Annotated in this window: 53 protein-coding genes and 1 other RNA gene (1 of these 54 only partly in view); 25 read left to right on the top strand and 29 right to left on the bottom strand. The window is 61.9% G+C overall.

The genetic code is table 11. From position 1 onward, the window contains the following. Positions 1-118: 118 nt before the first annotated feature. A complete protein-coding gene (locus C0V73_RS21890; protein ID WP_102022148.1) occupies positions 119-583 on the bottom strand; it encodes an Lrp/AsnC family transcriptional regulator in 465 nt (154 codons plus the stop codon). A 158-nt stretch (positions 584-741) separates the two neighbouring features. Between C0V73_RS21890 and C0V73_RS21885 the strand changes: the two genes are divergently transcribed. Continuing rightward, positions 742-1461, top strand: a complete 720-nt coding sequence (locus C0V73_RS21885) for an aspartate/glutamate racemase family protein (protein WP_102022138.1) — start codon at positions 742-744, stop codon at positions 1459-1461. 3 nt (positions 1462-1464) lie between these two features. Here C0V73_RS21885 and C0V73_RS21880 read toward each other — a convergent pair whose 3' ends face one another. After that, a complete protein-coding gene (locus C0V73_RS21880; RefSeq protein ID WP_102022137.1) occupies positions 1465-2217 on the bottom strand; it encodes a pyridoxine 5'-phosphate synthase in 753 nt (250 codons plus the stop codon). Between the two features lie 243 nt (positions 2218-2460). On the opposite strand from C0V73_RS21880, the gene C0V73_RS21875 reads away from it, so the two are divergent. The 3 genes from C0V73_RS21875 (at position 2461) to C0V73_RS21865 (ending at position 4935) form a co-directional block, all read left to right on the top strand. After that, positions 2461-3441 (top strand): hypothetical protein, encoded by a 981-nt coding sequence (locus C0V73_RS21875; RefSeq protein ID WP_102022136.1) that lies wholly within the window; start codon positions 2461-2463, stop codon positions 3439-3441. A 182-nt stretch (positions 3442-3623) separates the two neighbouring features. Continuing rightward, on the top strand, positions 3624-4310 hold the full coding sequence (locus tag C0V73_RS21870; protein ID WP_102022135.1) for a MerR family transcriptional regulator: 687 nt from the start codon (positions 3624-3626) through the stop codon (positions 4308-4310). 112 nt (positions 4311-4422) lie between these two features. Further along, positions 4423-4935 (top strand): DUF4405 domain-containing protein, encoded by a 513-nt coding sequence (locus C0V73_RS21865; protein ID WP_102022134.1) that lies wholly within the window; start codon positions 4423-4425, stop codon positions 4933-4935. Between the two features lie 15 nt (positions 4936-4950). Here the strand turns inward: C0V73_RS21865 and C0V73_RS21860 are convergent, their stop codons facing one another. The 5 genes from C0V73_RS21860 to C0V73_RS21840 all read right to left on the bottom strand — a co-directional run bounded on the left by C0V73_RS21860 (position 4951) and on the right by C0V73_RS21840 (position 8431). Next, entirely contained in the window at positions 4951-6081 is a 1131-nt protein-coding gene (locus tag C0V73_RS21860; protein WP_102022133.1) for an ATP-dependent RecD-like DNA helicase, read from the bottom strand. A 73-nt stretch (positions 6082-6154) separates the two neighbouring features. Next, complete coding sequence (locus C0V73_RS21855) at positions 6155-6529, bottom strand: nitrile hydratase accessory protein (protein WP_245408065.1); 375 nt, start codon at positions 6527-6529, stop codon at positions 6155-6157. Further along, positions 6516-7175, bottom strand: a complete 660-nt coding sequence (gene nthB / locus C0V73_RS21850) for a nitrile hydratase subunit beta (RefSeq protein ID WP_102022132.1) — start codon at positions 7173-7175, stop codon at positions 6516-6518. Before nthB ends, C0V73_RS21855 begins: the two co-directional genes overlap by 14 nt. Continuing rightward, the gene (nthA, locus tag C0V73_RS21845) at positions 7172-7828 is read right to left on the bottom strand and encodes a nitrile hydratase subunit alpha (protein WP_102022131.1); all 657 of its coding nucleotides are present in this window, start codon (positions 7826-7828) and stop codon (positions 7172-7174) included. The genes nthB and nthA overlap by 4 nt, the downstream gene beginning before the upstream one ends. Before the next feature lie 9 nt (positions 7829-7837). Continuing rightward, on the bottom strand, positions 7838-8431 hold the full coding sequence (locus C0V73_RS21840; RefSeq protein WP_102022130.1) for a LysE family translocator: 594 nt from the start codon (positions 8429-8431) through the stop codon (positions 7838-7840). A gap of 157 nt (positions 8432-8588) precedes the next feature. Here C0V73_RS21840 and C0V73_RS21835 point away from each other — a divergent pair, with 157 nt between their 5' ends. After that, positions 8589-9434, top strand: coding sequence for an aldo/keto reductase (locus tag C0V73_RS21835; protein ID WP_102022129.1), 846 nt, complete (start codon positions 8589-8591; stop codon positions 9432-9434). Positions 9435-9595: 161 nt separating this feature from the next. After that, the gene (locus C0V73_RS23420; RefSeq protein WP_102022128.1) at positions 9596-10135 is read left to right on the top strand and encodes a metalloregulator ArsR/SmtB family transcription factor; all 540 of its coding nucleotides are present in this window, start codon (positions 9596-9598) and stop codon (positions 10133-10135) included. Positions 10136-10193: 58 nt separating this feature from the next. Here the strand turns inward: C0V73_RS23420 and ilvN are convergent, their stop codons facing one another. Continuing rightward, positions 10194-10766, bottom strand: coding sequence for an acetolactate synthase small subunit (gene ilvN, locus C0V73_RS21825; RefSeq protein ID WP_102022127.1), 573 nt, complete (start codon positions 10764-10766; stop codon positions 10194-10196). A gap of 17 nt (positions 10767-10783) precedes the next feature. Continuing rightward, positions 10784-12562: an acetolactate synthase 3 large subunit gene (locus C0V73_RS21820; RefSeq protein WP_102022126.1), complete on the bottom strand. Its 1779-nt coding sequence runs from the start codon at positions 12560-12562 to the stop codon at positions 10784-10786. A 345-nt stretch (positions 12563-12907) separates the two neighbouring features. On the opposite strand from C0V73_RS21820, the gene C0V73_RS21815 reads away from it, so the two are divergent. Beyond that, complete coding sequence (locus tag C0V73_RS21815) at positions 12908-15019, top strand: ATP-binding protein (RefSeq protein WP_102022146.1); 2112 nt, start codon at positions 12908-12910, stop codon at positions 15017-15019. Positions 15020-15026: 7 nt separating this feature from the next. Here C0V73_RS21815 and miaA read toward each other — a convergent pair whose 3' ends face one another. Then, the gene (gene miaA, locus C0V73_RS21810; protein ID WP_102022125.1) at positions 15027-15941 is read right to left on the bottom strand and encodes a tRNA (adenosine(37)-N6)-dimethylallyltransferase MiaA; all 915 of its coding nucleotides are present in this window, start codon (positions 15939-15941) and stop codon (positions 15027-15029) included. On the opposite strand from miaA, the gene serB reads away from it, so the two are divergent. The 3 genes from serB to C0V73_RS21795 all read left to right on the top strand — a co-directional run bounded on the left by serB (position 15940) and on the right by C0V73_RS21795 (position 19825). Next, on the top strand, positions 15940-16830 hold the full coding sequence (gene serB, locus C0V73_RS21805; RefSeq protein WP_102022124.1) for a phosphoserine phosphatase SerB: 891 nt from the start codon (positions 15940-15942) through the stop codon (positions 16828-16830). The two genes, miaA and serB, sit on opposite strands and share 2 nt — an antisense overlap. A gap of 10 nt (positions 16831-16840) precedes the next feature. Then, positions 16841-17413 carry a GNAT family N-acetyltransferase gene (locus C0V73_RS21800; RefSeq protein WP_102022123.1) on the top strand — a complete coding sequence of 191 codons (573 nt, stop codon included), beginning with the start codon at positions 16841-16843 and terminating at the stop codon, positions 17411-17413. 84 nt (positions 17414-17497) lie between these two features. Beyond that, complete coding sequence (locus tag C0V73_RS21795) at positions 17498-19825, top strand: EAL domain-containing protein (protein WP_245408064.1); 2328 nt, start codon at positions 17498-17500, stop codon at positions 19823-19825. Between the two features lie 4 nt (positions 19826-19829). On the opposite strand, the gene C0V73_RS21790 is transcribed toward C0V73_RS21795, so the two are convergent. The 6 genes from C0V73_RS21790 to C0V73_RS21765 all read right to left on the bottom strand — a co-directional run bounded on the left by C0V73_RS21790 (position 19830) and on the right by C0V73_RS21765 (position 25315). Further along, positions 19830-21437: a Do family serine endopeptidase gene (locus C0V73_RS21790; RefSeq protein ID WP_102022121.1), complete on the bottom strand. Its 1608-nt coding sequence runs from the start codon at positions 21435-21437 to the stop codon at positions 19830-19832. Positions 21438-21547: 110 nt separating this feature from the next. Continuing rightward, on the bottom strand, positions 21548-21733 hold the full coding sequence (locus tag C0V73_RS21785; protein ID WP_102022120.1) for a DUF2065 domain-containing protein: 186 nt from the start codon (positions 21731-21733) through the stop codon (positions 21548-21550). Positions 21734-21737: 4 nt separating this feature from the next. Continuing rightward, positions 21738-22688 carry a protease modulator HflC gene (locus tag C0V73_RS21780; protein WP_102022119.1) on the bottom strand — a complete coding sequence of 317 codons (951 nt, stop codon included), beginning with the start codon at positions 22686-22688 and terminating at the stop codon, positions 21738-21740. Between the two features lies 1 nt (position 22689). Then, on the bottom strand, positions 22690-23823 hold the full coding sequence (gene hflK / locus C0V73_RS21775; RefSeq protein WP_102022118.1) for an FtsH protease activity modulator HflK: 1134 nt from the start codon (positions 23821-23823) through the stop codon (positions 22690-22692). Between the two features lie 153 nt (positions 23824-23976). Beyond that, the gene (locus tag C0V73_RS21770; RefSeq protein ID WP_102022117.1) at positions 23977-24498 is read right to left on the bottom strand and encodes a dihydrofolate reductase; all 522 of its coding nucleotides are present in this window, start codon (positions 24496-24498) and stop codon (positions 23977-23979) included. Positions 24499-24520: 22 nt separating this feature from the next. Beyond that, complete coding sequence (locus C0V73_RS21765) at positions 24521-25315, bottom strand: thymidylate synthase (protein ID WP_102022116.1); 795 nt, start codon at positions 25313-25315, stop codon at positions 24521-24523. A gap of 152 nt (positions 25316-25467) precedes the next feature. On the opposite strand from C0V73_RS21765, the gene ssrA reads away from it, so the two are divergent. The 5 genes from ssrA (at position 25468) to C0V73_RS21740 (ending at position 27556) form a co-directional block, all read left to right on the top strand. Next, positions 25468-25844: a transfer-messenger RNA gene (gene ssrA / locus C0V73_RS21760) on the top strand. Positions 25845-26014: 170 nt separating this feature from the next. Then, a complete protein-coding gene (locus C0V73_RS21755) occupies positions 26015-26518 on the top strand; it encodes an SspB family protein (RefSeq protein WP_102022115.1) in 504 nt (167 codons plus the stop codon). A gap of 54 nt (positions 26519-26572) precedes the next feature. Next, positions 26573-26764 carry a DUF4169 family protein gene (locus tag C0V73_RS21750; protein WP_102022114.1) on the top strand — a complete coding sequence of 64 codons (192 nt, stop codon included), beginning with the start codon at positions 26573-26575 and terminating at the stop codon, positions 26762-26764. A gap of 66 nt (positions 26765-26830) precedes the next feature. Continuing rightward, a complete protein-coding gene (locus tag C0V73_RS21745) occupies positions 26831-27067 on the top strand; it encodes a ribbon-helix-helix domain-containing protein (RefSeq protein WP_102022145.1) in 237 nt (78 codons plus the stop codon). A gap of 126 nt (positions 27068-27193) precedes the next feature. Then, positions 27194-27556: a FlxA-like family protein gene (locus C0V73_RS21740; RefSeq protein ID WP_102022113.1), complete on the top strand. Its 363-nt coding sequence runs from the start codon at positions 27194-27196 to the stop codon at positions 27554-27556. A 25-nt stretch (positions 27557-27581) separates the two neighbouring features. On the opposite strand, the gene C0V73_RS21735 is transcribed toward C0V73_RS21740, so the two are convergent. The 4 genes from C0V73_RS21735 to C0V73_RS21720 all read right to left on the bottom strand — a co-directional run bounded on the left by C0V73_RS21735 (position 27582) and on the right by C0V73_RS21720 (position 37306). Next, entirely contained in the window at positions 27582-31322 is a 3741-nt protein-coding gene (locus tag C0V73_RS21735; RefSeq protein WP_102022112.1) for an AsmA-like C-terminal region-containing protein, read from the bottom strand. Between the two features lie 74 nt (positions 31323-31396). Then, positions 31397-32806 (bottom strand): FAD-linked oxidase C-terminal domain-containing protein, encoded by a 1410-nt coding sequence (locus C0V73_RS21730; RefSeq protein ID WP_102022111.1) that lies wholly within the window; start codon positions 32804-32806, stop codon positions 31397-31399. A gap of 127 nt (positions 32807-32933) precedes the next feature. Beyond that, complete coding sequence (locus tag C0V73_RS21725) at positions 32934-36083, bottom strand: efflux RND transporter permease subunit (protein ID WP_102022110.1); 3150 nt, start codon at positions 36081-36083, stop codon at positions 32934-32936. Continuing rightward, a complete protein-coding gene (locus C0V73_RS21720; RefSeq protein ID WP_102022109.1) occupies positions 36080-37306 on the bottom strand; it encodes an efflux RND transporter periplasmic adaptor subunit in 1227 nt (408 codons plus the stop codon). The genes C0V73_RS21725 and C0V73_RS21720 overlap by 4 nt, the downstream gene beginning before the upstream one ends. Before the next feature lie 278 nt (positions 37307-37584). On the opposite strand from C0V73_RS21720, the gene C0V73_RS21715 reads away from it, so the two are divergent. Continuing rightward, positions 37585-40074 carry a UvrD-helicase domain-containing protein gene (locus tag C0V73_RS21715; protein WP_102022108.1) on the top strand — a complete coding sequence of 830 codons (2490 nt, stop codon included), beginning with the start codon at positions 37585-37587 and terminating at the stop codon, positions 40072-40074. A 55-nt stretch (positions 40075-40129) separates the two neighbouring features. Here the strand turns inward: C0V73_RS21715 and C0V73_RS21710 are convergent, their stop codons facing one another. Together C0V73_RS21710 and C0V73_RS21705 are read right to left on the bottom strand one after the other, a co-directional pair. Continuing rightward, the gene (locus tag C0V73_RS21710) at positions 40130-40729 is read right to left on the bottom strand and encodes a thymidine kinase (protein WP_102022107.1); all 600 of its coding nucleotides are present in this window, start codon (positions 40727-40729) and stop codon (positions 40130-40132) included. 129 nt (positions 40730-40858) lie between these two features. Beyond that, the gene (locus C0V73_RS21705) at positions 40859-41779 is read right to left on the bottom strand and encodes a LysR family transcriptional regulator (protein WP_143708365.1); all 921 of its coding nucleotides are present in this window, start codon (positions 41777-41779) and stop codon (positions 40859-40861) included. Positions 41780-41920: 141 nt separating this feature from the next. Here C0V73_RS21705 and C0V73_RS21700 point away from each other — a divergent pair, with 141 nt between their 5' ends. Continuing rightward, positions 41921-42541, top strand: coding sequence for a cupin domain-containing protein (locus C0V73_RS21700; RefSeq protein ID WP_172450264.1), 621 nt, complete (start codon positions 41921-41923; stop codon positions 42539-42541). A gap of 3 nt (positions 42542-42544) precedes the next feature. Here the strand turns inward: C0V73_RS21700 and C0V73_RS21695 are convergent, their stop codons facing one another. Then, positions 42545-42823 (bottom strand): DUF6074 family protein, encoded by a 279-nt coding sequence (locus tag C0V73_RS21695; RefSeq protein ID WP_102022104.1) that lies wholly within the window; start codon positions 42821-42823, stop codon positions 42545-42547. 140 nt (positions 42824-42963) lie between these two features. Continuing rightward, complete coding sequence (locus C0V73_RS21690) at positions 42964-45303, bottom strand: glucose/quinate/shikimate family membrane-bound PQQ-dependent dehydrogenase (protein WP_102022103.1); 2340 nt, start codon at positions 45301-45303, stop codon at positions 42964-42966. A 191-nt stretch (positions 45304-45494) separates the two neighbouring features. Between C0V73_RS21690 and pncA the strand changes: the two genes are divergently transcribed. The 3 genes from pncA to panB all read left to right on the top strand — a co-directional run bounded on the left by pncA (position 45495) and on the right by panB (position 47912). Next, positions 45495-46121, top strand: coding sequence for a bifunctional nicotinamidase/pyrazinamidase (gene pncA, locus C0V73_RS21685; RefSeq protein ID WP_102022144.1), 627 nt, complete (start codon positions 45495-45497; stop codon positions 46119-46121). Between the two features lie 89 nt (positions 46122-46210). Further along, on the top strand, positions 46211-47083 hold the full coding sequence (gene panC, locus C0V73_RS21680) for a pantoate--beta-alanine ligase (RefSeq protein WP_102022102.1): 873 nt from the start codon (positions 46211-46213) through the stop codon (positions 47081-47083). Position 47084: 1 nt separating this feature from the next. Further along, positions 47085-47912 carry a 3-methyl-2-oxobutanoate hydroxymethyltransferase gene (gene panB, locus C0V73_RS21675; protein ID WP_102022101.1) on the top strand — a complete coding sequence of 276 codons (828 nt, stop codon included), beginning with the start codon at positions 47085-47087 and terminating at the stop codon, positions 47910-47912. On the opposite strand, the gene C0V73_RS21670 is transcribed toward panB, so the two are convergent. Continuing rightward, positions 47913-48161: a DUF2164 domain-containing protein gene (locus C0V73_RS21670; protein WP_102022100.1), complete on the bottom strand. Its 249-nt coding sequence runs from the start codon at positions 48159-48161 to the stop codon at positions 47913-47915. It lies immediately after the preceding gene. A 170-nt stretch (positions 48162-48331) separates the two neighbouring features. On the opposite strand from C0V73_RS21670, the gene C0V73_RS21665 reads away from it, so the two are divergent. Together C0V73_RS21665 and C0V73_RS21660 are read left to right on the top strand one after the other, a co-directional pair. Continuing rightward, the gene (locus tag C0V73_RS21665; protein ID WP_102022099.1) at positions 48332-49033 is read left to right on the top strand and encodes an AzlC family ABC transporter permease; all 702 of its coding nucleotides are present in this window, start codon (positions 48332-48334) and stop codon (positions 49031-49033) included. Beyond that, complete coding sequence (locus C0V73_RS21660; protein WP_102022098.1) at positions 49030-49341, top strand: AzlD family protein; 312 nt, start codon at positions 49030-49032, stop codon at positions 49339-49341. The genes C0V73_RS21665 and C0V73_RS21660 overlap by 4 nt, the downstream gene beginning before the upstream one ends. Before the next feature lie 3 nt (positions 49342-49344). Here C0V73_RS21660 and C0V73_RS21655 read toward each other — a convergent pair whose 3' ends face one another. Beyond that, positions 49345-51180 (bottom strand): aminopeptidase P family protein, encoded by a 1836-nt coding sequence (locus C0V73_RS21655; protein ID WP_102022097.1) that lies wholly within the window; start codon positions 51178-51180, stop codon positions 49345-49347. Positions 51181-51444: 264 nt separating this feature from the next. Between C0V73_RS21655 and C0V73_RS23160 the strand changes: the two genes are divergently transcribed. After that, the gene (locus C0V73_RS23160; RefSeq protein WP_168801322.1) at positions 51445-51618 is read left to right on the top strand and encodes a hypothetical protein; all 174 of its coding nucleotides are present in this window, start codon (positions 51445-51447) and stop codon (positions 51616-51618) included. A 152-nt stretch (positions 51619-51770) separates the two neighbouring features. Here C0V73_RS23160 and C0V73_RS21650 read toward each other — a convergent pair whose 3' ends face one another. The 3 genes from C0V73_RS21650 to C0V73_RS23155 form a co-directional block, all read right to left on the bottom strand. After that, the gene (locus tag C0V73_RS21650; RefSeq protein ID WP_102022096.1) at positions 51771-52655 is read right to left on the bottom strand and encodes a 50S ribosomal protein L11 methyltransferase; all 885 of its coding nucleotides are present in this window, start codon (positions 52653-52655) and stop codon (positions 51771-51773) included. 87 nt (positions 52656-52742) lie between these two features. Next, positions 52743-53342 (bottom strand): SCO family protein, encoded by a 600-nt coding sequence (locus C0V73_RS21645; RefSeq protein WP_102022095.1) that lies wholly within the window; start codon positions 53340-53342, stop codon positions 52743-52745. 128 nt (positions 53343-53470) lie between these two features. Next, entirely contained in the window at positions 53471-53626 is a 156-nt protein-coding gene (locus C0V73_RS23155; RefSeq protein ID WP_172450263.1) for a hypothetical protein, read from the bottom strand. Between the two features lie 138 nt (positions 53627-53764). Here C0V73_RS23155 and C0V73_RS21640 point away from each other — a divergent pair, with 138 nt between their 5' ends. Both C0V73_RS21640 and C0V73_RS21635 read left to right on the top strand, forming a co-directional pair. Further along, the gene (locus C0V73_RS21640) at positions 53765-54553 is read left to right on the top strand and encodes a DUF2189 domain-containing protein (RefSeq protein WP_102022094.1); all 789 of its coding nucleotides are present in this window, start codon (positions 53765-53767) and stop codon (positions 54551-54553) included. A gap of 194 nt (positions 54554-54747) precedes the next feature. Further along, positions 54748-55150 carry the start of a methyl-accepting chemotaxis protein gene (locus tag C0V73_RS21635; RefSeq protein WP_102022093.1) on the top strand. 1565 nt of this gene lie beyond the right edge of the window, so only the first 403 of its 1968 coding nucleotides appear in the window; the start codon lies at positions 54748-54750; its stop codon lies beyond the right edge, outside the window.

The following is a 55150-nucleotide window of genomic DNA, read 5'->3' as shown; positions in this document are numbered from 1 at the left end:
CGACAAGTCGGTGACCCTGGTCAACCGCACGGTTTCCAACGCCTCCTAATTCAAGGGTGCGTGGTGGGCCTCGGGGCTTCGGCCCCGGGGCCTTTTTCTGTTTGGAGGGATGTGGGCTTTATTCGGCGTAGTCCACCGGCACGGCAAAGCCTTGCTTGAGCGTTTCCATGGAAATGGAGGCGGACACGTCAAACAGTTCGACCCGCTTGACGAGCCTCCGATAGACGACATCGTAGTGCTCCACGCGCGGCAAGACGACCTTCAAAATATAGTCGTAGTGACCAGTGAGCCGATGCGCCTCGACGATCTCCGGAATGTCGCTGATGGCGCGCCGAAACTCTTCGATCCAGTCATCGGCATGGTGAGCGGTCTTTACCAGCGCATAAACAGTGGTCGGCACGCCGCTCTTTTCGCGGTCTAGCACCACAATCCGCCGCGCGATGTAGCCGCTTTCCTCAAGCTTCTGAATGCGCCGCGAGCAGGCTGACACCGAGAGGGAAACCTTCTCGGCGATATCTGTGACAGGCGTGGCGGCATCCCGCTGGAGGATGTCGAGAATCTTCCTGTCTCTACCGTCGATCACGCTATCCACTCCGATGCAATTGGCCAAGCGCGCAAAAAATCAGCGCTTGATGATCATATGGCCGAAACCACAGCACCGCAACAACCGCATTTGTCCGTCAAAACGCAAACGCTGCGCACGGCATATGCATCATTCTTTCCCCATCACAAACACGAGGGATGGACATGCGGACGATTGGTTTGATTGGCGGAATGAGTTTCGAAAGCTCGGCGGTCTACTACCGCCAGATCAACGAGACCGTGCGCGCCCGGCTGGGCGGCCTCGCCTCCGGCGAAATCATTATGCACTCCGTCAATTTCGAAGAGATCGTTGCCCTGCAGAAGGCCGGTCGCTGGGACCAGGCTGCCGACAGACTGGCACGCGCCGCCGAAGGCCTGGAGCGCGCAGGCGCGGACTGCATCCTGATCTGCACCAACACCATGCATCTGGTTGCCGATGAGGTCGCCGCCCGCGTCGCGATCCCGCTGATCAACATCATCGATGAAACTGCCGCAAGCCTGGTCAGGAATGGCGCTCGCCGCCCACTTCTGCTTGCAACCCGCTATACGATGGAACACGGCTTTTATGCTGAGCGCATGCGCCGCCAGGGCGTCGAGGTCATGGTTCCCGATGCGGGCGGCCGCACAACGACGCATGACATCATCTTCGACGAACTCTGCGCCGGACACGTCAAGAATTGTTCGCGGGAGAAACTGATGGCGATCATCGACAAGGCACGCGCAGACGGCGCCGACAGCGTCATCCTCGGCTGCACCGAGATCTGCCTGATCCTGGATCCGGCACACCTGCCGCTTCAAGGCTACGACTCGACGACCATCCATGCGGACGCGGCCGTCGAATTCGCGCTTGCCGGCACGCTTGGCAGGCAGGCCGCCTGACGCTCAGATCGTCTGGCCGCAGGCGCGGCAGAAGCGCCTGACGGTCTCGGCCATGCCATATTCGAGCGCATCGGCCGTCAGGCCATGGCCGATCGACACTTCCGCGAGCTGCGGAATACGCTTCACCAGAAGCGGCAGGTTGGCAACCGTGAGGTCGTGGCCGGCGTTGACAGCAAGACCTTGCTCCGAGGCGGCATCGGCCGTCAGTCCGAGCAGTTCGACCTGCCGCGCAGCTTCGTCGGGATTGTCGTAGCAACCGCCATAAGGACCGGTATAGAGCTCGACACGCTCCGCACCGGTCGCCTTTGCAAGCGCCATGGCCTCCGCGCGTCCGTCCCCGTCAACGAAGAGCGACACCCGCATACCCTTAGCCTTGAGGCGCGTGACCACGCCCTTCAGGAAGTCCTGGTGCTTGTCGAGATCCCAACCGTGATCCGAGGTCGCCTGGGACGGATCATCGGGAACCAGCGTTACCTGCTCCGGCTCGGTCGCTTCGCAAAGCGCCAGGAAGTCCTCGCTCGGATAGCCCTCGATATTGAACTCGGCGGAGGGAAACTCGTCGTCGATCAGAGCCCTCAAGATCGGCAGATCGCTGAAGCGGATATGACGCTGGTCTGGCCGGGGATGCACGGTCAGACCGCTCGCACCCGCCCTCAGCGCGATCCGCCCGAGATCGGCCACATCAGGCCAGGGGAGATCGCGGCGGTTCCGCAGCATGGCGATGGCATTGAGATTGACGGAGAGCTTGGCAGGCATGGCGGCATGATCCGGCGATGAAGATGTAGGCGGCATCCTTACGGCATCCCGAGACTGAAGACCAACGAGAATCGCAAATAATCCGATGCGCGAAATTGATGCATGGCAACTGCCAGCACCCCCTAGACTTTGGGGTATTGACCCCTCGCCCCCATCCGCTACTCAAGCTCCTGATTGTGACGGAACGCACAAATGCGCGGTGGCGGATGGCGCAGGCGTCCACCGAAACGGTTTGGAGCAGCTATGTCGATGGAAGCTAGGATCGATGGCGGTCAGGTATCGGAAGCCCTTCAGCGCGTGCTGCGGAGCCAGACATTCGCGCGCTCCGAGCGACTACGCTCCTTTCTCAAGTTCGTCGTCGAGATGGAGCAGCTCGGCCTCTCTCATCAGCTGAAGGGCTATACGATCGGCATCGACGTCTTCAGCCGCAGCCACGGCTTCGATCCGGGTACCGATCCGCTGGTCCGTGTCCAGGCCGGCAAGCTGCGCAAGCTCTTGAACCAGTTCTACGCCTGCGAAGGCCGCCACGAAACGCTGCGGATCCGCATTCCGCTCGGCGGCTATGTCCCCGTTTACGAGCGGACCGACGACGAGACGCATCCTCTGAAAGCCGGCAACGGCGTGGATCTGATCGAAGCGCCTTTCGCGGACGAGGGCGACCAGATGGCGGTGGATGGCAGAGCCTCCCTCCCGCGTCTGTTCATCAGCAAGCCCGACAGCAGCGATCAGCTGGCGTCGATCTTCATCAACGCCACGCGTCTCTGGAGTTCACGTTTGTGGGCTGTGTGCTTTGCCAGCCCAGACGAGCGGCCGCAGTTTGAAGGAGGAGCGCCTCACCCGCTCCATTTCGAGCTGAAGGCCCAAGGGCTTGGCAACACGTTGAAACTGCGCTTGCGCCACCTTCGGTCACGCAGCGATGTGCCGATCACGACCGGCATGTTCGAGACGACCGGCGATAGCCTCGAGATCGGTGCCATCGCCAATCAGTTCGCTGGAGCGAACCTCACGATCCCGGGCGCCATCTACCGCTTCTGCCACAGAAACGAACTTTCGACCGGCCAGATGAAATGCCTCGATGCGACCTATCGCTACACCCTCGAAGGCACCGACGCCGCCTATATCAGCGCCCGTCGCTCCCAGCAGGAATGGGCGGGTCTCAGCCCAGGCGGTGAAATCATCACCGAGATGTCCAAGCTCATCGCACGCTCCTCCCTGCCGCGCTGAACTCGGCTCGAGCCCCTCTCGCTTGGTAACGAAACCGCTCGAAAATTTATTTCACGAATATTGAATATACTATACGCTTCAAAGTGGCGGAGATTCGAAACACAATACGGAGGAACGGCAAACAACAAGCAGCGGACCATCGGCTCTGGCAGACACGTCGACACTGAACATGGAGGGGGAACATGTCGAACGGAACATATCATCTGCAACCGATCACCAGTGCATCCGGGCCCAGCGCGAAGGGCATGTTCATTCCGGATATCGCCTTGAACAGGCCCCCACCGAAGGAACCTGTCGCCATTGCGGAAATGGCGGAGTTTTTCGGCGTCACCCACAGGACACTGCATTTCTACGAGGAAAAGGGCCTGATCTCAGCACAGCGGATCGGCCTGATGCGCGTCTACGGGCGAAACGAAGTTGCGCGCATGGCACTCATCAATGTCTGCCGCGAGGTGGGCATGCCGGTGTCGGTTATCCAGGACCTGTTCGACACCCTGTCGAACGCGACGTCCAAGAGCGAAGCCAATCTCATTCTCGAGGAGGCCTTGCTGGCACGCCGCCGGGAACTAGCCGCCAATCTTTCGACCGTCCATCGCCAGCTTCAGCAACTCAATGCGCTACTTGAGCATGAGGATGCGGCCCCCGGGCGCCTTGGCATCGAGCAGAGAGGGCCTGAGCTCGACGACATGGAAACCCGATGCCTCCAGTTGATGGCGGAAGGCTATACCTCGATCCGCATTGCCCGAACGTTGGAACTGAAAGCGGATGAGGTTGTCGAGCTCGAAGTAAACATTGCCGGCAAGCTCGGCGCGCAGAACCGGTTTCAGGCCGTCGCAAAGGCAGTCCTTCTTGGCATGGTGGCAAACTGACGGTGCTTGAGCGGCGGCTTGAGGATCGTCAAAAGTGAAGGAAGTTTAACGGGACAGCAGCGGGCGGCGGCGCTAGGAGCGGATAGCATCCACGCAGACCGAGGCCTTTTCCATGCCCAACCTTCTCTCGCGCTACGCCACGCCCTTCACGACAGGGCTGTTTCTCGTGTCCCTGATTTCGGGCATCGCGCTCTTCTTCCATTATGGAACGGCCGCTTTCCGCGAGATGCATGAATGGCTGAGCATGGTGCTGATCCTGCCCTTCATCCTGCATGTCTGGAAAAACTGGCGCCCGTTCCTTGCCTATTTCAAGCGGGTACCGATGGCCCTGTCGCTCGGCCTCTGTCTCGTCGCCGGCCTCGCTTTTGCCTGGCCGGCGATCACGGGCACAGCGAGCGGCGCGGGCGGCAACCCGGCTTTCGCCATGGTCAATGTGGTGGCCGGCGGCACGCCGGCACAGGTGGCACCACTGCTCGGAAGGGCGGAAACAGATGTGGTCACGGCACTCAAGCAAGCCGGCTTCACCACCGCCAACGCCGCAACACCTCTCTCCGAGATCGCGACAGCATCCGGCAAGGACACGATGGCACTGATGGCAACGCTCGCCGCCCTGAAAGCGAAATGATTTCGAACGAAGCGCTCACCGAACGATGGTGAGCGTCTCCGCCGCACGGGTAACCGCCGTATAGAGCCAGCGCTCACGGGTGTCGCGAAACGCCCAACTCTCGTCGAACAGCACGACGTCGTTCCACTGCGAGCCCTGGGCCTTGTGGACTGTCAGCGCATAACCGTAGTCGAACTCGTCGTAACGCTTGCGCGTCGACCAGGGTATCTCCGTCTCGATATCCGCGAACGCGTCCTTGAGCAGCTTGATCTTCGCCGCACCGCGATCCATGTCGTCGTCTTCAGGCTTGATGAGGAGGTTGATGCCCGGCTTCACCGTCTCGCGCGACGACGTCATCACCTGCCAGAGCGAGCCGTTCAGCAGGCCCTTTACCTGATCGTTCCTCAGGCACACCAGCTTGTCGCCGGCCTGCGGATAGTCGACGGTGAACCCTTTGAGCTCACGCAGGCGCATGTTGTAGCGACGCCGCGTCTTGTTCGTCCCGACCAGCACCTGATCGGCCCCGAGCACGAGATCCTGCGTCACCTCGTTCTTCGAGATCACGCGCGCGGTCGAGCCGTAATCGCCATACATGATCTCCTTGCCCTCGCGGATATGCATCGCGAGCTGGATGATCGGATTGTCGCGCGCCTGGCGATGGATCTCGGTGAGCAGATAGTCCGGCTCCTGATCCGTGAAAAAGCCCCCGCCGGAGACCGGTGGCAACTGGCCGGGATCGCCGAGCACCAGGATCGGCGTGCCGAAGCTCATCAGGTCGCGGCCGAGCGCCTCGTCGACCATCGAGCATTCGTCGATGACGATCAAGGCAGCCTTGGCGACCGGGCTCTGGCGGTTGATCGAGAACATCGGCGCAATCGAGGTCTTGCCGGTTTCCTCGTCCTCGACGGCCTCCTCGCCGCGCGGGCGGTAAATCAGCGAGTGAATGGTCTTGGCATTCGATGCGCCACGCGAGCGCAAGACCTGCGCCGCTTTTCCGGTGAAGGCCGCAAACAGCACGTCGCCGTCAACATGCTCGGCGAAATGCTTGGCAAGCGTCGTCTTGCCCGTTCCGGCATAGCCGAACAGCCGGAAGACAGGGGTTTTCCCCTCTTTCAGCCATTTCGAAACGGCCTTGAGGGCCTCGTCTTGCTGGGGCGCGAATTGCATGGCCTAGGTCATGCGCGGATTCGTTGGCCCGATGCAAGGCCAAAGCCGGGGAAATCAGAACAAATCGTGGACATCAGGTCCGAAGTGGGTCGTTGGCAAGCTCGATCGGCGCACCATGCGGCGTCGCCTCTGCCGCCCGCTGCCAGCTTTCCCGCAAAGCTTCGACTGTCTCGCGGTCGGCCAGCCCCTTGCGCTCCAGCAGTCCGGCCAATGCCGCGACCCAGGCGTCGAAATAGTCGGACCCGTCAGTCGCCCGCCCCGGTCGATGCACTTCGGCAGACAGGCTCTCTGCCCATTCCGTCCAGCTGAACACGTCGCGCGCATGCAGATGCACCGTCATGGCGAAGGCCTGCGCATGCCAGGGTTCGGCGAAGACGGGGGCGCCTTCGGGCGACCGCGGCAAGCCCGGCGATGCCGTAAGATCGGTCACCGTGTCACACGCGCTCAACATAGCTCTCCCAGGCATCGATCGAGACGGTCAGCGTCGGGTCGGCGCCCTCGCCCCAGATCTCGTCGCCCGTGAACACGACCGTGTAGACCCATTGCGGGTTTTCACTACGTCCATGGGCACTATCATCAGGGAAAACGAAACCACCTTGAACGGCCTCGACCACACCCGTTTTCGCCCGGGCGTAACGCGGCAGACGCGTGTGGCCGGTCGGATGGAAATTCTTCGTCCGCACGCGGTCGCCGACGGCAAATTTCGGCTCGGTCTCGACGGGTCGGTCGCAAGGCCCGCCACGGGCCAGCACACCTTCGACCATCTCGGCCTTCAGGACGCGCTTCGGCGCTCGACCCTGTTCGAGATGATGCCCCGATGCCAACTCCTCGGCAGTGGCAAAACCATGCCGCTGCAGCAGCATGTCGACGCCCCTTATCCAGACCTCGTAATAGCTCGCTGCCAGATAGCTGGCAGGCGGAATATTCTCCCGCGCATGCCGACTCTCGTCGATCGACCAGGCACCGAATGCTCCGCAGGACAGCGTGATGCCGAGCGCCCGCTTCTCCCATTCCGCATGAAAGTATGGTTCGTCTTTCTCAGGCGCGACCGGACCGAAGCCCATTTGCCCACCAAGATCATGTGGCCCATTCATGCCAGGACCTCCGACGACAACGCGAGACCGGTCCCGATCATCGAGTCGCGCGTCACGAGCTTGGCGAGTGCCTCTTCGTCCAGTCCTTCCGTCCCTGCTGGGCGTAGAGGCACGACCAGATAGCGCAACTCTGCCGTCGAATCCCAGACGCGAATGCCCATTGTCTCCGGCAAGGTCACGCCGAATTCAGCGAGCACGCCGCGCGGATCGATCACCGCCCGCGAGCGATAGGCCGGCGCCTTGTACCAGACCGGCGGCAGACCGAGCACCGACCACGGGTAACAAGAGCACAGCGTGCAGACGACGAGATTGTGGGTATCCGGCGTATTGAAGACGGCCCGCATGTGCTCGCCCTGCCGGCCGGTATAGCCGAGGCTCGCGATCGCCGCTGTTGCATCGCGCTTCAGCCAGCCGGCGAACTCGGGATCGACCCAGGCCTTCGCCACGACCCGCGCGCCGTTTCTTGGGCCCACCTTCGTCTCATAGGTCTCGACGATCGCATCGATGGCGGCCGGGTCAATCAGGCCCTTTTCAGTCAGCAGCGTTTCAAGCGCCTTCACCCGCGCCTGCATGTCTGAATACTGGTTGTCGTGATGGTGATCATGACCATGATGATGGTGATGATGATCGTCGTCGTGGTGATGGCCGGACATTGGACGTTCCTATTTCAGCATGGGCCAAAGGCTGAGCACCAAAAGCACCGCCATGGTGATGTTGAACCATTTGAGCCGCACCGGCACCGACAGCCACTCCCGCAGCGCCGAACCAAAGCCCGCCCAGGTCGAGACACTGGGCACGTTGACGGCGGCGAACACAAGCGCGACGATGGCGACTGTCAGAGCATATTGCTCCGGGTTGGGATAGACCGCCATGGCCGTGATCGCCATCACCCAGGCCTTCGGATTGACCCATTGAAAGGCAGCGGCACCCAGAAATGTCATCGGCCTCGCCTTGGCATCTCCCTCGCTCATCGACCGGGAGGAGCCGATCTTCCAGGCAATCCACAGCAGGTAGAGCCCGCCGGCGACCTTGAGCGCGATGAAGGCCGGCGGATAGGCGGACAGAAGCGCGCCGAGGCCCAGCCCAACGCCGAGCAAGAGCGACAGGAAGCCAGCGCCGATGCCCAGCATATGCGGAATGGTCCGCCGAAAGCCGAAGTTCACCCCGGAGGCAAACAGCATCATGTTGTTGGGACCTGGGGTGATCGAGGTCGCAAAGGCGAAGAGGACGAGCGCGAACAGCGTGTCGGCCGACATGAATGTTTCTCCCGAATTTTTATGTCAGCCTAGCTGTCATGTTGGCCGGCACCAGCCGCATTCTTGTTATGGTGACACGAAGCGACGCAGCAATTGCCGCTTGCCTCCCTCGGTCGTGTGGCTATCCTCCAACCATCCCGCCCTGAGGAGTTTCACCATGCATGATGCCATTCCGACTGTCACCCTGCCGGGCGGCGAGGAAATTCCAAGCCTCGGCTTTGGCACCTGGATGATGGGTGAGGAAAGATCGGCCGCGAAAGCCGAAGTCGATGCCGTCAGGCTGGCGCTGGACCTCGGCATGACCGTGATCGACACGGCCGAGATGTATGGCGACGGTGGGGCCGAGCGCATCGTCGGCGAGGCGCTGAAGGAGCGGCGCGAGGATGCCGTCCTCGTCTCGAAGGTCCTTCCCTGGAATGCCAGTTACGACGGCACGATCAAGGCCTGCCACGCGAGCCTCAACCGCCTCGGCACCGATCACCTCGATCTCTACCTCCTGCATTGGCGGGGCGAACATCCGCTCGAAGACACGGTCGCTGCGATGGAAGAGCTGAAGACGGCCGGCCGCATCCGCGCCTGGGGCGTCTCGAATTTCGATGTCGACGACATGGAGGAGCTTTTCTCGGTGGCCGATGGCGAGACCTGCGCCGTCAACCAGGTGCTCTACAACCTCTCCCGCCGCGGCATCGAATTCGACCTCCTGCCATGGTGCCAGGAGCACAAGATCCCGGTCATGGCCTATTCGCCGATTGAGCAGGGCCGCATCCTCCAGCACCCTGAACTGATCCATGTCGCCAAGGCTTACCAAGCGACCCCGGCGCAAGTGGCCCTCGCCTTCCTGCTGGAGCGCGAAAGCGTGATCCCGATCCCGAAGACCTCGAACCTGCGCCGCCTGCAGGAAAACCGGGAGGCCGTCGATCTCGACATCTCCGACGAGGACTGGGCGCGCCTCGACGCGGCCTTCCCGCCACCATCTCGAAAAGTGCCGCTGGCGATGCTGTAGACGAAAAGGAAGCGAGCGCTCCCGCCCCTCCCCACGCATCGGGAAATCGCGATCTATCCACAGGCCCTGCATTTCCGGCACTTTACGCGAGCCCCTCAGGAAATTAGGAGATTGCCTAATTCGAGAATTGCGGAGAAAGAGCCGCACTGCTGAGGGACGACATGGCAAAACGCGGAAAAACCGAAGTACATCCGGCAATGGACAAGACCTCGTCCCGCGTCTTCCACGCGCTCGCCTCCTATCCGCGCCGCATGATGCTGGTACACCTCTCCCAGTCGACCCTGACCGCCGGCGAAATCGCCGCCCGCTTCGACATGGCGAAGCCCTCGATCTCCCAACACTTGTCGATCCTGGAAAATGCCGAACTGATCGAGGGCGAGAAGAAGGGCCAGTACATTCACTACAGCCTGAGGCCGGCGGCACTGCGCCACGCTCTCATGGCCATGCTCACCACGACCATCGCGCCGGACGACGAGGCCGACGTGGAAACGGCAGAGGACACACCGACGCCGCCGAAGAAGTCTGCCAAGAAGAAGGCTGACGAAGCCGTCACCGAATCTTCGGGAAAGAAGGCCGAGAAGAAAGCCAAGGCGAAGCCTGCAAGCGAAAAGCCGGCCAAGGACAAGCCGAAAAAGGCAGAAGCCGACCTGCCGCCGGCACCGCAGCAGATGGGCCTTCTCGATCTGCTCGGCATGAACTGAAAACAAAAAAGGGCGACCGCAAGGCCGCCCTTCTTCATTTCGCGAAATCGCGAATTCCTTACATGCCTTGCGAACCACGGTTCATCGCGGCGATCCCGGTGCGGCAGATCTCGTTGAGGCCGAGCGGCTTCATGATCGAGACGAACTGGTCGATCTTCGACGACTTGCCCGTGATCTCGAAGATGAAATGGTCGACGGTCGCGTCCACCACCTTGGCGTGGAAGGCATCCGCCAGACGTAGCGTCTCGGCGCGCATTTCGCCCGAGGATACGACCTTCACCAGGGCCACTTCCCGCTCGATCGGGCGCTCCTGGCCGAGTTCTTTGGCGCGAACCGTCAGGTCGAGGACGCGGTGCACTGGCACGATGCGCTCAAGCTGCGCCTTGATCTGCTCGAGAACACCCGGCGTGCCGCGCGTGACGATCGTGATGCGCGAGAGATGCGCCTCATGCTCGGTCTCCGAAACCGTCAGGCTTTCGATGTTGTAGCCGCGACCGGAGAACAGACCGATGACCCGGGCGAGAACGCCCGGCTCGTTGTCCACCAGCACCGAGAGCGTGTGGCTCTCGATGGCGGAGGTTTCCTTGGCGATGAAGTAGGCCGAACCGGTCGGCTGAAGATGTGCGTTCATGGTCTTTTTCCTCCCGGTCAGACGAGCTGACGGCCCTTGGCATCGATGGCAGTGGCGACGGCTTCGTCAGTTGCCTCATCCGGCAGCAGCATCTCGTTATGTGCCTTGCCCGACGGGATCATCGGGAAGCAGTTGGCGAGATTGGCCACGCGGCAATCGAAGATGACGGGCTTCTTCACGTCAACCATCTCCTGGATGGCACCATCGAGATCGTCGGGCTTTTCGCAACGGATACCGACCGCACCATAGGCTTCCGCCAGCTTGACGAAGTCAGGCATGGCTTCCGTGTAGGAGCTCGACAGACGGTTGCCATGCAGCAACTGCTGCCACTGGCGCACCATACCCATGTACTGGTTGTTCAGGATGAAGATCTTCACCGGCAGCTCGTACTGGATGGCGCAGGACATTTCCTGAATGCACATCTGGATCGAGGCATCGCCCGCGACATCAATGACGAGGGCATCGGGATGCGCGACCTGAACACCGATCGCGGCCGGCAGGCCGTAGCCCATCGTACCGAGACCGCCCGAGGTCATCCAGCGGTTCGGCTGTTCGAAACCGATATACTGGGCTGCCCACATCTGATGCTGGCCGACTTCCGTCGTGATGTAGGTGTCGCGATGCTTGGTCAGCTCATAGAGCCGCTGCAGCGCATATTGCGGCATGATGACATCCTTGGACGGCGTGTAGGCGAAGGAGTTGCGGGCGCGCCACTTGGCAATGCTCGCGTTCCATTCGGCCGTCTGCGATGCCTCAGGCTTCTTCGGCAGGGCACGCCAGGCGCGGACCATGTCTTCGAGCACCCGACCGACATCGCCGGTGATCGGAACGTCAACGCGGACATTCTTGTTGATCGACGACGGATCGATGTCGATGTGGATCTTCTTAGAATTCGGCGAGAACGCGTTGAGGCGGCCAGTGATACGGTCGTCGAAGCGCGCGCCGATGCAGACCATGACGTCACAGTCATGCATCGCCATGTTCGCTTCGTAAGAACCATGCATGCCAAGCATGCCGAGCCAGTTCTTGCCCGAAGCCGGATAGCAGCCGAGGCCCATCAGCGTCGAGGTGATGGGGAAGTCGGTCAGCGAAACCAGTTCGCGCAGCAGCTTGGTAGCCTCCGGACCGGAATTGATGACGCCACCACCCGAATAGATGATCGGCCGGCGAGCCGTCGCCATCAGTTCCACGGCTGCCTGAATGGCGCGGGCGTCACCGGTCACCTTCGGCTGGTAGCTCTTCAGCGCCTTGTGCGCATCCGGCGGCGTATAGGTGCCGGTGGCGAACTGGATGTCCTTCGGGATATCGACGAGAACCGGACCCGGACGACCCGTCTGGGCAATGCGGAAGGCTTCATGGATGATCGAGGCCAGCTGGTTGACGTCCTTGACCAGCCAGTTGTGCTTGGTGCAGGGGCGCGTGATACCGACGGTGTCGCATTCCTGGAAGGCATCAGAGCCGATCAGCGAGGTCGGGACCTGGCCGGAGATGCAGACCAGCGGAACGCTGTCCATCAGCGCGTCCTGCAGCGGAGTCACCGCATTGGTCGCACCAGGGCCAGACGTAACCAGCATGACGCCAACCTTGCCGGTCGAGCGCGCGTAGCCTTCGGCTGCGTGGCCGGCACCCTGCTCGTGGCGCACCAGGATGTGCTGGATGTCTTCCTGCTGGAAGATCTCATCATAGATCGGAAGCACGGCCCCACCGGGATAGCCGAAGATATGCTCGACACCGTTATCCTTGAGCGCGCGCAGGACGATCTCGGCGCCAGTCATCTGATTGTCTTTACCCGTCATGCTGTGTTTCCATCTGCCTTCTTGGTTTTTGGGGCTGATAACCCGGTTTAGGGCATAAAAAAAGGCCCCTTGAGGAGCCTGTCATCTAGCGCATGGGTGGCTATCGCCGGATGGTTACACCATCCTGCCCATGCGCCGTCCCACCACGATAAGTACAACCGAGTTTTTCATGGAGCGAAGTGTTAGCCAGAAAGCACCCCAGCGTCAACGCATCTTTCGGAAATTTTCGCCGCCGCTCGCGAAAGTTTGTTGCGCACAGCCCGATCAAATCTCACTGCGCGGCTAACCGATTACACGAAATTTTAAGCGCTCGACCCTAAGCTTGCGCCAGCAGGGAGAATGCGCTTGTTGAACGATGATCTTCACAAGTCCGGCGATGCCGGAGAACAAGAGCGCCGCGATGGCATGCGGCCTGGCAACCGGATGCTCGGACGCGTCGTCGCCTGTAATGGCTCGCGCGCGACCATTGCAGCCGTGGCCGCCGATGGCGGCACCGACCTAACCGAACTCTGGTCCGTCGGCCGGCTGATCTCGATAAGCGTCGGCAAGAACCGTGTCGTGGCACTCGCCTATTCGATGCAGACCGAGGGCAAGGACTGGGGCGAAGGTGCCGACAACCAGTTCCTGATCGAAGTCGAGCTGCTGGGCGAGGTCTATGTCCAGGACGACGGCAAGGAAGTATTCTCGACCGGTATCTCGCGTTATCCCTATCTTGGCGCGATCGCGCACCGCATCCGCGCAGCCGACCTTCTGCGCATCTACGATACGCGTCTCAACGACACCGCAGTCATCGGCAAGCTGACCCAGGACGAGACGATCGACGCGACGATCCATATTCCCTCGATGCTGTCGAAACACTTCGCCGTCGTCGGCTCGACCGGCGTCGGCAAATCGACTGCCGTCTCGCTTCTCCTGCGCAAGGCAATCGAGAGCGATCCAAAGCTGCGCATCCTGATCCTCGACCCGCACAACGAATTCGCCGCCGCCTTCCCTGAGCTTGCCGTCGTCATCGACACCGACACGCTCGACCTGCCCTTCTGGCTGATGCGGCTGGAGGAATTCGCGGAAGTTCTCTTCCGTGGGCGGCCGCCGGTGCCGGAAGAGCTCGACATCCTGCGCGATCTCATGCCCGAGGCCAAGCGCGCCTTCCGTGGCAACGAAAGCGCCCTGATGCGCCGCATGGCCGACAAGAGCTCCATGACGGCCGACACCCCGGTGCCTTACCGTATCGCCGATCTCATGGCCCTCATCGACGAGCGGATCGGCCGTTTGGAGGGCCGCGGCGAGAAGCCCTTCCTGCGGTCGCTGAAGATGCGCATTATGTCGGCGGTCAACGACCCCCGCTATCACTTCATGTTCTCCAACAACACGATCAGCGACACGATCATGGAGACGATCGCGCATATCTTCCGCATCCCGGGAGATCACCGCCCGATCTCGACCTTCCAGCTGGCCGGCATTCCCTCCGAAGTCGTGAATTCCGTCGCCTCGGTTCTCTGCCGCATGGCCTTCGAGCTGGCGCTCTGGTCAAACGGCGCGATCCATATGCTGGTCGTTTGCGAAGAAGCCCACCGTTACGTTCCCGCAGATCCCACTCTCGGCTTCTTCCCGACCCGCCAGGCGATTGCCCGCATCGCCAAGGAAGGCCGTAAATACGGCGTGTCCCTCGGCGTCATTACCCAGCGTCCCGGCGAACTCGACCAGACGATCCTGTCGCAGTGCTCGACGCTGTTTGCCATGCGCCTCGCCAACGACCGCGACCAGGAAATCATCCGCTCGGCGATCCCCGACAGCTCGATCTCGACCACAAGCTTCATCTCGTCGATCGGCAATGGCGAAGCGATCGCGTTCGGCGAGGCAATCGCCGTCCCGATGCGCATGCGCTTCAGCCGCGTCGACGAATCGGCACTGCCGAAGGCCAACGGGGTCAATGCCAAATACACGGAGGAGACGCCGGATACGGTCGACCTTCGCACGATCGTTGGCCGCATGCGCGCCATTGTCGGGCCGGATATCTCCGCCTTCCAGCAAAGCTTCGACGGCTTCAGTCGCGACGACATCCCGTCTGCGCCGGATGGCATCTATGACGACGAGGAACTGGACGACGATTTTTACGACGACCCGCGCGCAAGCCTGCGTCCCCGGGCCGTGCCCGCAGCACCGCCAGCGGCGTCGCCTTATCAGCCCGCTCCTCGTCCGGCCTATGAAGCGCCTGTCCAGCGTCACACGCTGCCGGCCTCCGAGACACCGGCCATCGAGCCCTATCGCCCGGACATGCTTCCGCGCGCAGGTCTCGACGACGTGCCGCGTCCGCGTCCAGAAGCCCCGGCGCCGGCCTTCTCAACCGAGCCGCCGGCCACGACCTTCGGTTCGCAGCCGCTCCGTCGCGAGGGCGGATCGTCGCTGCGGGAAAGCATTCTGAAGAAGCCGCTTTCCAGCCTCTACAAGCGCGATTGAGAAATCGTCAGCCGACCCTGTATGTCACCGGGTCGATTCGCTGCCAGCTGTCGTCCATCTGATTGCGAAACCAGGTCATCTGCCGCTTGGCATACTGCCGTGTGGCCGCTGACGCACGATCGACCGCCTCGGTGCGGCTGATCCGACCCGCCATCATGTCGGCGATCTGCGAGACACCGATCGCCTTCATCACCGGCATTTCCGGCGCCAGCTGAAGTCGCATGAGGGCCTCAACCTCTTCGATAGCCCCTGCCTCCATCATCAGCTCAAACCGGCGATTGATCCTGTCATGCAGCAGCTTGCGATCCGGCAGGACGACAAGCTTGAGTGCGCGATCAGGATCGATCAGCATGGGGCCTGACTGCTTTTGGAACTCGGCGATCGAGCGACCGGTCGCAGAAAAGACTTCCAGCGCGCGGACGATCCGCTGGCCGTCGCTCGCATTGAGCCGTTGCGCCACCTGTGGATCAAGTGCTGCGAGTTCGTCATGCAGAACCTCCGCCCCTTCGGCCTCCAGCCTCTGGCGGATAGTCGCTCGCACGGCGTCCGGAATGGCCGGCATGTCCGACAGGCCGCCGGTCAAGGCCTTGAAGTAAAGGCCGGTGCCACCGACGATGACGGGAAGTCGTCCCTCTTTTCGAAGGTCTGCCAGAAGAGAACCCACCTCCCGCAACCAGTCACCGGTCGAGTAGCTCCGCCTGGCCGGGACATGACCGTAGAGTTCGTGGTGAATACCTCCCATCTCCTCCACGCTCGGACGCGCGGTGATCACTTGCAGCGTGTCGTAGACCTGCATGCTGTCGGCGTTGATCACCACACTATCATGTGCTCGTGCGAAGGCGAGTGCCAGCGCGGACTTGCCGCTGGCGGTCGGCCCGGTTATCAGGATCGCGTCATTGTTCTTGCTAGGATCTTCCATCATGGCCTTGGTTGCCACGCTTGTCGCCAATCCGTCAAACCCTGTTCTGACCCCGGCGCTTGCCGAGAAGGCTGCAGACGCTGTGGCATCCTCCCGTCTCTACTGGCTCGCTGACGGCATCGCCTGCGATATCCCGCTTCCGGACGGCACGGACGCCGCAGAGGCGGACCGCCTTCTGCGTGAGGTCGTGGCAGGTCATGCTGTCGACGTTGCGGTGCAGAACGCAGAGACCCGGCGCAAGTCTTTCCTGATCGCCGACATGGATTCGACCATGATCGGTCAGGAATGCATCGACGAACTGGCAGCCGAAGTTGGCCTCAAGGACAAGGTCTCCCAGATCACGGCGCGGGCCATGAACGGCGAGATTGCCTTCGAGCCGGCGCTTCGCGAGCGCGTGGCGCTTCTGAAGGGGCTTCCGATCTCGGTCGTTGACGAGGTGATTGAAAAACGGATCACGCTCACCCCGGGCGGGCGCGAACTGATCGCGACAATGAAGGCCAGGGGCGGCTATGCAGCACTCGTCTCCGGTGGTTTCACCGTCTTCACCGCCCCGATCTCCGCCCTGCTCGGCTTTGACGAGAACCGCGCCAATATCCTCATCGAACAGGACGGGGTCCTCACCGGCGAAGTGGCCGAACCGATCCTCGGCAAGCAGGCCAAGGTCGATTCGCTTCTCGATATCGCCGGAAGGCTCGGCATTTCACCCAGTGACGCCATCGCCGTTGGCGACGGCGCAAACGATCTCGGCATGCTCGGCATTGCCGGCTCCGGCGTGGCCTTGCACGCTAAGCCCTCGGTCGCGGCAGAAGCCAAGATACGGATCGACCACGGCGATCTGACCGCCCTTCTCTATCTGCAAGGCTACCGCAAGTCTGATTTCATCACGGACTGAAAGGCATGCGATGATCATCGTCGAAACAGAACGGCTCACACTTCGCAACTGGCGAGAGGATGACCGCAACCTGTTTCGCGAGATCAACCGCGACGAGAAGGTCATCGCTTTCTTTCCGTACCGTCGCAGCCACGAGGAATGCGATCTGCTCTTCGACTACAATCGCAACATGATCGCCGAGACCGGTCTGGGCTTCTATGCTCTCGCCGATCGTCAGACGGACGAGGCGATGGGCTACTGCGGACTGGCGAAAGCGGATCTTCCGGGCATCCTGCCGGACGGATCGGTGGAAATCGGCTGGCGTCTCGCAACCCGCTTCTGGGGCAAGGGCTATGTCACCGAGGCTGCGGCCCGCCTGCTCGACTATGGACGGCACACCCTAGGCCACCCGGTGATCTATGCATTCGCCGTGCATGACAATCACCGCTCGATCGCAGTCATGCGACGCCTCGGCATGCAACACTTGCAAGGTGAGGACTTCGATCATCCGAAAGTCCCGGACAGCCACCCTCAATTGAAGCGACATGTATTGTTTCGAACGTCTGGCGATATTCGTGAGACCCAGACAAGACGACATGACTAATTTACGCCGACTTAAAATATAGCTGCTAAAAACTGCGCTATGGAGAGAACAATCCTCGCGCGTATAGCGGCCCAGATGGCAAGCATGTTCGACCGCTTCCTGCGCCTTGGAGAAGGTGATCAGACAGCGGAAGAGGCAGACCGTATCCGAGCGGTCCGGCTCTCGGTCGTCGGCACCAGCACCCCCTGGATGATGGCCGCCAACCTCTGCAACGCCATCCTGACGCTGTTTGCCTTCTACGGAAGCCCCTCCGCAACAGAGGTTTATGTTATCTGCGGCCTGATCCTGGCAGTTGCCTTGTACACCAGTGCCTCATGGTGGCGGCATCGCAGGCGTGGCATGCGGGAGCGTGCAAGCCTCAGAGGAACGATCCGCGCGATTATTTATGCCGCTGTCCTCAGCAGCCTCTGGGCAGCACTCGACGTTGCCGCCTACCATTCTGCCGACGAAACCCAGCGCATGGTTCTGATCGCGCTCACCGTTGGCATGGCCGGGGGTGGAGGGTTCGCGCTGGCGACCATACCGCCGGCATCCGTCGTTTTCTGTGGCACGATGGCAGTGGGTGCCGCACTCGCACTGTCGCGCGATCCGACTGTGGTCGGCGCTTATCTCTTCGTCCTTTATCTGATCTTCGCCGCCATCATCGTGCGCTCGTCGCTTGCCGTTTGCCGAAGCCTGACCGAACGCGTCCGGGCAAAGATCGCCGCAGACGAGCAACGTGACGTCATCAACCTTCTCCTGAACGACTTCGAGGAAAATGCCGCCGACTGGCTTTGGGGCGTCGACCGCGACTTCAATCTCGAGCACGCCTCCGTGCGATTCTATGATCAGCTTCAGGTCCCGGACAGCATGGTCCTCGGCCGTCCCATCACCACCATCATGCCGTTCTCGCCAGTTGGTGTGGACGGTCTCGATTGCCGCGAGAACTTCATCAACAGCCTACTGGCCCGACAGTCTTTCCGCGATCAGGACATCTGTGTCGAGCTCGGCGGCGAACTCGCGATCTGGTCACTGACGGCGAAGGCCATCCATGACGATGCAGGCAACTTCATGGGCTATCGAGGCGTCGGTCGTGACGTCACCGCAAGCCGCGAAAGCCGACTGCGCATCGAACACATGGCCCGCCACGACCCTCTAACGGAAGTCGGCAACCGTGTCCTGCTGTCAGAGGATTTCGAAAGGGCCGTCTCCCGCTACGAACGCTTCGGCGATCCGTTCTCGGTGCTTCTCCTAGATCTCGACCGCTTCAAGCAGATCAACGACAATTTCGGCCATACCGGTGGGGACGAACTCCTACGTACCGTCGCCAGCATTCTGAGCCAGCTGCGCGGCGAGACCGACACGCTGGCCCGCATCGGTGGCGACGAATTCGCCATCCTGCATGCCACGGAAGATCCGCAAAGTGCGGCAATCCTCGCGGCTCGGATCATCGAAAAGCTGCAACAGCCACTGACCCTGCGCTGTGGTTCTGCCCATGTCGGCGTCAGCATCGGCATCGCCTGTGCCCCGATCGACGGCATCGACCCGGATCAGTTGATGCGCAACGCCGATTTGGCACTTTACCGCGCCAAGACCGACGGACGTAACCGATATCGCTTCTTTGACAGCTCGCTGGACGCCGCAGCACGGCGCCGCAGTATGATCGAACAGGAACTGGCCCTGGCCATCGCTGAGGAGAGGCTCAGCATCAACTATCAGCCGCTGGTGGATGCCCAGACGCGCCGGGTGGTCTGCGCCGAAGCTCTCCTTCGCTGGAACCATCCGACACTGGGCTCGGTCAGTCCGGGCGAGTTCATCCCGATTGCGGAAGAATCGGGACAGATCGGCGCGATCGGCAGCTGGGTGTTGCGACAGGCCTGCAAGGATGCAGTCCGCTGGCCCGACCACATCCGCATCGCGGTCAACCTGTCCTCGCGGCAGTTCTTGAGCCCCGGGCTTCTGCCCCTCGTCGAAACCGCGCTGAAACAGAACGAACTGCCCGCCCATCGCCTTGAGTTGGAAGTCACCGAAAGCCTGCTGATGGAAACGACACTCGGCGTTGAAGAAACGTTGGTCTCGCTGTCGCGTCTCGGGCTGCGCATTGCGCTCGATGATTTCGGGACCGGCTTTTCGTCGCTGAGCTATCTCCGCCGCTACCGGTTCGACAAGCTGAAGATCGACCAGTCCTTCATCTCCGACCTTGAGACCAACTCCGACAGCCGCGCCATCGTCGAATCGGTGATCAAGCTAGCCCGCGACCTGCGCATGAGTGTCGCAGCTGAAGGCGTCGAGACGAAGGGCCAGTTCGACCTGCTCCGGCAAATGACCTGTGGCGAAATCCAGGGCTTCCTGGTTGGCCGACCGATGCCGGTCGACCAGTTCGAAGACTACCTTCGACAGAACAGCGACTCGGTTCAGCGCCTCTACGCTTAGACCGCTACTCGAGCGGCACCGCGACGAGGCGCAGGTTGCCGTCCTTGTCGGCGATCATCAGATAGCCGCTGCGACGCCCCTCGCCCTTGATGCTGGTGAGTTTTTCGGCCACCTGCTGCGGCGTCTTCATGAACTCCTGCGCCACCTCGACAATCACCTCGCCAACCTTCAGGCCTTTGCCTTCGGCCTTCGAGCCGGGAAGAACACGGGTAATCAGAACACCCTCGACGCCCTCGGCGATCGAGAAGCTGACGCGATTGGCATCGTCGAGCGCGGAGAGTTCGACGCCGATCAGGCCTTCGGTCACCGGAGCGCTCGCCTGGTCCTGTGGCTGGGTCGCCGGCTCCTCGCCGCTCTCGGCTTCGGAATTCGGATCATCCGGCATCGGCTGATCGCTCGGCGGGGTCGCCTGATCGCCCGGCGTATCGCCATCGGGCGCCGTTCCCTCTTCATTCGGTTCGACGGCGGTCTCCGGGTCTGTCTCGTTGCTCGCGACTTCGTCGTCCTCGAGACGTCCGAGGGTCACCTTGACCGTCTGTTCCTTGCCGTCACGGATAATCACCACATCGAGCGGCTCACCGATCGGGCTTTCCGCGACGATGCGCGTGAGGTCGCGGGTTTCAGTGATGGCGCGACCGTTGAAGCTTGTGACGATGTCGCCGACCTGGATCGGACCATTGGCGACAGGGCCACCCTCGACGACGCCGCTGATCATCGCGCCGCGGGCGCGGCCGATATTCATGCTCGTCGCCACCTCGTCGGAGACGGGCTGGATGCGGACGCCGAGCCAGCCACGACGCGTCTCGCCGAACTCGATCAACTGGTTGACGATATTCTCGGCAAGCTCCGTCGGGACGGCAAAGCCAATGCCGATCGAACCGCCGCTCGGCGAGATGATGGCCGTATTGATGCCGATGACTTCGCCACTCATGTTGAACAGAGGACCACCGGAATTGCCCTTGTTGATCGCCGCATCCGTCTGGATGAAGTTGTCGTAAGGGCCGGCATTGATGTTTCGGCCACTGGCCGAAATGATGCCAACGGTCACCGAACCGCCGAGCCCGAACGGGTTGCCGATCGCCATAACCCAGTCGCCGATCCGCATCTTGCGGGAATCACCAAACTTCACCGAGGTCAGCGGCTGTGGCGGCTCGACCTTGAGGACCGAGAGGTCGGTCTTGGTATCCGTGCCAATCAGCTTGGCCTTCAACTTCGAGCCATCGGAAAAGATGACTTCGATATCATCGGCATTCTCGATGACGTGGTTGTTGGTCACGATGAAACCGGTCGGGTCGATGACGAAGCCCGATCCGAGCGAGTTTACCTTGCTGTTCGGCTCACCGCCCTCGCGGTTCCTGTAGAAGTCTTCGAACAACTCCTGGAAGGGCGACCCTTCGGGAACCTGCGGGAGTGGCCCCTCGCCTTCTTCAGCGACACTCTGCGATGTCGAGATGTTGACCACGGCGCCCAGCAATCCACTGGCGAGATCGGCCACGGAATCGGGCCCCTGTGCGTAAACGGGAGCCGGAGCGCTCACTGCGCCAACAGTCAGCGACGTTCCCACGAGGAGCGCCGACAGAATCATTCGCGACGTGCGGGCGGGTTTCATCATCGGCTTCCTCGCTGGGTTGTCTTGGGTCGAACTGAACATAAGGCGGATTGGGAGAAGGGAAAATCACAATTGCCGGAATAGCTCTATCCGCAGCTTGCGACCAGATCTTGTCAGCCGCGAAGAAACCACAGGAGGGCTGCGCCAAGGGTGATCGTGGAGAGGCCGATGAGCCGCAATTGGTCTTCGGGGATATGCGGCAGGAGCCTTGCCATCCGCACAAGAAAACGAGGGGCCAGCGCATAGGCCAGCCCCTCGATGATCAGAAAGATGGCGATCCCTGCGAACAGGTCATCCATCGTATCAGTTGCCGACAGCTGCCGGCGGCGTCACCGGTGCCGGTGCTGCGGCAGGCGGAACCTGTCCAGCACCGCCAGTGCCAACGCCGCTGTTGAAGAAGCGGAAGAAGTCACTGTCCGGCGAAAGCACCATCGTCGTGCCCTGGTTGCTCATCGACGCCACATAGGCGCGCATGGAGCGATAGAACTCGAAGAAGCTCGGATCCCGCTGGAACGCATCAGCGAAGATGCTGTTACGCTGGGCATCGCCCTCACCGCGCAGGATTTCCGAATCGCGCTGCGCTTCGGCCTGGAGTTCGACGACCTGACGGTCGGCGATCGCCCGGCGACGCTGGCTCTCTTCGTTACCACGGGCACGGATCAGTTCGGCTTCGGCAAGACGCTCGGCCTTCATGCGCTGGAAGGTCTGCTGCGAGACTTCCTGCGTCAGGTCCGTTCTGCGGATGCGGACATCCGTGACCTGCAGACCGAGGCTCTCAGCCGCTGCCTGGAGATCGTTCCGGACGTCAGACATCATAGAGCCGCGCTCTTCAGACAGAGCGGCGTCGAAGTTGCGCAGACCGTAGACGCGGCGAAGGGCTGCGTCGAGACGGGTGCGCAGACGCGATTCGGCAGCTTCCCGATCGGCCGAGACCGTTTCGCGGAAGCGACGGGCATCGGTGATGCGATAGACGGCGAAGGCGTCGACTTCATAGAAGGCGCCACCACGAACCTGCACGCGGATGTCGGGCAGGTCAAAGCGCAGTGCACGATCTTCGACATACTGGACGCGGTCGGCATCCATGAAGGCGAAGGGCAGCTTGAAGTAGAGGCCCGGTTCGGCCTTCACGTCCTGGATCTGACCGAAGCGAAGAACGATCGCCTGCTCGCGTTCGTTGACCACGAAGATCGACGAATAGACGAAGAACAGAGCGACGCCGATGGCGATGAGGAAGTAGGGAAGACGGTTCTGCATGTCAGTTCCCTCCCGTCGCCGACTGGCCTGCAGGCTGGCTGCCCGGCTGGCGCGTGATTTCGTTGAGCGGCAGGTAAGGCACGACCCCCTGCTTTTCGTCGATGATCACCTTGTTCGAATTGCGCAGGACGTTCTCCATGGTTTCCAGATAGATACGCTGGCGTGTGACGTCGGGCGCCTTGACGTATTCGTCATAGATCGAGATGAAGCGCTGGGCCTCACCTTCCGCTTCCTTGACGACCTGATCCTTATAGGCGGCCGCCTCTTCACGGATCTGGGCTGCCTGACCGCGGGCCTGACCGAGACGCTGGTTGGCGTACTGGTTGGCTTCTTCGACGAAGCGGTCTTCGTCCTGCTGGGCGCGCTGCACTTCTTCGAAGGCTTCGGCAACTTCACGCGGCGGGGCCGCGTCTTCGATCGGAACCGCGTTGATCGCGATACCGGCGCCATAGGTGTCCATGGTGCCCTGGATGATCGCGCGGACCTGGGTCGAGATCTCCTCACGATTGTCGCGGAAGACGTCCTGAGCAGGACGACGGCCGACGACTTCGCGCATTGCGCTTTCAGCAACCTGCTGCAGCGTCTGCGACGGATCTTCGAGGTTGAAGAGGAAGGCCCGCGGGTCGGAGACCGTGAACAGAACCGAGAACTGAACGCTCACGATGTTCTGGTCGCCGCTGAGCATCAGGCCAGCGCCGGGATTGTTCGAGGTCGGGCGGCTGCCGATATTCTGCTGCTGCTCCGTAACCTTGACGATATCGACGGATTCCACGGGCCAGAGATGGAAGTGCAGGCCCGGCATGGACACTTCATCCTTCGGCTTGCCGAAGCGAAGTTCAACGCCACGCTCGTCAGGCTGCACGGTATAGACCGCCTGCATCGCCCAGAAGGCGAGAAGCACGATACCGACGATGACGAAAGCGCCACCGTTAAACCCGCCGGGCACGACGTTCTTCAGACGATCCTGCCCACGGCGGATGAGATCCTCCAGATCCGGGGGCTGGTTGCCGCCACCGCCGCCACCGCCGCCGCGTGGCCGGTTCGGCCCCTGCCCCCAGGGGCCCTGATTGTTACCGCCGCCGCCGCCGCCGCCCCATGGACCGCCGCCGCCGCCGTTTTGATTGCTCCAGGGCATCAATACCTCTTTGCTGTAAAAAGCTCCCAAGTCCCCCGCCCGCTGGCCGATCGACCGACATGCATGAGGTTCCAGAGGTTTATAGGTATCGTGGTGTCGCCTTTCAACGCGAGGGGGGCAACTTCTTCTGCGGAAAGGGCAAATTTTGCGTTATCAGCGGTCCCTGCGACGGTATATCGCGTAGCGCGTCGGATAATTGTCCTTCTCGCCGGCCGGAACTGCAGTTTCCTCGATCAATTCGAATGCCACCGGATCGATCTGTGGGAAAGAGGTATCGCCGTCGACCACCGTCCCGACATGCGTGACATGGAGGACATCGGCAAGCGGCAAGGCCTGACGATAGATCTCGCCGCCGCCGACAATGCAGACCTCGTCAACGCCAGTCTCGGATGCGATCACCCTGGCCCGCTCGATCCCTGCCTCGAGGTTCCCGACGGTTTCCACCCCCGGCATGTCGAAGCTCTGACTGCGGCTGACGATGATATGGGGGCGACCAGCCAGTGGCTCTGATCCGACGGATTCGAAGGTCTTGCGCCCCATCACCAGCGGCTTGCCCATGCTGAGCGCCTTGAAGCGCTTCAGATCCGTCGAGAGCTTCCACGGCATGTCGCCGTCGCGGCCAATGATGCCGTTTTGCGAAACGGCCACGATGATGACGATCTTGACGGGAGCCATGCCGGATATGCCTTCACCTCGCCTATACGGCGATCGGTGCCTTGATGCTGGCATCGGCTTCATATCCGATCAGCGTGAAGTCTTCGTAGGCGAAAGAGAACAGATCCCGGACCTCGGGATTGAGTTTTATGACCGGCAGCGCCTTGGGCGTCCGCGTCAGCTGCAGCTTTGCTTGGTCGAAATGGTTGGCGTAGAGATGCGCGTCACCCAGCGTGTGAACGAAGTCGCCGGGCTCCAGCCCCGTCACCTGCGCCATCATCAGGGTCAGCAAGGCGTAGGAAGCGATGTTGAAGGGCACGCCGAGGAAGATGTCGGCGGAGCGCTGGTAGAGCTGGCAGGAGAGCCGCCCATCAGCCACGTAAAACTGGAAAAGGCAGTGGCAGGGCGGCAGCGCCATTTCGTCGACGAGCGCCGGGTTCCAGGCGGTGACGATATGGCGGCGCGAATTGGGATTGGTCTTGATGCTTTCGACGAGCTTGGCCATCTGATCGATATGCCCGCCATCGTAATCCGGCCAGGAGCGCCACTGCGCACCGTAGACAGGTCCGAGGTCGCCATTCTTGTCAGCCCATTCGTCCCAGATGCTGACGCCGTTCTCCTTGAGATAGGCGATATTGGTATCGCCCTTCAGGAACCAGAGCAGCTCGTGGATAATCGACTTCAGATGCAGCCGCTTCGTCGTGATGACGGGAAAGCCGTCAGCCAGATCGAATCGCATCTGGTGCCCGAAGACCGAACGCGTGCCCGTACCGGTGCGATCACCGCGGTCGCTGCCGTTCTCCAGAACGTGACGGAGGAGGTCGTGATACTGGTGCATGGATCCCATTCATCGAGTCGTTGTCGCCGACATCATATCGCCGCCAGGGCCTCGAACCAATGCGTTTTCCAGCATTATCCCCCGCAGAGGCCCTCACATCGCGTCGTTCGGGAGCTCGGGCTGCCAGGGCACCTCGCCGATTGTGCGCCCGCCCTCTTTTCATCGGGTAAGGAAACACCTATATCAGCCATGCCGGGGCTTGCTCCGGCTATGGCGATAAACGGTCGGTGTAATAAACCTATTGGACCCGGGGGCGGTACCCGGCGCCTCCACCAAAAACCGGTCGGTGACGAAGTCTCTTCGGACCGGCTTTTGATGGGGGCGAAATAGGATCGACAAGGGCGTAAAGATCGAACTTTTGCTCGGCATGATACCGCCGTTATCGGGTCACAAGTGTAGTTGCAAACGACAACAACGCTAAGGGTTACGCTCTCGCTGCCTAATGGCGGTGCGGGAAACCCGCTCTAAGTCCTTAGGGTTAGCCCCTTAAGGCGGGGTCCGAAGGCACCTGGCAACAGAAGCCTTCACCTAACTCCCTCCTTTCTCTTTCTGCATGACTTTGCTCGGATTTCGCTGCTACCCGCAGGCGCAGATTTGATGTACATTCGTCAAACCAGTTTCACGCGTCGGGGCTTTTCCGCATCGTCGCGTCATGGCATAAGCCGTCGAAATCGGCATGATTAGGAAAGCAGGGATCTGATGGGGCACGACCACATTCGCTACGACATTCTGGCCCAGGACGCTCTTCGCGGCGTCATCCGCAAGGTCTTGGCCGAGGTTTCCGCGACAGGCCGCCTGCCGGGTGACCACCACTTCTTCATCACCTTCCTGACCGGCGCACCGGGCGTGCGGATCTCGCAGCATCTGAAGGCCAAGTATGCCGAACAGATGACGATCGTCGTCCAGCACCAGTTCTGGGACCTCAAGGTGACCGACAGCCTGTTCGAGATCGGCCTGTCCTTCTCCGACACGCCTGAAAAGCTGGTGATCCCGTTCAACGCGATCCGCGGTTTCTACGATCCGTCCGTGAACTTCGAACTCGAATTCGACGTGCCGCTGTCCGACGAGGAAGAGAACGACGCTGAAATCACCGCTTACCCGCTCGAAGCCATCGCCAAGCCCGAGGATTCGGAAGCGGCCAAGGCCGACGAGAAGAAGGAAGGCTCCGTCGTCTCGCTCGACGCCTTCCGCAAGAAGCAATAAGCGCATGACGATCGGCCGGGCCCCTCGCCCGGCCTTTTTCGTGGAGCATCCCGAATGGCAGCCGATATCGTCAACCTCCGCCAGTTTCGCAAGACCAAGGTCCGCAGCGAGCGTGAAGCCGTGGCGGAGCAGAACCGCATCACTCACGGTCGGACGAAAGCCGAGAAGTCCCTGACGCGGGCGCTGAACGACAAGGACGCCCGCCAACATAAGCAAGGCCGCCTTGAAAAGCCGGATCAGGATTGACGTGAGACACATGGGGGCGGCCAGTTATCCCGACACCGTCTCTCGATGCCTTCATCGGTCAATGCCATGATCCGCAAGCGCTCGATTACCCTTCATGGCCACCGGACAAGTTTCTCAGTCGAAGATGCCTTCCTTGACGAATTGAAGGCGATTGCCACAAGACGCGGCTTGAGCTTTGCAGCCCTGGTCGCCGAGATCGACGAGGCAAGACCGCTCGATTCGAACCTCTCCTCCGCGCTGCGTCTCTACGTCCTGCACGCGCTGAAGCAGGCAGATCAGCACCTGCTCCAAAATACGATGTAAAACATACATATTTAAGAATCGCGATTTATCGTCCATGCTGTATTCGCACGCAGGGTATGTCTCGCTGGTATCTCGTATTGCCACCCGCGGGCCGTTTGAGTTTTCCCATTCAGCACGAGGCTTTTCATGACGACGATTTCGACATCGACGACGACCACCCAATCCCTCTCATCATCTTCGGGCAATTCGACATCCGCAGTGAAGGCCCAGATCGCCAGCCTGCAGAAAAGCATTTCCTCCCAGGAAGAAGCCCTCGGCTCGGCCAGCACCGACGACGAAAAAGCCGAGATCAATCAGACACTCACGGAACTGCGCGCCCAGCTGGCACAGGTCGAGGCGCAGCTCGCTCAGCTGAAAGCCGCATCGGAAAACACTTCTGAAGAACCGGCCAACACGCTGCTATCCGGCGAAAGCGACTTGATCGGCACCACGAACATTTCGGGTGATGTCGACGACACGCCATTCGGCGAGAGGACGGCATACGTCTGAGACATTAGAGCACGGCCTGCCAACGTCAGTTGACGCCTGGCAATCCTTCGAACTGGATATCCGGCAGGGGCTGGCGAACGACCCGCTCCTCCGGCGTCACCTCCACCGTCGGCTGTTCGGGGACCGTATCCGTCGTGAGATCGCCCGGAGCGTCCTGAACCGGCCGCTCGGAGGGTGTGGCAACCGCACTGGCGGCAGCTTGTGCTTCTGCCTCAGCCGCCGCATCAGCCTCCGCCTTCTGCCGCGCCTCCTCCTCCAGTCGTAGACGTTCCGCCTCGGCCTGCGCCCGCTCCTCGGCACGAGAACGAGCAAGGGCGGCTTCACGCCGGAGCCTCTGCTTTTCGAGAACGCTGGCCTGCAAGGCCTCCACGCGCCGACGCTCTGTCTCAAAGGCGCGCAGCGACAGGAAGTTCGTGAGTTCCGTTACATCAAGCTCGGATGCCGGCTCGAGAACGGGTCCTGTGAGCAGCAGGCGCACGTTCGGCTGCGCACCCGCCATGGCGGCGTCTCCGGCGTCATAGCCGATCCCGACCTCGGCGTCGAGTGTGCCGGCGCGCAAATCCAGCCGTAGCCCGCCATCAAGCTTCGCCTCTGCCGTCTGATGGGTGGCAGCTTGCACCCGCACCGTTCCGTCGGAGAGCGCAATAGGCACGGTCACGTCACCGAGCTGCGACGCACCGTCCTTGACCAGACGCTCGGCCAGTGCCAGCACCTTCTCCTGATTGATCTCGGTACCGAGGGCATCCGCCTCTGTGATGATCCGCGGCATGGCCTTAAGGTCGAGGCCGCCTACGGCAAGTCCTTGAACCCGGACCTGCCCGGATCCGCTCGCCAGTCCAATGAGTTCGGTCGGCGTCTTGCCGCCGCCTTCCACAACGAAGGTGACATCCATCCGACCGGACGGGCTGTCTTTCGCCTCGATTCCGCGCTCGACGCGCAAGGCGTTGAGGCTGCGGGCGAGATCGCTATCGGCAAGGTCGAGGCGAGCCTGCAGGAAGCCGTTCCCATCCGTATTGGCAAGCGAGAACCTTCCGGTCATCTTCCCGCCCAGCCAGTCGGCAGAGACATCGTCCAGTGTCAGCTCGCCGGCGCGATTGCGGAGTTTAGCGCCGACATCGGTCATCGCCTCGCCCAGCCCCGGCCACAAGCGCTTGACGGTCAGGCCAAGGTCGAGATCGAACGGCAGGGCGACGGGGCTGAGAGCAACCTCCGACAATGCACCACTTGCGGGTTCGGTGAGCGGCCCCACCATGATCTCCGCCAGCCAGTCCAGATCGAGTTGATCGAGCGCTACCGCCCCGGCGATGGATGGAACAGTTGCCGTGAGGTCGACACTGCCTTGCGCACTGACCTCCTGGCCGGCCAGCTGGCCCTTCATCGTCTCGACCGCCAGTGTGCCCTCAGCAAGCGCAAACTGCATCTCGCCCGCCACGGGCAAACCGGTTGCGGCATCGGGAAGACTGAGCCCGAGCGCCATCAGGTAGGGGCCGATATCCTCGCTTTCGAGCGAGACGTCCCAGCCGCCATCGAGAAGGTTCGGCCCGTCGAGCGAGGTCAACTGCGCGGTCGCGTCGAGCGTCGTCACGGCACCTGCAAACCGCGCTACGGCATCCGCATTCCCGTCAGCGGCGGCTTCGAGCGCAAGCGTCAGAACACCGCCTTCGCCAATGGTCCAGGGCAAGGGATCAAAGCCCGCCTGCCCGAGTAGGATCTGCGCCTCCTGGTTCTCAAGCCGAAGATCGATCGTCCGCTTGCCGCCTGTGAAGAGCGACGTGAGGCTTTCCGCACCTGCCTTCACTGAGACAGCGCTGTCGTTGACGCGCCCACTTGTCTCCAGGCTGATAGCGCCCGCTTCAGGCACGCTCAGGACCATCCGCAGTTCGGTATTCTCGTACCAGGATGCAGCATTCGCGAGGCGCGCGATGAAGGGGCTGCTCGGAACCCGTTCCTGAAGCAGCGCAAGGAATGGTCTAGGATCGGCAGATGAGAATTGGACCTGCGCCTCGCCGACCGGCTGAGTTTCGGCGTCACGCAGATTGCCGCTGATGCGCAGCGTGCTGCCGGCCACACTGCCGAGGTTCAGGCGCTCGATCGCGAGCTGACCGTCCTGATAGGTTGCGATCGCTTCGACATCCTCCGCCGTCACCCCGAAAGCCCGCAGCGCATCGACCTTCAGCCGGGTCGCCACCCGCTCGGCAAGCAGCCGCTGTTCGGCATCCTCACCGACCATCAGGGCGGCAATCGCCCGTGCAGCGTCGAGGTCGAGCCCCTCGCCCGTCAGATCGATGGAAAGGCTGGCCGCCACGCCGTTGCGCGATTCCCGTTCGATCCGGCCTTTGAGCGGCTCTGCCCCAATGGCAAGCTCCAGATTCTCGAAGCGCTGTAGGTCCGGGGTCAGGTTCACCGAAGCAGAAAAGCCGGCAGAGGCAAGCCCGCGGATCGCCGGATCGACACGACCGGAGATCCAGGTGGCCAGTCCCGACGGCTGTGTCGAGGCAACGAGCAGGTTGCCTTCGAAAGACGGCGTACCGACGAGCACCAGCCGACCGCTCGCCTCCACCTGCGTGCGTCCCGGCAACAGGCCGACAGCGCGGTCCACAGTCCAGCCGTCGCCGGCAGGGCGCACGTCGAGCTGCAGGTCGCGAAACACCGTGTCGCCGGCCACAATCGCCGGCAGGCGCAGCGTGGCTCGACCGGGGACCTTGGGGACCGGGATCTGCGCGGCCGTCGACATGAGAAGCGCCATTCGCTGCTGCATGGAAACGGAACCGTTGCGTGACGTCTTGGCCTGGCTCCCGTCCGCCGCAAGCCGGTTCACATCGACCTGCTGGCCCTCGGCGGTCAGCAGGAATTCGGGGTTTGCGCCCGTATCGAGCTTGGCTTCGCCCGTGATCACATATGGGTCGGCGATCTCACCCAGTTCGAGGCGGTAGGTCGGGATCGCGATGCTGTCATTGGCGAGCTTGAACTCGCCGCGGACTCGCGGTGCCGGAACCGGCTTCTGGCCCGGCTCTGAGGTCGGGTCTGTCGCGACCTTCCATGTGGAGGTAAAATTACCCGTATAGTGCGGCTTGCCCTCTTCGAGAGCCAGTTCACCCTCCAGCATCAGGTCGAAGGGCCGCATCTCCGGATCGATCCGCAGCCGAAGCGGCAGCGCTGCACCGATGGGTGCCGACGTCGTCAGGCCAAAGCGCGCCGCCTCCCCGTCAAGAGCGGCTGTTCCCTCGACAGACCAGGGCCCTGCCAGCGTGCGGGCCGAGATGGCGGCGTCGAGATTGGTGAGTATGCGGTTGCGGCCGGACTGCTGGTCGATGAACTCGATCGTGCCACCGCTGACGGAGACCTTTTCGAGCACGACGGTGCGCGCCGGAAGGCGGGGTTGGCTGCCGCGCAGCCAATCGAGTGTTCCGTCAGCCAGCAGTCGGATGCGTGCCTTCGGCTCTTCGATCCGCATGTCGAAGATCCGCGCTTCTCCGGAGAGGAAGGGCGCCAGTTCGGCATCGAGGGAAAAGCGCGCCACGCGAACGAGCGGTGTGCCGTCGATATCTTTACCTACAGTGACATCCTCCATCGTGACCGAAGGAAACGGCAGGATGCGGGCGCTCACGGCGCCATTGACCACGACCTTCTTGCCGAGCAATTGGCTCGCCTGGTCCTCGAAGTTTTGCCTGAAATTGGTCCAGTCGACAAAAACTGGCGCCAGCAGCGCGGCAAAGAGCGCAACGACCAGAAGTCCGCCGAGCGTTACCAGTATGCGTCCGAGCACCGAATGCCACTCCCTTGATTGACGGCCCGAAGGTAACGCAATTCACCGCCGGGGCAACCCGCAAGCTCTTGCAGTCACAGGCGAAAGATCTTGCCCGGGTTGAAGATGTTGTCGGGGTCCAGCCCCGCCTTGATCGCCCGCATGGCCGGCAGCGCCGAGCCGAGCTCCTGTTCCAGATAGCCGATCTTGCCCTGCCCGATCCCATGCTCGCCGGTGCAGGTGCCCTCCATCGAAAGCGCCCGCCCGTTCAGGCGTTCGAGGAAAGCTTCCGCCTTTGCAACGTCCGCCTCGTCCTTGTCGTTGAAGAGCAGGAGAACGTGAAAATTGCCGTCGCCCGCATGGCCGACGATCGGCGCGAGGAAGCCTTGCTCGCGAATGTCGGCCTGGGTTGCCGCCACACATTCGGCGAGCCTGGAGATCGGCACGCAGACATCAGTCGATAGGGCCGCGAGTTCGGGCGCCAGCGCCCGGCTCGCCCAATAGGCATTGTGGCGCGCCTTCCAGAGCTGGGTCCGCTCCTCGGCATTGGCGGTATAGGCAAACTCACCGCCGCCGAACTCAGCTGCGATCTCGCCGAACTGCGCGGCCTGCAGCGCCACGGTCTCGTCCGTTCCGTGAAATTCAACGAAAAGCGTCGGACGCTCGGCATAGGAGAGCTTCGAATAGGCATTGCAGGCCCGGATCTGCATCTCGTCCAGCAGTTCGATGCGGGCGACCGGAATGCCCATCTGGATCGTCGTAATCACCGCATTGCAGGCATCTTCGAGCGTCGGAAAGGCGCAGACGCCACCGCTGATCTTGGCGGGGATGCCCTGAAGGCGCAACGTCACAGACGTGATCACGCCGAGCGTGCCTTCCGAGCCGACAAACAAGCGGGTGAGGTCGTAACCGGCCGACGATTTGCGCGCGCGCTGTGCCGTGCGGATCTCCTCGCCATCAGCGGTGACGACGGTCAGCGCCAGCACATTGTCCTTCATCGTGCCGTAGCGCACAGCATTGGTGCCGGATGCCCGCGTTGCCGCCATGCCGCCGAGCGAGGCATTGGCACCGGGATCGATGGGGAAGAACAGGCCGGTATCGCGAAGATAGGTGTTGAGGTCCTCCCGGGTAACTCCTGGTTCCACGGTGCAGTCGAGATCCTCGGCATTCACGCTGATGATCCGGTTCATCCGGGTGAAATCGACCGAGATGCCGCCGAACGGCGCGTTGACCTGTCCCTCGAGCGAGGAACCGGTGCCGAAGGGCACGATCGGCACGCGATGGCCGGCACAAACCCGAACCACCTCCCGCACATCGTCGCTGGTTTCGACAAAGACGACCCCATCGGGCCGTTGCGATGGCAAATAGGTGGTGGTGTGACTGTGCTGGTCACAGAAGGATTGTCCGGTCTGGAAACGCTCACCGAAACGCTGCTTGAGGATGGGCAAAACCAGCGCCATGCCCTCTTCGTTGCGCTTGCCGTCGATCACATCCTTGCGGGCCATCCGCGACCTCCCGATACAGTGTCATGGGGCGCATCGGCACTGCGCCGACACGCCCCTGCTATGGGATAGGGTTCGGGAATTGTCCAGACGTCCGAAGGGCGCAGGAGGAGCATCGCGCCCCTCCCCGTCACTCTGCCGCGATCCGCGGCGGCAAGCCCGCATCATTGGCGATCTTGAGCGTCGCATCCTCCAGTTCCGTCTTCAGGCGCGCTTCCTCCTGAGCATGCGGCTTGGAGAAGCGGGCGAGCATCAGATAGGCGACCGGCGTGATGTAGAGCGTCACCAGCGTCGCAAAGCCCAGACCGCCGACGATCACCCAGCCGAGCGCGATGCGCGCTTCCGCACCCGCTCCTTGCGCCAGCACCAGCGGCACGCCGCCAAGCACGGTGGCAATCATCGTCATCATGACAGGACGCAGACGGATCGTGCAGGCCGTCTCGATCGCCTCGCGCACGGAGAGCCCCCGGTCGCGCAGCTGATTGGCGAATTCGACAATCAGGATGCCGTTCTTCGCCATGACCCCGACAAGCAGCACAAGGCCGATCTGACTGTAGACGTTGAGCGACGATCCCGTGACGACGAGTGCGAACACGGCACAGGCAAGCCCGAGCGGCACCGTCGCCATGATGATCAGCGAGGACACCACGCTTTCGAACTGCGCCGCGAGCACCAGGAAGATGATCGCAATCGCAAAGCCGAAGGTGAGCGCCATGCCATAGCTGTTCTGCTCCAGCGTCGCGGCCTCGGCGAGCGGAAGCAGACGCGAACCCGGCGGCAGAAGCGGCTGGGCAATCTCCGTCACCATCTCGACGGCGTCACCCAGGGCAACACCATCGCCAAGGCCGGCCGAGAAGGAGACCGAGGCAAGCTGCTGCTCGCGGTTCAACGTCGGCGAAACGGCGTTTTCCTCGAGAGACGCGATCGAAGACATCGGCACCACACGACCGTCCGAGGTCGTCAGGAAGATGTTCTCGAGATCTGTCGGATCGTTGATCGGCTGCGTGCTCGACACCAGACGCACCGGGATCGAGTTGCCGTCGACAAAGACGTCGGTGACCGAGCGGCCCTCGAGCAGCGCCTGCAACGACGTGCCGATCGCTCCGATATCGATACCGAGATCGGATGCCCGCTCACGGTCAATCGTGACAGAGATCTGGGCCTGGCTCGGCTCGTTGTCGAGGCGAGGTGTCTGGAACTCCGGCCGGTCCCTCAGCTGATCGACGATCTGCAGGGCTGCTGCCGTCAGGGTCTCGTGGTTGGAGCCGACGACCGCCATCTGCAGGCCACTGCCGGCCCCGCGAATGCGAAGGCTGTTCGACTGGAAGACGTTGCCGCGGAGCGCCGGCACCTGGGCGGCGGCAGCATTCACGTCCTGCACGATCTGGTCTTGTGTCCGCTCGCGTTCCGACCAGGGCGCCAGCGTCATCACCATGAAGGCGCTGTTGGACGAGCCCTGACCCGAGATCGAGAAGATGTTCTGGATCTCGCCGCTGTCGCGCAGTGGCTTGAGGTTCTCTTCCACCCGCTGCAGCTGATCACGCGTGTAGGACAGGCTGGACCCCTGCGGCGTCGAAAGCCGCATCATCACCATGGAGCGGTCTTCGCGCGGTGTGATTTCGCTCTGGATCGCCGTGAAGGCCACATAGGCCGCCCCGGAGAACACCAGGGCAAAAACGCCGACGATCAGCGGGTTACCGAGGCACGCCCGGAGCGAACGCGCATAAAAACTGGCAAAGCGATTGCCGAAGGCCCCCAATATGCCGTGATCTTCCTTGGCTTCCCGCGTCAGCATGCGCGATGCCATCATCGGGCACAATGTCAGCGCCGTGGCCGAGGAGAGCAGGACGGCGAAGGCGAGCACGAAACCGAACTCACGGAAAAGACCACCGAGCTGTCCCGGAAGGAAGGAGAGCGGTACAAAGACGGCAGCGAGTGTGGCCGTCGTCGCCAGCACGGCGAAGAACACCTCTTGCGTGCCGAGTACAGCAGCCGCCCGAGGCCCCATGCCCTCGGACCGCCGACGCACGATGTTTTCGAGAACCACGATCGCGTCATCGACGACGAGACCAGTCGCAAGCACGATCGCAAGCAGGGTTAGGATGTTGAGCGAGAAGCCGACGAGATAGATCGCAACCAGCGTCCCGATCAGAGCCACGGGCATGGTCAATGCCGGGATCAAGGTCGCCCGCCAATCGCGCAGGAAGAGATAAAGCACGACGAGAACGATCACGGCGGAGAGACCAAGCGCAATTTCTACTTCGTGCAGCGCGCCCTGGATGAAAACCGCGTCGTCGCTGGTGATGATCACCCGCGTACCCTCTGGCAGCGCGCTCGCCATAGCATCCACGGCGGCATGCACGCCCGCCGAGATGTTCAGCGTATTGGACTGCGCCTGGCGAATGATGCCAAGGCCGACACCCTGGACGCCGTTGGATCGAAGCGAGGTCGAGCCGTCATCGGGCCCGAGTGTCACGGTTGCCACGTCGCGCAACCGCACGCGATCACCGATCAGCACGTTCTCGAAATCATCGACGGTGGTGAGGCTGGCTGTCGCCCGAACGACAATGTCCTGCGTCTGCGATTCGAGCGAACCGGCGGGGACGTCGAGCGAGGAATTCTGCAACGCGGTCGCGAGGCTCGCCACACTCAGGCCGCGGCTCGCAAGCGCCGCCTGGTTGACGTCGATGCGGAAGACCTTTTCCTGGTCGCCATAGATCTGGACGTCGGCGACGCCTTCGACAGCCGCCAGTCGGTCAGAGATCTCGTTCTCCACCAACAGCGTCAGGTCTTCCATGGAGAGCGTCGTGGATGTCACGGCAAGCCGCATGATCGGCTGGGAATCGGCATCCGCCTTGACGATCCGTGGTTCATCCGTGTCGTCGGGCAACTGGTTGCGCACCCGGCCGAGCGCATCGCGGACGTCGTTTGCGGCAACGGCGAGATCGACATTGTCGCTGAATTCGAGTGTCGTCCGGCTTTCCCCGAACGACGAGCGCGACGACATGGATTTCAGACCGCTTACGCGGGCAACGGCGCCCTCGATGATCCGGGTGACTTCCTGGTCCATGGTTTGCGCGGAAGCACCGTCATAATCGGTGCTGACCGTGATCACCGGCTGGTCGACGTCGGGCAGTTCGCGGATTTCGATCCCTGCAAGGGCTGCAAGACCCGCGACGACAAGAAGGGTGTTGAGGACCGCCGCCAGAACCGGCCGGCGGACAAAGAGCGCAGTAAAGCTGCGCCCGGACTGTTCGGAACCGTTCTCTGTCGCGCTCATCGTACGGCAACCTCCTCGGAACCTGCCTTAGGCTGACCGGCAATCTCGACCGTTCCACCCTCACGCACGCGCTGCAGGCCTTCGACGGCAATCAGGTCACCTTCCTTAAGCTGCGCCTCGACCAGGATCTGATCGGAATTGCGCTGGACGATCCGCACGCGGGTCTTCACAGACTTGTTATCGACGATCTGCCAGACGAAGGAGCCTTCGCCGTCCCACTGGACGGCAAGCGGGTTGACCGCGGCATAGCTGTCACCCGGGAAGCGCATGCCGACGGCAAAGGACATGCCCGCGCGCAGAACGTCATCGGGATTGTCGATCTTCGCGCGGATCCGGATGGTGCGGCTTGCCTCGTCAACGCGGCTGTCGACCGCTTCCACGCTGCCCTGGAAGACCTGCCCCGGACGCGAGACGGAATTGGCCTCGACCGGCATGCCCGGGCGCACGGCCACAGCGAAACGCTCCGGTGCCCAGAAGTCGACCAGCAACTGGCTGCGATTGTCGAGGGACACGATAGCAGTGGAATTCGTCACATTGTCACCGACGCTGATGCCGACGATGCCGATGATGCCGTCGATCGGGGCCACGATGTCACGACGCTTCAGATTGAGTTCGGCGGTGGTCAGCTGCAACTGCGCCTGTTCCTCGGCAATCTGGGCGTCGAGTACGTCAAGACGCGAGAAGCTCTGCAGGTTTCGGTAGGACTCGGCCTTTTCCTTCGCGCTGCGCAGCGCAACGGCGGCCTGGTCGCGCAAGATCACCTGTTCCTCGCGGTCGAGGCGGGCGATCACGTCGCCCTTCGTCACCTTCTGACCCGAGGAAACAAGGATTTCCGCGATCGTACCGGAAGCCTGCGGCATGACGGTCACGGCTTCGATCGCCTCACCATCGCCGATCGCGCTCAGCCGATCGTTGACCACACCCATGGCGACCGGTTGAGTGGCGACGAGAATGGCCTGGTTGCCACCGCCACGACGATTGCCCTGAGCTTGGCCCTGTCCAGAGCCTTGCCCGCCGGACTGCGCCTGTTGCCCGCCCTGCCCCTGGCCGCGTTGACCCGCGGCCTCTCCTTCAGCGTCGGCACCCGAAATGAGTGCCACGGCGGATGCCGGAACGCCCATGGAAACCAGCGTCTGGCCAGCCCCCGGTGAGAGATAGACCCAGGAACAGAGGCCAACAAAAAGAAGGGCAATACTGATGGCGAGTTGCTTCCAAAGCGGCATGCAAGGCTCCAAATAAATCGAACTGGATGATGGTGGTTAAGTATCGGGCGCAAACCGGAACTGGCAATGCCTGAACGGCAAGCTTACTGATTTGTAATCTCGCAACTTTTCACGCCCGCGTGATCGCGTCGACCATCAAGGCGGTCATTCCCCCGTTTGCGGGATTGTAGCACGAGGAGAGACGGAAGACCTCGGAAATCCGTGAGTTGGCGGGCGCGAGGAATAAAACCAGAACGCCGTCACTGGCCTTTCCGACCCGAATCACTACATTGAGCCGCATGAGTAACGGTTTCGACGACATTCCCTTCTTCGATGAAGAGCCTGCGCCGCGCAAGCCGGCCGCTTCCCCTGCCCCAGTTCCGGCACCGGGGCCAGGCGTGCCCTCCGGCGGCGGCCTCGGCATCGCGGCCCGCGCCATGGCCGCCCGCGATCAGGCCCGCGCGCCCGATTATCTCTCCGGCCTCAACCCGGAACAGCGCGAGGCAGTCGAAACCGTCGATGGGCCCGTGCTCGTCCTCGCAGGTGCCGGCACGGGCAAGACCCGTGTCTTGACCACCCGTATCGCCCACATCCTTGCCACCAACCGCGCCTTCCCGAGCCAGATCCTTGCGGTGACCTTCACCAACAAGGCCGCGCGCGAGATGAAGGAGCGCATCGGCCATCTTGTCGGTGGTGCGGTCGAAGGCATGCCTTGGCTCGGCACCTTCCACTCGATCGGCGTCAAGCTCCTACGCCGCCACGCCGAGCTCGTCGGCCTGTCTTCCGATTTCACCATTCTCGATACCGATGATGTCGTGCGACTGATCAAGCAGATCATCCAGGCAGAGGGCCTCGACGACAAGCGCTGGCCGGCCAAGCAGTTCGCCCAGATGATCGACGGCTGGAAGAACAAGGGCCTCGACCCGGCACAGATCCCGGAAGGCGATGCGCGTGCCTTCGCCAACGGCAAGGGCCGCGAACTCTACACTGCCTATCAGAACCGCCTGAAGACACTGAACGCCTGCGACTTCGGCGACCTGCTGCTGCATCCGATCCGGATGTTCAAGGCCAATCCCGATGTGCTGAAGGAATACCACCAGCGCTTCAAATACGTGTTGGTCGACGAGTACCAGGACACCAACACCGCCCAGTACATGTGGCTCAGGCTGCTCGCCCAGCGCCCGCCCAGCGTGCCGCAGAATGTTTGCTGCGTTGGCGACGATGACCAGTCGATCTATGGCTGGCGCGGCGCGGAAGTCGACAACATCCTGCGCTTCGAAAAGGACTTTCCGGGCGCCAAGGTCATCAAGCTGGAGCGCAACTACCGTTCGACCGAACACATTCTGGGCGCCGCCGGCTTCCTGATCGCCCATAACGAAGGCCGCCTCGGCAAGACGCTGTTCACCGACCGCGTCGATCCGAATGATGACAAGGTGGTCGTGCATGCCGCCTGGGATTCGGAAGAAGAAGCCCGCGCCGTCGGCGAGGAAATCGAGCAGCTCCAGCGCAATCAGCATCCGCTGAACAACATGGCGATCCTGGTACGCGCCTCGTTCCAGATGCGCGAATTCGAAGACCGGTTCGTCACGCTCGGCCTCAACTACCGCGTCATCGGCGGCCCTCGCTTCTACGAACGCCTCGAAATCCGCGACGCCATGGCTTATTTCCGCCTGGTCTGCCAGCCGGCCGACGACCTGGCGTTCGAGCGCATCGTCAACACGCCGAAGCGCGGCCTGGGCGACACGACGATCCGCAATCTGCACGACTATGCGCGTGCCCGTGACATCCCGATGCTGGCCGCCGCGACTGACATCATCGAAACGGACGAGCTGAAGCCCAAGGCCCGCAAGGCGCTTTTCGACGTCGTCACCGATTTCCGTCGCTGGCAGTCTCTGCTCGAAAACACGCCCCATACCGAACTCGCCGAGCAGATCCTCGACGAAAGCGGCTACACGGCCATGTGGCAGAACGACAAGTCGGCCGAAGCGCCGGGACGTCTGGAAAACCTCAAGGAACTGATCCGCTCGATGGAAGCCTTCGAGAGCCTGCGCGGCTTTCTCGAACATGTCTCGCTGGTCATGGATGCCGAGACCAACGAGAACCTCGACGCCGTCTCCATCATGACGCTACATTCGGCCAAAGGCCTGGAGTTCGAAACCGTGTTTCTGCCCGGCTGGGAGGAAGGCCTGTTTCCCCACCAGCGCGCGCTGGATGAAGGTGGCCGCTCGGGCCTCGAAGAGGAACGCCGCCTGGCTTACGTCGGCATCACCCGTGCGAAGCGTCGCTGCCACATCTGGTTCGTCTCCAACCGCCGCATTCATGGGCTGTGGCAATCAACACTGCCCTCACGCTTCCTCGAAGAACTGCCGCCCGCCCATGTCGAGGTCGCCGAAGCCGAGACCTCCTATGGCGGTTATGGCCGCAACCCGTATGGCCAATCCCGCTTCGACAAGCAGGAGCCCTTCCAGAACAGCTACTCGACGCCCGGCTGGAAACGCGCCCAGGCGAACAAGACGGATGCGACGCGTGACAACTGGGGCAATCGTTCCGGCCATGCCGTCGAGCGGATCGGCTACGGCGAAAGCGGCCCGCGCGCAAAGACCATCGACGGCGAACTCGTCGCCAAATCGACGTCGACCGAACCCTCCCGCTTTTCCGTCGGCGACCGAGTGTTTCACATCAAGTTCGGCAACGGCAACATCTCGTCGATCGAGGGCAACAAGCTGACGATCGATTTCGACCGCGCCGGTCAGAAGCGCGTGCTGGACGGATTTGTCGAGAAGGCCTGAAGCCCCATGATCGCGGGTCTTCAGGCAGCGCACTAAGACGGCACGGTCACAAGTCTCAGGCGGCGTCGTGGACTTCTTCCGCCGAAAAAGCGAGCTGCCAGTGGCGGCGGCAGAGCGAGGTATACGTTTCGTTGCCGCCAATCAGCACCTGAGCGCCATCCCGCTGCGCCTTGCCGTCTTCGCCCATGCGCACGACCATGGTCGCCTTGCGGCCGCAATGGCAGATCGACCGTGCTTCCGTCAGTTCGTCGGCAATCGCCAACAGACCGCGGGACCCCGGGAAGAGCTCGCCGCGAAAATCCGTGCGCAGACCATAGGCCATGACCGGCAGATCGAGCACGTCGACAACACGCGACAACTGCCAGACCTGATCGGTGGTCAGGAACTGCGCCTCATCGACGAAGACGCAGGAGAGCGGTGACGTCTCATGATCTGCCTTGATGGCCGCGAAGAGATCCTCCTCCTGACCGAAGGCATCGGCTTCCGCCTTCAGACCGATCCGCGACCCGATGAAGCCCTTGCCCGCGCGATTGTCGAGCGCGCTGATCAGCATGGCGACGCGCATGCCGCGTTCCTGATAGTTATAGGCCGCCTGCAAAAGCAAAGTCGATTTGCCGGCATTCATGGTGGCGTAGATGAAATGAAGTTTGGCCAAGGCGTCGCTACTGTCGAAGGAGTGTCATTCGGTTGCCGCACTTGTAGGAATATCGGCAGGACGCGACAAGCAGGTGGCGGCCATTGCCAACAGCCTTTCCCGCCGCCTGCAAAAAATAAAGCGGCATGGTCAGGCCGAAGCGAGCTGCTCCGCCGACCTTGTGCCTTGGATCTCCCTCACCAGTTCCTTGATCACATCCATGACCGCCCGGATCCTCGGCACTTTGCGCAGGCGCTCGTGGGTCACGAGCCAGATCTCGGCAGCGGCCGGGACTGGCGGACGAAAACACAGAACGAGCTCAGGATCACCGGACGCGATGAAATCGGAATAGAAACCGATGCCGACACCATTTCGAACGCTGGTGAACACCGCTGGTACCGAATTGTGCCGGAGCAGCACCTCATTGTCCGGGAATGTCTCCTTGGCCCAATCGAAGATCGGTCGACCGCGGACATGGGTGTCGATGCCGATCAGGGCATGCCCGGCCAGCTCACCGACGCTTTTTGGGACGCCATGGCGAACAGCGTAGCTGCGCGAGCAATAGAGGCTCCAGTAGTCCTCGATCAGTCTGACGCCCACCAGCCCAGCCTGTGTTGGCGCAGCCGATGCTCGAAGGGCCACATCCGCCTCGCCTCCAGCCAGATCGCGCAGGATATTCGTCGTATCCACCTCAAGCCGGACACCCGGATGACGCTGCTTGAGGCGTGCGATCAGGCTCGGCAGCACATAGGTGCCGAGCACCTCGTTGGTGGTGAAGCGGACTGTTCCGGAAATCTCGCGCGACAGGCTTTCCACAGCGCCCTGAAATGCATCAACCGACTGACGCACCATTTCGGCCGGTGCGAGGAGACGCGATCCCGCTTCGGTCATGACATAACCCGTTCGGCGCTTGTCGAAGAGCTCTATTCCGAGCGCCTCCTCCAGCGCCACAATCCGACGCGAGACCGTGCTCTGGCTTACCCGGAGAAGCCTGGCCGCCGCCAGCGTCGTACCGGTCTCGGCGACGGCCAGCATGAAGCGCAGATCATCGAAGTTCATCGATCCGGTCACGTTATGCAAATCCGGTGAATGGGGCGGCAAAAACGGGGTTTGAAGCGGAAACGCCGACAAACTACACCGTTTTCATTGCCCGCGAAACGTGTCGACGGGCGTCAAACACGCATCAAATCAAATCTTCGAAGGAGTAAAGCCATGCGCGAAGCGCTTGTGCCGGCCGGCACCCGTATTCTCAATGCCTACAACAAGGAGACCTTCGTCTTCACCCATCCCTACGAGGATGGAGCGACAAGCCAGATGGACGTGATTCTCGGCAAAGGTGGTTCCGGAGGTGGCAATGCCATTGCGCACATCCACCCTGAAACGGATGAAATCTTCACTGTCAACCGCGGCCGGGTCATGGTGATGATCAATGGTCGGGAGCATTTCGCGACGGAAGGTCAATCGATCACTGTGCCCAGGGGCGCCAGCCACTTCTTCCGCAACGCTTCTTTTGGCGAAACCCACCTCACGGTGACATTCGTCAACGCCCAGCAGCATCTGCGCTTCTTCCTCAATCTGGCGCGCTGGACGGCCGAGTATCCGGACTACTTCAAGCCGGATGGTTCGGTGAAGCTGTTACCGATCGCGCTCGGCCTGAACGCCTTCCGCGATCACCTATACATTTCGGGACCGCCAGTGGCTGTGCAGAAGCTGCTCTTCGCCGCACTGGCGCCGATCGCCCGCATGATGGGCTACCGCTTAGCAGTGTCGCCGCGTCCTGATGCAGATCGGCAGACGATCGAAAATGAGGGTAGCCTGATAGCGGGGCTTTGAGGCTCAGCCCTGGGCTGCTTCCTCACGATGCAGCCACATCAGCTCGATCTGGACGGCTGCCTGGAAGTCCATGATCTCGGCGCGCATCTCGTCTTCCGGGCAGCCCAGCGCCAGAAGTTCGTTGCCGAGACCACGGCAGGTCGTCTTCCAGAATTCGGTCGCGGCATAGCCATTGAGGCGATCGAGTTCGATCGCGGAGCGGCGCACCAGGTCCCTACGGTTCGCTAGCGGAAAGAAGGCGATAGTCGGGTTGGTCGTGCCGTTCATGGCTTGGCTACTCATGCGAAACATCCTCACGTTACGGCATGTGTTTAGAATCACATGGTTAACGTTCCGTTTCGCAACAAGCCGGGACACGCCAAAGTGTACCGAAAGTGAACCCGCCCGAGACATTAGGGCGGGTTCAAAAGGCTTCAAAAAGGTCAGTCAGGCAGTGTGTAGGCGATGACATAGTCGCCTGGTGTGGTGCCGACCGAGCCATGCCCACCGGCCACCATGACGATGTACTGCTTGCCGTTGTCCAGCGCATAGGTCATTGGCGTTGCCTGGCCACCCGCCGGCAGACGGCTTTCCCAGAGCTGATCGCCTGTGGTCAGGTCGTAGGCACGCAGGTAGTTGTCGACCGCGGCACCAAGGAAGACGACGCCACCCTTGGTGATCATGGGACCACCGATGCCGGGCACACCGACCTTGAAGGGCAGCGGCAGCGGCGTCATGTCATAGACCGTGCCATTGCGCTTCTGATAGGCGATCTCGCCAGACCGCAAGTCGACGCCGGCAATCGTGCCCCATGGCGGCGCCTGGCAGGGAATGCCGAGCGGCGACAGGAACGGCCCCATGACGACACCGTAAGGTGCACCCTCGTTGCGGTTCAATCCCTGCTCAGAACCTGTTGCACCTTCTTCCTTCGGCGGAATGTCGGAACGCGGAACCAGCTTCGATGTGAAGGCGAGATAGGTCGGCATGCCGAACATTACCTGTCGTTCCGGATCGACTGCGACCGAGCCCCAGTTGAACGTGCCGAAATTGCCGGGATAGACGAGCGTCCCTTCAAGCGATGGCGGCGTGTACTGCCCTTCGTATTTCAGCTGGTGGAACTGGATACGGCACATCATCTGGTCGACGATGGTCAACCCCCACATATTGCTTTCGGTCATTGTCGGCGGCCGGAAGGTCAGATCCGAAATCGGCTGCGTCGGCGCGGTGAAGTCTTCGGGGATCGCACCGCCGGGTGCCGGCAGTTCGCGAACCGCAACGATCGGCTCGCCACTGCGCCGGTCCAGCACGTAGATGTCGCCCTGCTTCGTCGGCCCGATCAGTGCCGGCACGACTGTGCCGTCTTCACGGTTGAGGTCCATCAGCACTGGCTGCGCGGGCACATCCATGTCCCAAAGGTCATGATGCACGGTCTGCCGCACCCAGCGATCCTGTCCCGTGTTCACGTCGAGCGCGACGATCGAAGAGGAGTATTTCTCCACACTCTCGCTGCGCCCCATACCGAGCTGGTCGGGCACCTGGTTGCCGAGCGGGATGTAGACGAGGCCAAGCGCTTCATCGACAGAGAAGATCGACCAGCTGTTCGGAGAATTCGGCGTGTAGGTCTCGTCGGGGCCGATCGGAGCAGTTTCCGTCGGGTTACCGCTGTCCCAGTTCCAGACCAGTTCGCCGGTGTTGACATCGAAGGCACGGATCACGCCGGACGGCGACTGCGTCGAGTAATTATCGTTGACGGCACCGCCAATGATGATCTTGCCAGCAGCAATGACCGGCGGCGAGGTCGAGTAGTAATAGCCGGCCGGATTGTAGGGCATGTTCTGCTCGAGACGCAGCGTACCGGCATTGGCGAAATTCTCGCAGATGGCGCCCGTTCCGGCATCAAGCGCGATCAGACGCGCGTCCGAGGTCGGCAGGTAGACGCGTTCAGCACAAACAGTGCCTTCAACGGCTGTCGGATCGCGGTAGTAGGTGACACCGCGGCAGGTCTGGTGCTGGCGGTCGGGTTCGAGGCCGGCATTCGGATCGAACTTCCACTTCTCCTCACCCGTCGCTGCATCGACCGCAATCGCCCAGTTGTGCGGCGTGCAGAGATAGAGCGTGTCGTCGACCTTCAGCGGCGTGACCTGATAGGTTGTCTCGCCGACGTCCTGCGGCAGCTTCACGTCGCCGGTCTGATAGGTCCAGGCGATCTTGAGATCCTTGACATTGTCCGTGTTGATCTGGGTGAGCGGCGAATAGCGCTGGCCGTAGTTCGTGCGGCCATACTGGTGCCAGTCCCCATCCGGAACATTGCCCCCGAGCGCGGGAGCGGCTGCGACCTGTTCGGTTGGAAGCGCACCTTCGTGCCCGTAGGTCTCGACGAACAGCGAAATGCCGGCGACCACCACCGCGATCAGGACCGGCACGGCAACCGGCAACACGGGTGCCGCCACGCGGTCGCGGCGATGCGCCGGGCCGAGACGCTTGCGGATCGCAGGCAGCATCAGCCAAAGACCAAGCACAACAATGAGACCACCACGCGGTCCGAGCTGCCACCAGTCAAGACCGACTTCCATGACCGCCCAGACAAGGCTCACGAGGATGAACACGCCGTAAACCCACAGCGCCTCGGCACGCTTGAGGTAAAGCAGGATAGCGGTGGCCAGGAAGGCAAGCCCGGCCAGAAGGAAATAGGGACTGCCACCCAGGGTCAGGAGCTGAATGCCCCCTGCCCCGAGGACAAGCCCCAGGATCCCGAAGACGACGGCGGTAACGATGAGAAACATGCCGGTTCCATTCGATTTTTGAAAATTGCGGAGCTGACCGCAGGTGCGGCCGGTCGAACAACGACTTCAGTCGGAACGATGGAACCAATCGATTGTTCCATCTTTCGGAACCCGCTGAAATCGCGAATGTCGCCCTTGATCCTGAGCGCCGTCATTGCCATCTTGCGCCGCACAAGAAATGGAGCCCGATCATGACCAAGGCCCTGCTGCTCATCGACATCCAGAACGGCTTCTGCCCCGGTGGTAATCTGCCGGTTGCGGAAGGCGATGCGGTCGTCCCCGTCGCAAACCGCCTGATGGCAAGCGGCGCCTATGATCTGGTCGTCGCATCGCAGGATTGGCATCCCGCCGATCACGGCAGCTTCGCCTCCCAACATGCCGGCAAGAAGCCTTTCGACATGGGAGAGCTCTCCGGCCAGCCGCAAGTCATGTGGCCCGATCACTGCGTGCAGGGGACGGTGGATGCGGACTTCCACCCAGATCTCGAAACCACCCGCATCGACTTCATCCAGCGCAAGGGTGAGAACCCTGATGTCGACAGCTATTCGGCCTTCCGCGACAACGACAAGGCGGCACTCACGGGTCTTGGCGACTGGCTGAAGGCCAATGGCGTAACCGAGCTCGACGTGGTGGGTCTCGCCACGGACTACTGCGTTAAATTCTCCGCTCTCGACGCGGTCGACATGCTGCCGGGTGTGAAGGTCCGGCTGATCGCCGACGGCTGCCGCGGGATCGATCCGAAAGGCGTCGAGGAGGCCCTCGAAGCCATGCGCCTCGCAGGCGTCGAGATCACCGACAGTGATCGAATCGGTTTCTGAGGAAGTTTCTGCAAAGGATTCGTGCGATTGCCTTTTTTGGCGGCAAGCGCTAGAGCCGAGCCAGTGAGAAGACAGGGAGGACGCCGGTCATGGAAATCGTCACCACGATCGCCGCTTTGCGACAGAAGCTCGCGCCCCACCGCCGTGCCGGCCAGACCATCGGCTTCGTGCCGACCATGGGTTACCTGCATCAGGGCCACTTGAGCCTCGTGGGCCGCGCCAAGTCTGAAAACGACGTCACCGTCGTCTCGATCTTCGTCAACCCGCTGCAGTTCGGCAAGAACGAGGATCTCGAAAAATATCCCCGCGATCTCGCCCGCGATAGCGCCATGCTGGAAGACGCAGGCGTGGATTATCTCTTCGCCCCCGGCGTCGAGGATATGTATCCGGAACCAATGCAGACGGTCGTCGACCTGCCGAAGCTCGGTTCCGAACTCGAGGGCGAGGCACGTCCCGGCCATTTTGCCGGCGTAGCAACCGTCGTCACCAAGCTCTTCAACATCGTCCAGCCGGAAGCCGCCTATTTCGGCGAGAAAGACTATCAGCAGGTCACGATCATTCAGAAGATGGTCGAGGATCTCGCCCAGCCGGTCCGCGTCGTGCCTGTCGCGACAGTACGAGAGGCCGATGGCCTCGCCTGCTCTTCGCGCAATGTCTATCTGTCGCCCGCCGAGCGCGCGGCAGCGGTCATCGTGCCGAAGGCGCTCGCCGAAGCCGAACGCCTGCTGCTGACCGGATTGCGCGACGTGGCGACGCTGGAAAGCAAGCTGATCGAGTTCATCCGCACAGAACCGCTCGCCGAGCCGGAGGTCGTCGCGATCCGCGATCCCCGCACGCTGGAGCGCATCGAGACGGTGAATGCCACCGCGCTCGTGCTGCTTTATGTCCGCTTCGGCAAGACCAAACTTCTCGACAACCGCATCATCGGCCAAGCGGCCGCCACCGGCATGGAGGCCGCCTGACATGAGCACACCACCCCGCCAGAAGCGCTTCACACCTGCCGACATCACGGCCCTCAAGGGCGTGAGGCCGATCGTCTCGCTAACCGCCTATACGACGCCGGTGGCACGCATCCTCGACAGGCACTGTGATCTACTGCTGGTCGGCGACAGTCTCGGCATGGTGCTCTACGGCATGGAGACCACGGTTGGCGTCACCATGGACATGATGGTCGCCCACGGCCAGGCAACCATGCGGGGCACGTCGCGCGCCTGCGTGATCGTCGACCTGCCCTTCGGCTCCTATCAGGAAAGCAAGGAACAGGCCTTCCGCAACGCCGTGCGTCTGATGAAGGAAACCGGCTGCGACGGCGTGAAGCTCGAAGGCGGCGCTGAAATGGCGGAGACGGTTGAATTCCTCGTCAGCCGCGGCGTCCCGGTCTTCGGGCATATCGGCCTGATGCCGCAGCAGGTAAACACCTCGGGCGGTTATCGCTCCAAGGGCCACAGCGAAGCCGAGCAGGACAAGATCCGCCGCGATGCCAAGGCCATTGACGAGGCCGGCGCCTTCGCCATGGTCATCGAAGGCACGGTCGAGCCACTGGCCCGCGAGATCACCACTACGGTGAAAGCGGCGACGATCGGGATAGGCGCCTCGCCCGCCTGTGACGGCCAGATCCTCGTCTCCGACGACATGCTCGGCCTGTTCAACGAGTTCAAGCCGCGCTTCGTCAAGCACTACAGCGAGCTGGCAGAGGTCATCGACAAGGCCGCCAGCGACTACGCCGCTGAGGTCAAGGAGCGCATCTTCCCCGGTCAGGAACACACGTTCCAGATCCGCCCGAAGAAATAGTCACGTCTCCGGCAGGCGCTCCATTTCGTAAAGAGCATCGTTGATCTGGTCGACCTGCCGGGCAAGGAGCGCCTGCGCATCGCGCAGTCCCTTGTTGTAGTAAAACGGGCCGATCAGTGCGGCGACAAGGTCAACGAGAGCCTCGGCCTCGAACCGTCCGAGTTCCACCTCGGCTTCGTCCGACAGATGGCGCTGAACCTTGAGGAGCAGGCGCTCCTTCTCTTCACGGCTGATCAGATCCTTGTCCATCCTGCCTGCTCAAGCTCCATCATGCTCCGTTGCGACTTTTCGACAAGACGACGGCAACCGTCCAATGGCAATGGGCAATCATCAACGACGATGGTCGTTCCATCAGCGGAATTGGTTTGTCCACCGGACAAACAGGCTTTAGCCAGCAGAGAAACGCGAGAATTGCCGAGATGTCCCGATCCGAATTCACCCAAGGTGCACTGAAGGCACTTCCCGTCATCATTTCTGCGGGTCCCTTTGCGATCCTGTTCGGAGCCGTAGCCGTCGCCAATGGCCAGACGGTCGGCGAAGCAGCCCTCATGAGCGCGACGGTCTATGCCGGCGCCAGCCAGTTGGTGGGCATCGAACTGTTCGGCCAGGACGTACCCATGTGGGTCGTTATCCTGTCGATGCTCGCCGTAAACTTCCGCCATGTCCTCTATTCGGCTGCGCTCACCCCCTTCATCGACCACTACACGTTCCCGCAAAAGATGCTGAGCTTCTTCCTGCTCACCGATCCGCAGTTTGCAGAAGCCGTCGCCCGCGGCGAGAGCGGTCGCGAGGTGAGCTTCCCCTGGTATCTCGGCTTCGGCGCGATGATCTACGTGCCATGGGTCGCCATGAGTGGTGTCGGTGGGGCGCTCGGCAGCGTCATCGGCAATCCCGCTGACTGGGGCATCGACGTCCTGCTGCCGATCTATTTCCTCGGCCTCGTCCTCGGATTCCGCAAGCGCGGCAATTTCCTGATGATCGTTGCCATCAGTGCCGTGGTTTCGGTGATCGCCCAGCACCTGATCGGCGCGCCCTGGCACATCAGCGTCGGCGCCCTCGCAGGCATTCTTCTGGCGGCTGTTCTCCCGCTGCCTGCCGCCCGTGAGGAGACAGCACCATGACCACTCTTCTCACGCCCTACATGACGCTTCTGATCGCGGCCGCGGCCGCCGCGACCTTCCTCACCCGCATCGCCGGATACGTTCTGGTAAAGCGGCTGAAATCCATGCCGCCACGCCTGGAGGCGGCCCTCAATGCCGTTCCTGCAGCCGTGCTGACCGCCCTCGTCGCACCCGCATTCTTCTATGGCGAGATCGACGTGAAGGTCGCGATGGCTGCGGCCCTTCTGATCGGCTTGCGCTTCGGCGCTATTCCCATGCTGATCGGCGGCTGGGCCACCGTCATGCTGATGCGCCAGTTGATCGGCTGATCCTCAGCGCGCAAACGGCGCCGTTGCCCGCTCCAGCCACTCGCGGGTCGCTGCATCGGAGATCAGCGGCGACAACTCCTCGCGCGTCTTGGCGTGATAGGCATCGAGCCACTGCAGCTCGTCGCGCGTCAGCAGGTCCTCGACGATGAGATTGCGATCGATCGGCACGAAGGTCAGCGTCTCGAAGCCGAGCATCGGCTGGTCGCCACCCTCTATTGCCTCAGCCTCGCGCACATAGATCAGGTTCTCGATGCGGATACCGAAGCTTCCCGGACGGTAATAGCCAGGCTCGTTGGAGAGGATCATGCCGGGCAGCAACTCCTGCGTCGACAGCCGGGCGATCCGCTGCGGCCCCTCATGCACGGAGAGATAGGAGCCAACGCCATGGCCTGTGCCATGGGCGAAGTCGGCACCGGCTTTCCAGAGCGCAATGCGCGCCAGGGGATCGAGATCGCAGCCACGCGTGCCCTTCGGGAAACGCGCCGTGCTGATCGCAATCATGCCCTTCAGTGCCAGCGTGAAGAAGCGCTTCTGCTCGTCCGGCACCTCGCCGACGGCGAGTGTGCGGGTGATGTCGGTGGTGCCGTTTACATATTGCGCGCCCGAATCGATCAGGAACATCTCGGCCGACCGAATCTGTCGGTCGCTTTCCGTCGTCACGCGGTAATGCATGATCGCGGCATTCTCGCCGGCACCGGAGATCGTGTCGAAAGAGATATCCTTGAGTGGGTTCTGCATGCGCTCGCCGACCGAGGCGCGCACGGCTTCCAGCTTCTGCGCTGCTGCAATTTCCGTCAGGCTGCCATGCGGCTGCTCGTCGAACCAGTGGAGGAATTCCGCCATGGCCACACCATCCTGCAGATGGGCGGCAGCCGAGCCATTGAGCTCGACCATGTTCTTCACGGCGCGACCGAGCTTTGCCGGATCATTGCCCTCGACCACCTCGCCACCGCTGTCGCGAATCATGCGGGAGAGTGCGTATGGCGCGAGATCCGGATCGACAAGGATGCGGGCACCGTCACGGGCCACGCGCTCCAGTCGCTCGGACAGGACTGCCGGATCAACCTGCTCGCAGAGGTCGCGCAGATAGCTCTCGACCTCAAGATTGGTCTTTGCGCTGTCGAGGAAGAGTTCGGCCGAGCCGTCTGCCTTGATGATCGCCCGCGACAACGGATGCGGCGTGTGCGGCACGTCACTGCCGCGCAGATTGAAGATCCAGGCGACCGACGAGGGATCGGTGATCAGAACAGCCGCCAGATTCCTTTCGGTCAGATCGGCGCTGATCATCTTTAGCTTGTCGGCAGCCGATGCACCCGCCTGATTGAGGGCCTGGATCATCACGGCGCCCTTCGGCTCGGCCGGGCGATCCGTCCAGAGGCAGTCAACAGGGTTGAAGGGAAGGAAGACCAGACTGCCACCCTTGTCGGCAAGCGCCTTTTCCAGACGACGCACTTCGGCACCGGTATGCATCCAGGGATCGATGCCGAGGCGGAAACCCTTCGGCGCCCGGTTCTCGATCCACTTGTGCGGCGGTTCGCCGACGAGATCGCCAGGCGTGAAGACGGCGGGATCCACTTGCTGCGCGAGCTGTGTGACATAGCGCCCATCGACAAAGACGACGGCCAGCGTTTCGGTCACCATCAGCATACCGGCCGACCCGGTAAATCCGGTGGCCCAGGCCAGGCGTTCGGCCGATTCCGGAACATACTCTCCCAAATACTCATCCGAGCGCGGAACGAGCACACCGTCGATCCCGAGTTCGCCGAACAAGCCGCGGATCGCTGCGATGCGGGACTTGCCGTGAAGCGGCGTGGACTTGACCTCGAAGGACTGAAACATGGAGCTTGCTCGCGGTGAGTGACGGATTCTGTCAGCGCTTATAGCAAGGCCACCCGGCCCTCACCACCACCGGCGCATCGTTTCGCAGCAGATGCCGCCCCTCTAAAACAGATATGCCGCAATTTCAGGCAGAGCTCATGTTGCTATGCAGCAAGCGCAGATCTCCCGTGCTCCAAGCCATCTGACTGAAACGAGTCGATAGGACTATATCAGGGTCATCGAGGACGACAGGACAAGCGTCCAGAACCAAGAAGGAACCGAGAGATGGCCAAGTCTTTCCTGCGCACCGCCCTGAACAATCTTGTCGAGGCACGCCAGCGTCGTGCCGATCTCTATGCAACCGGCGCACTGCTGTCGCTTGACGACGCTTCGCTGGCAGCCATGGGCCTGACCCGCGACGAACTGCGTCGTCGTCCGCATCAGCGCTCGATCATCTGATCGACACCGGTCGGGAACGACCGTCTAATCCAGCATCCGCTTGAGCGCTCCTCCCACGCTCGCGGACTTCGGCGCGGCATGATGCCGATGCCAAAAAGGCGGCTCCTTGCGGGGCCGCCTTTTTTCAGTGTCGCACAGGCTGACGTTACGTCTCAGCCCTTCCCTTGCGTGAAGTGAATGGTCACCCAGCCGTTGCGCCAGATCGTCTTCGCATGGGACAGCCCTTCGGCGCTATAGGCGGCGATAACCTTCCAGCGCTGCTCGGCCAGAATGCCGGAGAGAACCACGGATCCGTTCGGAGCCAGATGGGTAACAAGTTGCGGCGCCATCTTGATCAGCGGCCGCGCCAGGATATTGGCGATGACGAGATCGAAGGGCCCGTATTCGCGAAATGCCGTGGAGTGGAAACCAGGTGCCGTGCGGAAATCAATGCCGTCGACGATCTGGTTGCGCCGGGCATTGTCTTTGGCGACGCGCACAGCGATCGGGTCGATATCCGTCGCCAGAACCGGCACCGGAAGCAGCTTGCGCACCGCGATTGCCAGCACACCGCTGCCTGTACCGAGGTCGAGCGCATTGCGCACCTTTCGCGAACGCACCACCTTCTCGATGACTTCAAGGCAACCCGCCGTCGTTCCGTGATGACCGGTGCCGAAGGCCTGGCCAGCGTCGATCTCGATCGCGACGTCATGCACCTGAACCTTGTCGCGGTCATGGGACCCATGCACGAGGAAGCGTCCGGCACGGACCGGCTTTAGGCCTTCGAGGGATTTGGCGATCCAGTCGATATCGGGAATGACCTCACGCTCGATCGCCGCATCCGGAAACTCTTCGGCGAGCAGGTCCTCGAAGCGAGGCGTGACCTCGTCTTCCTGGTCGGCCATCAAATAGATGGATGCCTCCCAGATATCCGCCTTCTCGTCGACCTCGGTGGTGGCGATCGCAAAATCCTCTTCGCCGAAGGCAAAGCTCATCAGATCGAGGATCCGATTGACGTTCTTTTCGGTGCTGGTCACATAAAGGCGGATTTCGGCCACGATCGGTCTTCCTCGAAGGTCTGGGCAGTCAGGCGTTGCGGTACAACGCAAACGGCGCCATGGCAACCTCCGGCGAAGGTCTCGACCTCAGCCCTTCATCAGGTTTTCAAGCTTCTTGATCGCCGTGTCTGGGTTCTCGCCATAGGCAATCGTCCCCTTGAAGCGGCCTTCTGCATCGAGCAGGAAGACGGACGCTGTGTGATCCATGGTGTAGTCGCCATCGGGCTTGGCTTCGTCGAGCGGCACCTTCTTCGCGTAAACGCGGAAGCCCTTCACGACGTCGGCGATCTTTGCCGGCTCGCCAGCGATACCCTTCACGCGGTCGGTCACGTTGGAGATGTAACGCCCGAGGATCTCCGGGGTATCCCGCTCTGGATCCACCGTCACGAAATAGGCCTGCAGCCCCTTTGCCTCGGGGTCAACCGTCTTCAGCCAGCCGTCGAGCTCGAAGAGTGTCGTCGGGCAGACCTCCGGGCAATGGGTAAAGCCGAAGAAGAGCGCAGTCGGCTTACCCCGGAAGGCCTGCTCGGTAATCGGCTGGCCGTTCTGGTCGACAAGCTGAAATGGCACGCCGAATGGCGCTTCCGCAATCGTCTGCTCCGACTGCGTCACCTGATATGTCAGCCAGCCAAGAACGCCCGCCATGACGACCACTGCCGCCCACAAGATGACCCTGACTGTTTTCATGCTGGCAATCCCTTGCATCCAAATTCATTGCCAAGCCGGATAAACCTACCGACTGGGGAACGCAATTCAACTCGGTGTGGAAGGAGCAATGAGCGCCGATTTGTCACGGTCCGCGGCAAGCGCTGCACTCAGAAGCAATAGGCCAGACCGCTTTCGATGAGCGTGAGGAAGATCTCACCACCGAAGCGCATCCAGCCGAGAAAGACGGCCAGAGTGAACACTGCCCCTGCGAGAAACAGGGCCGTGTATGGCAACCACTTTTGTGAGCGCGCGAGATCCGACATGACCGCATCTTACCGCAGTTTGTTCAGGATGAAACGGGAGAATCGCAGCGCAGCCACGACGACTTGACGGATATCAAGGAAGAGAATCATGATTTGCTGACAGATTGTCGCAAGGACCAGGCGTCTTGGGAGGGACCAATGGAACAGCAGGCACTCGATCGCGGCTCACTGCCGAAACTGCAGATCAATCCACTGAGCATGCAGGACGTGCGTGCCGCCTTTGCAGACGGCTGGCGCGACTTCCGCACCTACCCGGCCTTCGGCCTGTTCTTCGGCGCAATCTACGCTGTGGGCGGCATCTTCATCGCGGTCATGCTGACCTATTATCACTTGCCTTGGATGATCATTCCCGTCGCCATCGGTTTTCCCTTGATCGGCCCCTTCATCGCCGTCGGCCTTTACGAGATCAGCCGCCGGAACCAGCGCGGCGAAGCCGTCGGTTGGAAGGCAATCCTGGCCGAGGTCTTCCGCCAGCGCGAACGACAGCTCTCCTGGATGGCCTTCGTCGTGCTGTTCATCTTCTGGATCTGGATCTACCAGATCCGGCTGCTGATGGCGCTCTTCCTGGGCTTTCGCATACCGGCAACCCTCGATGCCTTCGCCAATGTCGTGCTGACGACACCGCAAGGGCTCCTCTTCCTCGCCATCGGGACAGTCGTCGGTGCGGTGCTCGCCATGATCCTCTTCACCGCCACCGTCATCTCCATGCCGCTGCTCCTCGATCACGACGTCGATTTCGTCACCGCGATGCTGACCAGCATGCGCACAGTGATCGAAAACCCGGCCCCCATGCTGGCATTTGGACTGGTCGTGGCAGCGCTCGCGATTGCCGCGCTGATTCCCCTATTTCTCGGCCTACTTGTGGTTTTGGCCGTCGCCGGGCACGCCACTTGGCACCTATATCGTCGGGCAATTACAGCCTCTTGACGAAAGACAAGCACAGATTGCGGTGCAAATCGCCGCAGTTAGTTTTAGATTAACTAATATTAGAGATTCTGCGTGAGCGTTCTGGCCAACGAGGCCAAGCGGACATGACTGTCCACCGGGATTACTCCTCCCCGGATTGCGCATGACACGTCACCGGCGTGCAGGGGCCGTCGGGATCGAGGCTGGGGAGTTACATGTTCAATCTCATCACGGGTAGAGACCTGTCGGTCAAACAGCGTCTCATGACGCTTGGGGCCGCAGCAGTGATCGGCATAGGCTCGATGCTCGCCATCGGCTGGTACCAGAATGCGCGGATATCGACCGCGATCCAGGACTCCATCGAAATCAAGAATGACGTCGAACGCATTAACGAGATGCGGCTCGCCAATGCCAATATGGTGCTGGCCGCCATGGACACGATCATCGATCGCGGCGAAGGCAAGATCCAGGAGGAGCGTGTCGAAATCATCGGCGCGGCTGTAGCGCTGTTGACCGATGGCATACCCGTTCTCAAGCTGGTTGCGGACGAGGCCGGTGTTCCGGGAGAGGTCAGCACCTACGAGGCGGACCTGAAGATCGTCGTCAACGCCATCCAGG

Source organism: Rhizobium sp. TH135 (assembly GCF_002855515.1).
In the GTDB taxonomy this organism is placed as follows: Bacteria; Pseudomonadota; Alphaproteobacteria; order Rhizobiales; family Rhizobiaceae; genus Allorhizobium.
Note: the sequence above shows the minus strand (reverse complement) of the source record. Positions and strands in the feature narration are given on the sequence as shown.

Bases quoted from the DNA above. Each gene is read 5' to 3' on its own strand.
- C0V73_RS21885 (WP_102022138.1), top strand. From the start codon at position 742: ATGGACATGCGGACGATTGGTTTGATTGGCGGAATGAGTTTCGAAAGC.
- C0V73_RS21880 (WP_102022137.1), bottom strand. From the start codon at position 2,217: ATGCCTGCCAAGCTCTCCGTCAATCTCAATGCCATCGCCATGCTGCGG.
- C0V73_RS21875 (WP_102022136.1), top strand. From the start codon at position 2,461: ATGTCGATGGAAGCTAGGATCGATGGCGGTCAGGTATCGGAAGCCCTT.
- C0V73_RS21870 (WP_102022135.1), top strand. From the start codon at position 3,624: ATGTCGAACGGAACATATCATCTGCAACCGATCACCAGTGCATCCGGG.
- C0V73_RS21865 (WP_102022134.1), top strand. From the start codon at position 4,423: ATGCCCAACCTTCTCTCGCGCTACGCCACGCCCTTCACGACAGGGCTG.
- C0V73_RS21860 (WP_102022133.1), bottom strand. From the start codon at position 6,081: ATGCAATTCGCGCCCCAGCAAGACGAGGCCCTCAAGGCCGTTTCGAAA.
- nthB (WP_102022132.1), bottom strand. From the start codon at position 7,175: ATGAATGGGCCACATGATCTTGGTGGGCAAATGGGCTTCGGTCCGGTC.
- nthA (WP_102022131.1), bottom strand. From the start codon at position 7,828: ATGTCCGGCCATCACCACGACGACGATCATCATCACCATCATCATGGT.
- C0V73_RS21840 (WP_102022130.1), bottom strand. From the start codon at position 8,431: ATGTCGGCCGACACGCTGTTCGCGCTCGTCCTCTTCGCCTTTGCGACC.
- C0V73_RS21835 (WP_102022129.1), top strand. From the start codon at position 8,589: ATGCATGATGCCATTCCGACTGTCACCCTGCCGGGCGGCGAGGAAATT.
- C0V73_RS23420 (WP_102022128.1), top strand. From the start codon at position 9,596: ATGGCAAAACGCGGAAAAACCGAAGTACATCCGGCAATGGACAAGACC.
- ilvN (WP_102022127.1), bottom strand. From the start codon at position 10,766: ATGAACGCACATCTTCAGCCGACCGGTTCGGCCTACTTCATCGCCAAG.
- C0V73_RS21820 (WP_102022126.1), bottom strand. From the start codon at position 12,562: ATGACGGGTAAAGACAATCAGATGACTGGCGCCGAGATCGTCCTGCGC.
- serB (WP_102022124.1), top strand. From the start codon at position 15,940: ATGGCCTTGGTTGCCACGCTTGTCGCCAATCCGTCAAACCCTGTTCTG.
- miaA (WP_102022125.1), bottom strand. From the start codon at position 15,941: ATGATGGAAGATCCTAGCAAGAACAATGACGCGATCCTGATAACCGGG.
- C0V73_RS21800 (WP_102022123.1), top strand. From the start codon at position 16,841: ATGATCATCGTCGAAACAGAACGGCTCACACTTCGCAACTGGCGAGAG.
- C0V73_RS21795 (WP_245408064.1), top strand. From the start codon at position 17,498: ATGTTCGACCGCTTCCTGCGCCTTGGAGAAGGTGATCAGACAGCGGAA.
- C0V73_RS21790 (WP_102022121.1), bottom strand. From the start codon at position 21,437: ATGATGAAACCCGCCCGCACGTCGCGAATGATTCTGTCGGCGCTCCTC.
- C0V73_RS21785 (WP_102022120.1), bottom strand. From the start codon at position 21,733: ATGGATGACCTGTTCGCAGGGATCGCCATCTTTCTGATCATCGAGGGG.
- C0V73_RS21780 (WP_102022119.1), bottom strand. From the start codon at position 22,688: ATGCAGAACCGTCTTCCCTACTTCCTCATCGCCATCGGCGTCGCTCTG.
- hflK (WP_102022118.1), bottom strand. From the start codon at position 23,823: ATGCCCTGGAGCAATCAAAACGGCGGCGGCGGCGGTCCATGGGGCGGC.
- C0V73_RS21770 (WP_102022117.1), bottom strand. From the start codon at position 24,498: ATGGCTCCCGTCAAGATCGTCATCATCGTGGCCGTTTCGCAAAACGGC.
- C0V73_RS21765 (WP_102022116.1), bottom strand. From the start codon at position 25,315: ATGCACCAGTATCACGACCTCCTCCGTCACGTTCTGGAGAACGGCAGC.
- C0V73_RS21755 (WP_102022115.1), top strand. From the start codon at position 26,015: ATGGGGCACGACCACATTCGCTACGACATTCTGGCCCAGGACGCTCTT.
- C0V73_RS21750 (WP_102022114.1), top strand. From the start codon at position 26,573: ATGGCAGCCGATATCGTCAACCTCCGCCAGTTTCGCAAGACCAAGGTC.
- C0V73_RS21745 (WP_102022145.1), top strand. From the start codon at position 26,831: ATGATCCGCAAGCGCTCGATTACCCTTCATGGCCACCGGACAAGTTTC.
- C0V73_RS21740 (WP_102022113.1), top strand. From the start codon at position 27,194: ATGACGACGATTTCGACATCGACGACGACCACCCAATCCCTCTCATCA.
- C0V73_RS21730 (WP_102022111.1), bottom strand. From the start codon at position 32,806: ATGGCCCGCAAGGATGTGATCGACGGCAAGCGCAACGAAGAGGGCATG.
- C0V73_RS21725 (WP_102022110.1), bottom strand. From the start codon at position 36,083: ATGAGCGCGACAGAGAACGGTTCCGAACAGTCCGGGCGCAGCTTTACT.
- C0V73_RS21720 (WP_102022109.1), bottom strand. From the start codon at position 37,306: ATGCCGCTTTGGAAGCAACTCGCCATCAGTATTGCCCTTCTTTTTGTT.
- C0V73_RS21715 (WP_102022108.1), top strand. From the start codon at position 37,585: ATGAGTAACGGTTTCGACGACATTCCCTTCTTCGATGAAGAGCCTGCG.
- C0V73_RS21700 (WP_172450264.1), top strand. From the start codon at position 41,921: ATGCGCGAAGCGCTTGTGCCGGCCGGCACCCGTATTCTCAATGCCTAC.
- C0V73_RS21695 (WP_102022104.1), bottom strand. From the start codon at position 42,823: ATGAGTAGCCAAGCCATGAACGGCACGACCAACCCGACTATCGCCTTC.
- C0V73_RS21690 (WP_102022103.1), bottom strand. From the start codon at position 45,303: ATGTTTCTCATCGTTACCGCCGTCGTCTTCGGGATCCTGGGGCTTGTC.
- pncA (WP_102022144.1), top strand. From the start codon at position 45,495: ATGACCAAGGCCCTGCTGCTCATCGACATCCAGAACGGCTTCTGCCCC.
- panC (WP_102022102.1), top strand. From the start codon at position 46,211: ATGGAAATCGTCACCACGATCGCCGCTTTGCGACAGAAGCTCGCGCCC.
- panB (WP_102022101.1), top strand. From the start codon at position 47,085: ATGAGCACACCACCCCGCCAGAAGCGCTTCACACCTGCCGACATCACG.
- C0V73_RS21670 (WP_102022100.1), bottom strand. From the start codon at position 48,161: ATGGACAAGGATCTGATCAGCCGTGAAGAGAAGGAGCGCCTGCTCCTC.
- C0V73_RS21665 (WP_102022099.1), top strand. From the start codon at position 48,332: ATGTCCCGATCCGAATTCACCCAAGGTGCACTGAAGGCACTTCCCGTC.
- C0V73_RS21660 (WP_102022098.1), top strand. From the start codon at position 49,030: ATGACCACTCTTCTCACGCCCTACATGACGCTTCTGATCGCGGCCGCG.
- C0V73_RS21655 (WP_102022097.1), bottom strand. From the start codon at position 51,180: ATGTTTCAGTCCTTCGAGGTCAAGTCCACGCCGCTTCACGGCAAGTCC.
- C0V73_RS23160 (WP_168801322.1), top strand. From the start codon at position 51,445: ATGGCCAAGTCTTTCCTGCGCACCGCCCTGAACAATCTTGTCGAGGCA.
- C0V73_RS21645 (WP_102022095.1), bottom strand. From the start codon at position 53,342: ATGAAAACAGTCAGGGTCATCTTGTGGGCGGCAGTGGTCGTCATGGCG.
- C0V73_RS23155 (WP_172450263.1), bottom strand. From the start codon at position 53,626: ATGTCGGATCTCGCGCGCTCACAAAAGTGGTTGCCATACACGGCCCTG.
- C0V73_RS21640 (WP_102022094.1), top strand. From the start codon at position 53,765: ATGGAACAGCAGGCACTCGATCGCGGCTCACTGCCGAAACTGCAGATC.